Source organism: Sphingobacterium sp. SGL-16 (genome assembly GCF_011043515.1).
Classification (GTDB): domain Bacteria; phylum Bacteroidota; class Bacteroidia; order Sphingobacteriales; family Sphingobacteriaceae; genus Sphingobacterium; species Sphingobacterium litopenaei.
This window is the reverse complement of record NZ_JAAKGQ010000004.1, coordinates 1-57,671: the sequence shown is the minus strand read 5'-3', so window position 1 is coordinate 57,671 and position 57,671 is coordinate 1. Positions and strand designations below refer to the sequence as shown.

The window sequence follows — 57,671 nt, the reverse complement described above, 5'->3', positions numbered from 1 at the left end:
GTTTTCTGAATTTGATGATTTTGCATTAAAAATTGCCGATAAACGTGATGAAATCATCAAAGCATTCAATGGGCGTCGCGAACAAATTGTTGAGCAACTCAACAAAAGAAGTTCTTCTTTAGAGCAAATCGGTCTTCGAGTACTGAAAAACATTGAAAATAAATCCAAAACTTTCAATTCGCGTGAAGAGATTTTGAGTTTCTATGCTTCGGATTTGATGATTGATAAGATTCGCGAACTTATAAGCGAATTGAAAACATTACAGGATGTTTCGAAAGCCGAAAATCTAGAAAACTTACTTAAAAAATCACAAGAAGATGCCTTGCGGATTCTACGAGACAAAACTGAACTTTATGTCGATGGCGATAACATTATAGCGCTTGGAAAGCATAAATTTACGGTTAACAAGCAACCGCTGAGTTTGACCTTATTACGACGCAATGAGGATTTATATTATCATCTGACAGGCACAAGCTTTTATCAAAAAGTCAAAAATCAAGATATTCTGACTTATCAGGATATTTGGGAGCAAGAGCTTGTGTCGGAGAATAAAGTGGTGTATAGAGCTGAATATTTAGCTTATAAAACATTTTTGGCTTCGCAAAACCAAGATTCTTTTGATTCGGAAAGCTTTATTACACAAATTGTTGAGCAAAATTATTCAGAGAATTACATAAAAGGTGTACACAACTTTGATGCGCTACAAATTTATCAAGCTATCAAAAGTATGGATGATAAGATGGAACTTTTGCGGTATGCACCGAAGGTACGTGCTGCAGCACATCTTTTTTGGTTTACTTTAGCCCCTGTGACTAGACAGAAACTAGAGGCTTTGATTCATTCTACATCGAATGTGTTGAAAGCATTCCCTAAAAGTAACCGCTATCAAAGCACGGTAGAAGAAATTTCAAGCATCTTCCAAACTTGGGATAATATTGTGGATAATGTGGGGATTGTCGCGAAAAATGTCGCTACATATATTTTTAAAGCGATTTCACAATATAGGCAAATGGTTTTAAGCGAAAGTGCGGACCATTTGAAACAAGATTTCCAACGTGCCCTAGAAAATAGAAAGACTTACAAATCCTTTCATGATGATTTGGAGAGTGAATTTTTCAGTGTAGCAGATAAATATTACCTGACCCTAAATTGGTTACACGCGTTTATAGATGAAGATCCTCAATATAAAACACACAGACAGTATGTAGAAGAAGCTGCAGTAGAATTATTGTTCCCTAAAGAAAGCTACCATCTTCATTTTGCACATGACACAGTTTCGTTAGAAGGTCTAAAAGGAAATCATGCTGTTTTAGAAGATGGAAAAATCACAATTCATTATCATGATTTTATTCAAAAATTACAGTCTTTCGTGGAGAATGATGTACTTAGATTTAATGGTTTTGCTGCACTAAAAGAGCAATTGGTAAAATCGTATGAGAAAGAATTGAAAATTCAGGAGTTTGAACCCAAGGTGCTCACATCTTTTGTTCGCAATAAGCTTATCAACGAGGTGTATTTTCCGCTAATTGGAAACAATTTAGCCAAACAATTGGGTGCTGCTGGGGACACCAAACGCACAGCTCGAATGGGCATGTTGCTTCTAATTTCTCCTCCAGGATATGGTAAGACGACATTGATGGAATATTTAGCTAAAACGATGGGTTTACATTTTGTAAAAGTTAATGGTCCAACGATAGGACATTCGATTACATCTATTGACCCTATCGAAGCAAAAACTTCCGGCGAACGCGAGGAATTAAAAAAAATCAATCTGGCTTTTGAGATGGCGGACAATGTGATGCTTTATCTTGATGATATTCAGCATTTAAATCCTGAATTTTTACAAAAATTCATTTCATTAGCTGATGGACAACGCAAGATTGATGGTATTTTTGAGGGAGAAAGCAAAACCTATGATTTACGTGGTAAACGTTTTTGCATTGTGATGGCAGGAAATCCTTATACAGAATCGGGTTCTAAGTTTCAAATTCCAGATATGTTGGCGAACCGTGCTGATGTGTATAATTTGGGTGATGTGATTGGCGATACAGAGCATTTGTTTAACCTCAGTCTTATTGAAAATGCCGCTATTGAAAATCCACATCTCGAAAAGATAGCGAGCAAATCATTTAAGGATTTCTATGCACTGATAAACTTTGTTCAACAAGAAACAGAACAATTACCTGACTTAGAAGGTAATTATTTGAAGCAGGATATTGACAATTTCGTAGCGGTACTGAAGTATGTATTGAAAATTCGGGATGTGGTAATCAAAGTCAACAAAAACTATATTCAATCCGCAGCGATGCAAGACTCCTATCGTACAGAACCTCCATTCAAAATGCAAGGTTCGTACCGTAACATGAGTAAATTGGTTACGCAAATCGTTCCGATGATGAATGATAAGGAAATTGATGATGTGGTGCGTGCGCATTACGAAAGTGAATCGCAAACTTTGACTGCTGACACGGAAAGCAATTTATTGAAATTAAAAGAATTAGCAGGCTTAATTAGACCCGAAGAGCAAAAACGTTGGGAAGATATCAAAACTATTTTCCTTAAAAACAACAAACATGGCGGTCTTGGTAAAGACGATAAAGTCTTTGCACAACTTTTAGAATTTAACGAAAACTTAGAAGGAATTATTAAGGCAATAAAAGGAAATAAATAATTTGAGATTTTGATAATTTGAAGATTTGGAAATAACTTAATACAAAACTGATATGATGAAAAAAATTTTATTACTAGCCACATTTCTTTTGGCCGTATGCGCCATAAGTTTTGCGCAAGACAAACCCTTAACTGGTGTTTGGGAATTAAAGAAAACAAAAGATGGTCAAGGAAATATACATGATATGACCTTCGGAGCCTACAAACTCTTCTCAGATGACGGAAAGTTCTCCAATATGCGCGTGACCGAGCAAGGTGCTTTATTTACACATGACGGCCTTTTTAAAATAGATGATAAAGGTAACTATGCAGAAAGTGTATTTAATCATATTACAAGCACCTATCTTGATGAAATTCAATTGAAGTATAAGCTGTCTGAAGATGGAAATACGCTTACTATAGAAGGAGAATTAAAACTGGGTAATGATAGCCCCTATAATCTTTATGAAGAATGGAAGAAAGTAAAGGTTGGTGAGTTTTAGTTTTAATCATAACAAACGCCCAATTATGAAAATTGGGCGTTTTAAATTCTACCTTTGACTAACCTTCCTTTTATCCACAAGAATACGGTCTATCTTAGTACCTTCTTTGAAATCAGCAATACTCAATTCATTCTTATTTCTCGAGAGACTAATCTTTTCCCAATCGCCTTTATAATCTTCTATATCCAAAATAAATTGTATCGTTGGATAAGTGGCAATTTTGACTTGCATAGCATTTGGGTCTTCCTCTATCCAACCAATATCAAATTGTAATTTACCTAATTTACTTTCCAATTCTTTAAGCGTTGTTCCCACACATATCCCCTATTTGGTTTTAAATAAATCAGAATATATAAAGATATACTTAATCTTATCTTTCCAATACCACGCTTTACAATTATCGGACGATGTATAAAAGACATTTGAATTATCCTAATATTTAGTTTCGGATTCATCATCGTCAAATTGCGCACAGCCAATAGTCAACATTCCATCTTCAATAAATTCTCCTGCCTCATCCATTTTCAATCCCAAAACATAACCACCATCACAACAAGCGTCTACACATATACTATAGCCTTGTGTATAGATATAGGTATATTTTTCTGTTGCAATACTTTGCCAAGGCTCGCCTATATTGAAATAGCCGACAGCATTTTCAGTGATAAGGTATTTAGTTGTTTCAGTAATAACGGCAGATATACTGTCCTGAGATTCGTCTGTCTGAGCTTTTTGAGAAGAAGTTTTTCGTTGTTCGCAACTAATGAGTGCAAAGAATATAAAGGCATTTAGTAAGAATCTCATAATTAAGTATTAGTAGTATCTTAAATTTAAACAACTAATACTTAATTACACAGTTATTTGGAAATTATTTCATTTGTTGCAATACTTCTGCAACAACAAAATTAGAACCGCCGACAAAGATCAAATCACCAGGTAAATATGTGGACTTTGCCTCATTTAAAGCTTGGATAACGGAGCCACAAACTCTTCCTGATAAGCCATAACCTTTTGCTTTTTCTGCTAATTCTTCAGCTTCCATAGCACGTGGCATGTCAGGGTTAGAAAAATAATAAATAGCATCTTTCGGTAGATAAGGAAGCATATGATCCAAATCTTTATCCTTCATCGCACCGATAACGATATGAAGTTTATTGTAAGAAACTTCATTCAGGTTTTTGATAACTTCTTTAATACCGTCTTCGTTGTGTCCAGTATCGCAGATAATCAAAGGATCTGTACTTAATGTTTGCCAACGGCCTTGAAACCCCGTTAGCTTTTGTACGTTAGCAAGGGCATAAATTAATTGCTCATCCGAAATAGCAAACCCTTTTTGACGGATTTGGTCTACAACGGCCAATACCCCAGCAATATTTTTTACTTGATAAGAGCCTGTTAAATCCAAATCATACACTTTAGTTTCCCATTCTTTAGAGATTCCAATACGCTGCATTAAAGCATCCTTTTCTAATCGATTGGCTTTGATTTTTTGATCCGCAAAAATAATCGGAGCTTTTTCCAAGTTAGCTTTTGCGATGAATACCGGAGCTGTTATTTCGTGGGACTCAGAAATTACAACTGGAATATGCGGTTTTATAATACCTGCCTTCTCTCCTGCTATTTCTTCTAAGGTGTCGCCTAACAAATTCATATGATCCATACCGATATTGGTAATCAGACACACTTCTGGTGATATAACATTGGTACTGTCTAATCTTCCTCCTAAGCCTACTTCAATAATAGCAATATCTACTTGCTCCTTGGCGAAGTAATCAAAAGCCATTACTACCGTAGCTTCGAAGAAAGAAGGTTGTACATCTTCGATTAAATCTTGGTTGTTATAAACATAATCTACAACAAATTGCTCAGATATCTGCGCTCCATTAATACGGATACGCTCGCGAAAATCCACTAAATGTGGAGAAGTATATAAGCCAGTTTTGTAACCAGCATTGGCCAAAATCGCAGCAAGCATATGCGAAGAAGAACCTTTGCCATTTGTGCCAGCTACGTGGATGCTTTTAAATTTATGTTGTGGATTATCAAAAGCTTCACAGAGTGCCAATGTATTATCCAAATCCTTCTTGAATGCCGAAGCACCATCACGTGTAAACATAGGTAATCGACTATATAAATAATCGATTACCTCTGTATAAGTATGCATAAAACTTAAATTATCTAACTTTGAAATTAATGGTTACGTGTACCACACGTCTCTCTGGAGCATTTGGAACGGTATTGAATTTTGCTTTACGCAATTCTCTTTCCAACATGCTATAAACGGTAGGTGAGGAATAGGTTGTTCCTTTAACCCCTGGACGAACACTAATAATATTACCATTTCTGTCCACCGTCAATTCGCATACGACAACACCTGAGAATTGGCTTTTGTCGTCGATATTAGGCCTTACAGCCCAATGTCTACTTGTCAAGGATATTGGAGTATCACCAAAGCCCGATCCACCTTCTCCATAATTGGATGCTAAAGGATCACCTAAAGCCGAACCTTGGTTTCCAGGACCGCCTCCTTCTCCATCACCAGCACCTTGACCATTATTCTTTTTGCCTTTATAAAGGGCATTGGTATTGACTGTTGGGGTGCTATTTTTAACTTCTTTAGTCGTTTCAGGAGCTGGATTTTTTACAGCCTTTTCTGTTTTGGTTACAGCGGGAGCATCTTCCATATCCTGAGTAGCCACCGCTTTATCCGATGTTTGTTGCGAAGGTGTAGGAGTAGGTGTTTCGGTAGGCACGACACGATCAGGTCGGACATTATTTGCATTTTCATCCATTGAAGGCTCTTCAATGCTCATATAATCATCGCCCATACCCACATCTGAGGTACCATAATTTACCACAATCCCACCCATTCCATACTCTGGAATGCCAGGTTGTCCAAAGACTATAAAATAGCCAATAGCAAACAAAAGTGCCATCACAATAGACGAATAGCCTAGTGCCTTGGGTAAATTATTCTCTTCTTTTATATGATAATACATTTTCTTAAATTAAAAAAGTCAAAATTAAATAGTCAAAAACTTAGACTCAATGACTTTCAAATTGTCAAATGATCAATTTTCTAATCCTTCTTTGGCTCGGTAGCAAGCACCAATTTAATCTTCAAACGGTTTGCCACATCCATCACCGAAATAACATTTTGGATCGGAACAGTACTATCCGCATAAAGCATAATCGTTACTTCCTCGCCAGGGTTCATTTGCGCCTGTAATATTTGTTCCAACGCTTCGTAAGGAACTGTTTGCTTATCTACATGGTACGACAAATCCGCAGTAATAGAAACTGTAACTGTTTTCTTTGCTACAGATTGTTCTCCAGCACTAGATTTGGGTAATAACAACTTCACCACTTGAGGATTGGCCACCGCAGATGCCAACAGGAAGAATAACATCAGGAAAAACATGATATCATTCAACGCAGCTGTATGCACTTCTGCAGTAGGTTTGCCTCTTCTATTTCTTATATTCATGGTCTATCCAATTATAAGTCCTTGATTAAACCCCTGGTTCGTCTAATAAATCGATAAACTCAACCGCTTCTGTTTCCATCTTAAGGATCAAACGCTCCACCATCATATTCAAAATGTGATAACCAATGTATGCCAAGATACCAATAGTCAAACCTGAAGCTGAAGCAATCATTTTTACGTAAAGACCTCCAGATACCGAACCGATATCGATACCACCGGCAGCTTCCACATCACGGAAGATTTGGATTACTCCAAAGATCGTACCCACGAAACCAAGCATCGGCGCTATACCTGCGATGATACCTAATACGTTGATATTTTTTTCTAAACGAGAAACCTCTAATTTACCTGCATTTTCAATAGCACCTTCAATATCTTTGATAGGGCGTCCTACGCGTGTCAAACCTTTTTGCAACATACGCGCTAACGCCGAATTGCTAGAGCGACATACTGCAATAGCAGAATCCAATTTACCAGACAATACATTGCTTTTGATCTGAGCCATTAAGTTACCATCTGATTTGGAAGCATTGCGAATAGTAATGTAACGCTCAATAAAAATCACTAATCCGATGAAAAATAAAACAACAATTGGAATCATAATCCAACCACCCTTCATCAATAATTCGATTAGGTTTTGATCCTGTACTGGAGCAGCAATAGCAACGGATTGATTTACAACCGAATTTGCACTATCTAATAACGCTGTGTCTTGAATGAATGACATAATATCTAAAAATATTTATTTATTGGTTTCTATTTACTTAACTATAATACTGCTGGCCATGCATCAGCTTTTACATTTTTTTGTACATAACGCAATGCTGAATCACGCAACTCTTTTGTTGGGTATGTATCCCAAATTACTTTTTTACGATTTTTTTCCAAATTGGAAGGTAATGCACGTACATGCTTGAATCCCTTCTTTTGGTACTCAGCAGCTTCTGCTTCTGCTTGTTCATATTTAGGATGTGTTCCTACCACAATAGTATACTTATGCAAAGCAGGCTCATCAACAGTTGCAGTTGGAACCTGTTGAACCGTCGATGCCAACGAATCCGAAGAGTTTAAAGCAGAAGAATCCACAGCTGCCATTGCATTAGAATCCACACTATAACTTGTAGTATCTTCTACAAAATCTGTTGAATCCATGGCGCTTAAGAGCTGATCAACATTATCCAATTTTTTGGAAAGAATACTGTAATAATAAATTCCGCCCATGGCAATCAACGCCACTATAGCAATCAGCGCATAGACTACTGCGTTACTTCGCTTTGGAGTTTCCTCAAAATATTCTAACGGCTCTTCTCTATGCTGTTGGAAAGAGTTAACTGGAGCATTTTCTATAGGTGTCTGTTCTTCTGCTGAAGTTTGCGCATCAATTAATTCTGAAACCACGGTTTCTTCTACTGGAGACGAAGGTTCTGCTACAGGAATAGAAGGAACAATATTTGGTATTTCTTCCTGAACTTCCTCTTGGGTATTCTCCATTATCTTTTGATAAGGATCTTCAATTGGAACAAATTGAAAACCACTTAAATCCAATGGTTTGAAAATAAAAGAATGTCCATAAGAAACCAAATAGCCTAATTCGTCCAAAGTAGCTTGCCCATCCGTATGGATCGCATCAATTAGTTTGTCTACTTCCTGTTGAACAATTCTTTCTGCTTCTAGTTTCTCAACCTGATTACTTTGTTGAACATACAACGCAAAATCATAACCTTCTTGCGAATCATGTTCAAATTCGATATAACTCAATGGAGGTAAGACAACATTACGCTTTGCATCATAAGACGCTGCAGTGCGGATACGTCTAAACGTACCTAAGCCTAAGACAAACACTGACGAATGTCTTTTGAGCAAAGAATGAACTTGTCTTCCTAGAATCATCTAATTAAACTAAAAATATGTGTTGCAAAGTTATAATTCTATTTGTTAAAATGAAAAATTAACCCCACCTATCACATTGAAACCCAATCTTGGATAATATAAGTAGCGTTCATACTCCTTATTGAAAATATTATTCGCTTTAATAAATATACCCAAATTAGACATCGCTTTGTACTCAGCACCAGCACTTAAATCAAAAAATTCGGGTACTGACACTTTATGATAGTTATTTTTCACAGATGAAAATGATGATAAATCATAATCGTAAGTAGCTGCCCATGTCGAACCATGGAATAACGCTTCAGCATCAATATACAATTTTTCTGAGATATTAAAGCGTGCATTAGCTGCCAAACGTAATTTTGGTGTATGCCATGCTTCCTCTTGAGTCGCCATAGTATACCCATCAATGTTCAAACGACCGCCTAAATTAACCAATTGGGATAAGCGAACATTGATTTCACCTTCAATTCCAAAATATTTGGCTTTACTATCTTCATTACCATCATACACCAAATCAAAACGGAATGGTGCATCTTCGTTGTTCAAAAATAATGGTAATCCTTCAATTGATTTGTAGATAACTTTCGCTTTGTAGCCAAATGTCGCACCTGCGTTTCCTTTGATACCACCAAAAATATGCAATCTATCCACTTGATTTTGGAAATTTTGATTTGGACCCAAATAAGGATTCAATTGTGTAAACTGCTTATATGAAGCTTTTTGAACACCACCATTCAATCCACCAAACAAGTGAATATAGCCAGGTACTAAGGAGAAATCGACTTCCGCTGCTGGAAATATATTAAATCTACTTTCGTCCCCAAATTCCGACACAATATTTCCGCCCAAAGTCAATGTATAGTTATCACCCTTAAAACTGATATAAGGATTGATGGTCGCTACAGAATTTTTGAACTTATCTAAATTAGCACCTACACCACCGATAGTATTGTAATCTAAAGCCACATTAGCACCAATATTGAAGGTACGTACGCGCTTATTTAAATAACCCGAAATAGCGATTGAGTTTTCACTACCATCGAACTTATCTTTATACGTATAAGCATCTAATTTCGCTGAATACGAAACTGCTTCTTCATTATTGGGATCAAAATTACTTGTTAACTCGCCCGTGAAATATATATCATTAAAAGCTTGTGCTTCTTTTGCTGGATTAATTGAAATACCATTTATATCTGCTGGAATTCCATAGAAACGTGTCGCATAACGATTGTAACCTAAAGTTCCGTCTACGGTAAAACCATCCAAGATACGGCGACCAAAAATTCCAACCTCTTGTCTAGAGAATTTTTGCTCTTCTAAAGAACCTTTTTGATTCAGATGCTTCACAAAAGCACCAAATCGAAGATTTTCATACTCTTCATTTGCTACATATGCTTCACCCAAGATTGTTCCTAAATTCCCAATACCTAATTTCACATAATTCGATGTGATATCCTGAGCTTTTGTAAAAGGTAATTCTTGAACAGTTAATTCTTTCAGACCTGTATTGATATCCAACTTTTTATCGGGCACATTACCATAAGTAAGTTTTGGCATATATGCACGTTTGTTAGTCATATCCGGACTACGACGAATCTTAACTGCATCAGCAAGAATAGGTTTGTAATCACGGACTACATCAAATGAATCTATCGTTACTGGTCTTTCGGGATCAACTTGTGCGGAGACTTGTTGCCCTACCCCTAATAACAATGCTACAATAGCATAATTCTTAAATACTGTTTTATGCAATTTCATCTTATTTCCTATTTCTTGTTATTTCAATTTTTGTAAACGTTCCTTCGCTGTTTTAAGAATGTCATCGGTCTTATTTTCATAATTCTCGATTACACTTTCCAATGTTGCTTTCGCTTGGAACTTATCACCTTTTCCTACATACGCATCTGACATTAAAATAAAGCCCTTCGCTACCCAATAGTCGTAAGAAGAGAATGTATTTGAAATATCAAAAGCTGATTCAATAGCTTTGTCGTATTGTTTTGCTTTCAACTGTTGTTCAGCTACTAAATAACGTGCTTCAGCACCAGTTTCTGTTTTTGATTTCAATGCCGCTAAGTTTAATTCTTTAGTCGCATCAGCAGTCTTGTTTTGGCTAGTATATGCTTTTGCAGCATATAAATGTGCTAAAGCAATATCTTCTTCCGAAGCTTTTTCATAACCTTTTAAGATGTTAGCGTAGTTCAATGTTTCTACAGGATCACCAATATTATAGTAAGAGATCAATAAGTTTTTAATCGCAAAACCATAATTTTCTTTGTATTCCGAAGTCAACTCTAGTTTTTTCAACACTTGAACAGCTTCGTTATATGCTTTATTACGCAAGTGTAATTTAGAAACACTAATTAGCGTCTTTTCTGTATAAGCCGAAGTCCAGTCATTCATGATGATATTGAAATCATGCAAAGCCTCCTTATCTTGTTTCAACTGCGCATAACTTTCACCACGGATATAGCGTGCGAACTTCTCGTTTATTGGTTTAGGAAACTTATCAAAATAAGCATTTACTGCTTCTACAGCACCTTGCCAGTTACCACGTTCGAACAAATTACGTGCTACACCAAATGTGTGGGCATCTTGCTCCGCTTGAGAAAGATTACCAATATTCGTCCCTGTCGCATAACGAATATAACCAGAAGCATCACCTTTATCTAGGTAGATGTTTTCAATCGAACGAATCGCTTGTTTAGCTTCGTCTGTTGTAGCATATTGACTTACTACTCTTTCGAAAGTCTGGCGTGCAGCATCTGTATTATCTTGGTTATATTGCACCAAACCTATTGTCAACAAGGCACGTGGAACGTACGAACTGCGCGGATATTTTTCCACCATGGATTGCAAACCACTGATAGCTTGATCATAATTCCCCATTAAGAAATAAGTGTAAGGAATTTCGAACGCTACGTCATCTGCGTAATTTGATTTTGGATATTTTGCGATTACAGAATTCAACGTAGCAATCTTCGCGTCGTTGTTTCCTTGTAATCCTTGGATAATTCCGCGTTGGAATAAAGCGTAATCCTGACTTTGGGCATTTGAACTAATCAAACGGTCATAGTAAGACATAGCTTTACCGTAATTTTTCGTAGCAAAATAAGAATCTGCCAGACGCGCAATAGCGTCATTTTTTGTATTCAATTCAATACCGTCTTTGCCACCGCCTGATAAAAAGCGCTCAAAGTAATTCGCTGAAGTATTGTAATTGTCATTACGAAAAGCCGCATACGCTAATGCGTAATTTGCATAGTGATAAACATCTGTTTTACGTGCGGCAGGCAATTGCAGGAATTTATTAAAGTTCGCTACAGCTTCTTTGTATTTGCGAACTTCGTACATTGCTTCTGCTTTCCAATACACAGCTAAAGCGTAGATTTCTTCGTCATAACGGTTCGCTTCCGAACGCATGAACATGGAAATACCATTTTCAAAGGCGCGCTCGTTATAGAACTCCAAACCACGGTAATATGTCACTTTTTGATAAGCCGCTTTCGCTTCTTTAGAAGTCAATGGAAAAGATTCCAAGACATCTACTGCATTACGGTAATTTTTAGTACTTAGTAATACTTCTGCTAATAAAGTTTTAGCTTCTTCATTACGCCTATTGTTTTTGTAGGTATCCAAATATTCTTGGACCGCATCCAAAGCAACCTGGTGGAATTCCAATTCATAAGAAAGTTTCGCATAGTTGAACAAACCTTCTTCTTTCAATTGTGGATCAAAATCCAATTTTGAAGCTTTGAAGAACGCATTACGTGCACTTTGTTTATTTCCTGTCTTGATAAATGAATCACCCAATGTTATCATCGCACTTTGATAATATTCATCCGGATCAGTCATTTTTTCCAATTCGGTGATTGCTTTTTTATAGTCGCCTAATTTGTAAGCGATGTAACCGATTTGGTAACTATCTTGGTTATTTTGAGTTTTACCTTGATCTTGCGCCTGGAATTTATCGTAGTATTGTTTTGATTTTGCTAAATCACCTTTTATAAAATACGTCGCACCTATAATACGGAACATCTCTGTTTCGAACTCTTGCTTTGTATTTTGCAAAATTGGCAGCGCATAACTCAATACATCATCGTAGCGTTTGTCCAGGAAGTACAACGCTGTGATGTAATAAGGGTAGGTGGACTCAAAAGTTTTAGAACCATTCAAGCGCTCAAATTCATTCAAAGCTGTCTTGTACTCCGCATCCAAATAGCACAAGTAGGCATAGTAGTAAATAGAAGCTTCTTGATAAATACTATTTTCGTCTTTTAACTTTTCGAATAAGGGTTTCGCGGATTTATAGTCATTCGTCATAAACTGCGCATAACCCAGTTTAAAACGGTATTCTATATTTTCCGCTCCAGCTAGATTTTTACTTTCGATTTTAGTAAACCATTCTATCGCTTTAGGATAATCCTTCTTTGCATAGTACGAACGACCGATTTGAAAATAAGCCGCTTTGGAGTTTGCACTTGCTGGATAATCTTTAATGTATTTCAGAAAACGACCTTCAGCATCCGAATCCCCCAATTCCAGTGCACATACCGCCTGATAAAAACGTACACCTTCTTTGATTAAAGTTAATTCTTCGGTTTCATCCAATTGCAAAGTCGATTTCGTACGTAATTCCTCTACTTTATCAAATTGCTTTGCTGCTGAACTGAACTTACCACGTTCGTATAACTCCAATCCCGTTTTATATGCTCTGTTAATATCTTGCCAAGCTGTTTGTTGACCAAATACGGGAACAGACATTAAGCTCAATGCAACACCTAATCCGTAAATTTTCTTGTACATAATGGTGTATTTTCTTTATCTAAATTTCTAAAAAAATCATCCCAAAATAGCCACCCACGTAGTGTGATGTAGATACTATTCTTCAGTCTACTAAATTAGTAGTTAAGAATCAAGTTTTCCTCAAAAGTTGTTAACATCTGTTAGTAAACACCTTTTATAACGCTAATTTTACGATTAAGTCGGATTACATAAGAATATTTAACATTTTTTCACATTAGATAAGTTTATTTCAAGAGGTTGCATTTTATTAAAACTTTGAAGGATTTTGTGTGTTTCAATATAAAACCGTAATTTTTCATTGCTTTTTAAACAAGCAAATACACATACATACCTTACATGACGCAGACCAAACAAGAGTTAATAGTCTTATTTGAACAGTCTACTTATAAAGAAATTGATGGATTGGACTTCTTAATTGAACTCGTAAATATCTATCGCAAAAACAGACACTCTTTATTGGTAGAAATTAATGATTTGTTGGAATTATTGCAATCCACGCCCTCATACAAAACAATATTAATTACCAAAATAGATGCATTAAACTTCCAGACCAGAGACTTCGATCAAATTATTTCGGATGTCGGCATCATCAATTACAATGATTTTTTGTACGAAGTCAAAAGAAGGCTAATTGCTAAAATAATTCCTCACCAAGCTCCTGCTGAATCTCTAGAATTCGTACTGAACCAAATATTCTATTCTAGAACAGATTCAGATTGGATTATGCGCATACCAGACGAACAATTGATTCGTCTCTTTGAAATGGTTGAAGGAAAAAGTATTTACGAATTAGAACAAAACAATCATCCTATTTCGGAAATATTGTACGGGTTGGAAGTTTTGACACAGCGTGTTTCGGGACGGGCAATGGAAACCGAAGTCAGCAAGATGAATCCGGAATACCGGAATTTTGATAATCCATTTATTGGACTACTTCAAGAAATGGATGCTATTATCCAATATATTCGTACGCAAAATCATACTTATCTGGTTAGTTCGGACATTAATTACAAACAGTTGATAGTGCTATTAAGTCAGTGCGAAAAGTATATCGATGATGCTTTTGATAATTCCCATAAACTAGGGATTTCGATGAAAGTGAATCAATCTTTACTCCGATTGCGTCAGCAATTGGCTCGGATCCGCGAGACACTTCCTTATTTGGTATTAGACGAGCCTAATGAAGGCGTAGAACAGACGATTTCACTAATAAAGAAGCTTATATGTATAAATACAAACAAAACGAACGTGCGTAGGCTTATCAATGAAAGTACACAATCCATAGCCTACGAAATCACACAACATACCGCACAGACGGGTGAACATTATATAACAACTTCCAAGAAAGAATACACGAAAATGTTTTGGTCTGCCTGTGGTGGTGGATGTATTGTAGCTATACTATGTGTCATAAAAGTACTATTGGCTAAGGTGGACACCAGTATCTTTGGACATGCAGTTTTATATAGTCTAAACTACGCATTAGGCTTCACCGCAATTTATTTATTAGGCTGTACACTAGCTACCAAGCAGCCCGCTATGACTGCTTCGGCATTAGTCAGCGCTTTGGAACGCAAGACTGAAAGTAAAGAAGAACGAAACTACAAGTATTGGTCTTTCGCGCATTTCTTTTCCCAAGTTTTTCGTTCGCAATTTATAGCTTTTGTGGGTAATGTGTTTTTAGCCTTTCCAATAGCATGGCTACTAATAAAAGGAATTGATCTGCTTTTTCACTTCAATATAGCTTCTGCCAAATGGCGTACTCTTATCACAGATTTGGACCCTATTGATTCCCCTTCCATAGCGCACGCTGCTATTGCAGGTGTTTTCTTATTCTTATCTGGGATTATTGCGGGAAGTGTAGCCAATCGGGATAAGCATCATTCTCTCTATTATAGAATTGAGCAACACCCAATTCTCAAGAAAGTATTTGGAAAAGAAAAAACGAAACGATTTGCAGATTGGTACAAAAAGAAATGGGCTGGTGTTATTTCTAACGTATGGTTTGGGGTATTTATGGGCATGACAGGCTCTATTGGGATATTTTTAGGACTAAACATTGACATACGCCACATTACTTTTGCTAGTGGAAATCTAGCCTTAGGCATTTACGGAAGTGAATTACGCGCACCAACAGATATGATTATCTGGGGTGTAGTAGGAATAGGTGTAATTGGTTTTGTAAACTTTATAGTCAGTTTTACACTTAGCTTAATTCTGGCATTTCGTGCACGGAAAATGAAATTTTATGAATTGATATTAGTCGGGAAAGCCGTATGGGCATTGTTTCTTTTGAGTCCTATGCAATTCTTCTTTCCACCAAGAAAAGAAGTCTAAAAAAAGAGAGGTTAAAACCTTAACCTCTCTTTCCTGCTAGCAAGTATAAAACTGCCATGCGTACCGCAACCCCATTTTCAACTTGGTCGAGAATAATCGAATGTTGACTATCTGCTACATCCGAAGTAATTTCGACACCTCTATTGATTGGTCCTGGGTGCATAATTGTAATTTCTTTATCCAGAGAATCCAAGATTTCTTTGTTTAATCCATATAACATGGAGTACTCACGTAATGATGGGAAATACGCAATATCCTGACGCTCTAATTGGATACGCAACATATTCGCCACATCACACCAATTCAACGCTTTCATTAAGTCATGTTCTACTTTTACACCTAATGAAGTGATATATTTAGGAATCAATGTAGTCGGACCACAAACCATCACCTCAGCACCTTGCTTTTGTAAACACAAAATGTTTGATAAGGCTACACGTGAATGCAAAATATCCCCGATGATAGCCACTTTACGTCCTGCTACATCACCATATTTCTCACGAATAGAAAAAGAATCCAGCAATGCTTGTGTAGGATGCTCATGTGCACCATCACCAGCATTAACGATTTGCGCATCTACATGTTTACTCAAAAACACACCTGCTCCAGCGTAAGGGTGACGCATTACAATCATATCCACTTTCATGGCTAAGATGTTGTTGACTGTGTCGATTAGAGTCTCTCCTTTACTCACTGAGGAAGAAGACGCTGCAAAGTTGATGGTGTCTGCTGAAAGACGTTTTTCTGCTAATTCGAAAGATAGACGTGTACGTGTGGAGTTTTCGAAGAATACATTAGCAATAGTAATATCTCTTAACGAAGGAACTTTTTTGATCGGACGATTCAGGACATCCTTAAAATTTGCTGCTGTATCTAAAATTAATTGAATATCATGCTCAGTTAGGTCTTTGATGCCTAATAAGTGGCATGTACTTAACTGTTCTGTTGTTGTTGGCATTTTATTAGTATTTTTCGCTGAAAAAATTATTTCTTTTCCGTAATCAGTACGATACTATCCTCCTTATCTACTTCTTCCCAACTCACGATTACTTTTTGAGAGTCAATTGAATCTACTTGTATTCCGATATAATCAGGCTGAATAGGTATCTGTCTGGAGAATCTACGGTCTACTAAACACAAAAGTTCAATGCGATTGGAACGACCAAAAGCTTGGATAGCGTCCATTGCCGAACGAATAGTACGACCAGTCCAAAGCACATCATCGACAAAAATCACATTCTTACCTTCCACAATAAAATCAATCTGCGTACTGTTGGCAAGTAAAGGGGAATTTCCTTTAAGTCGGAAATCGTCGCGGAAGAATGTAATATCCAACACACCTGTATCTACGTCTTTGCCCAACATCTCTTTCAACTCTTTCGCTATACGATTAGCTAAAAAAATACCACGCGGCTGAATACCGATAATTGCTGAATTCGAGAAATCTCCGTGATTTTCAATCAATTGCTGACACAATCTTTTGATTGTAATTTGAAACTTAGGACCGTCTAATAAAATCGATTGTTTCATTATAGGATTATTTGGACAAAAATAGGCTTTTTTATTCAGAGTTGGAATAAAAAATAGAAAGTATACCCTTTAACTTTCTACTGAAAGACAAAAGAGGATGCCTTACGACATCCTCTTTTATGTTTATTAGTTTAATCCAGTTTATTCTCCGAAGAAATAACCGTATTGTTTCCAAAGTTCTGCAGTTGCTTTCTGCACATCGGCATCTTTGTATTGCTCACCCAACATTTTCAAACGTTGTAAGCCTACTAATGCTAAACGTACATTACGTTCTGCCGACAAATCTTTGATGTATTGATTTGAAGCGAAATAATGCATGTTCTCTTTGATATACGTCAAATTACGTAATGCAATTTCTTTTGCTTTAGCTGATTCCCCTGTCTGATACATGGCATCCAATAACGGAATATAACTCATAGCTTCTCCCATTTGGAAGATTTTCTTTGGAAGATTTTCGTAAGCTTTCAACACTACATCGTGCGCTTCTTTTTTCTTACCATCCTGTAGTAAGTTTTGTGCAGTCTCTCCAAATATAGAACTCAAATAGAATGTTAAATAACGGTATGTATCAGGATCCAAATATTTCGCTTTACTAATATTACCCCATTGGTATTTGTTCATGATTTTATCATAAACCTCCTCCGTATGTTGTACCGCACCTTGTTCCGCATCCTCTACTTTAGTATCTACAGGAATTAGGCGCAAAGCAAAACCTTCTGACACCAAGTATTTATCCAATCCCAAATAGAATTGTTGAGGAGTTGTCGTGGTAAAGTAAATAGGACGTTTCCAATTGTTATTTGCCAAAATAGATAATACCGACAATTCTGCACGAGAAACATAACCCATTGGATAAGTGAATGTCAATGAATCGACCACTGAATCTTGCCAAATAGCCGGAACAGCTTTATTCGCTAATACCGCTTGTTTATCAACTTGCAATTTCAAGTTTTTAGTAGGAAGAATATTAGCACTTTCACCAGACTGTAATGGCACTTTATTCTGTGGATCATCCGAAAGCATTACTTCTAAAGCAGCCTGTAAATCCACATTTCCTGGAATTTGATAATCGTAATAGTAAATCACATCACGAACACCATCTTTAATTTTTTCAGGATCAATATTAATTGGAAGTGCATCCGCATCATTTACTTTTTTCATCATCTGACGCATATACCAATCCGATGACAGCAAGCTCAAATTCACGACACGCACGTCAGTACGCACGCCCTCTACCTCCTGCAAATACCATAGTGGATAGGTATCATTATCTCCATAAGAGAATAAAATCGCATTAGGCGCACAAGACTCTAAATAGTTTAATGCCATATCACGCGAAAGTGATTTCTCCGATCTATCGTGATCATCCCAGTTTTGAGAAGCCAACAATACGGGTGCTGCAAAAACACCTAAAGCTGTAGCTCCAATAGCAGCGGATTTCACATTTACTTTTTTAGATAAGAATTCCCAAATCGCGATAACACCTAGACCAACCCAAATGGAGAAAGCATAGAACGATCCTGCATATGCATAATCACGTTCACGAGGTTGTAATGGAGACTGATTTAAATACAATACAATCGCCAAACCCGTAAAGAAGAACAGCAATAAGACTACTAAAGCATCCTTTTGCTTTTTACCAAAATGCCAGTAAGCACCAATAAATCCAATTATCAATGGTAAGAAGAAGTAGGTATTGCGTGAAGGATTTTCTTTTTCGGAAGTAGACAAATCACTTTGACCCCCTACCAACATATTATCAATAGGTTTGATACCCGAAATCCAATTCCCCTCTAATGTAGAACCGTGACCTTGTACGTCATTTTGTCTTCCAACAAAATTCCATAAGAAATAACGGAAGTACATATGCCCGATTTGATAACCGAAGAAGAATTTTAAATTATCCGAAAAAGTAGGTTTTTCTTCCGGACCCAAACCTAAATATTGTCTATAGAAATTAGCATGTTCACCTCTATCGCTGTAGATACGAGGGAAAATTGTTTCACGATCATAACTATATTTTGTTTTCTTACGCGCTACTACATATTTATCTTTGTCTTTGCGGTATACATTACCTGCATCAAATGCGTCTGTTGGTTTCGCATCGAAATATTTTCCTTTAAATAATGGTTCATCTCCGTATTGCTCACGGTTCAAATAACTTAGGAATGCAAAAGCATTATCAGGATCCGAGTTATTCAATGTGGGATCAGCTTTAGCACGAATCGTAATCATTGCAAACGAACTATATCCGAAGATGATAAATCCTAAAGAAACTAAAGCTATGTTTAGAATAGGTTTTACTTTTTTGATGGAATACCAAATACCGAATATTAATCCACCTACAACTAATAAAGCAAAGAAAGTAACTCCAGTTCCGAATCCCAAGCCCAAGGTATTGACAAAGAATAAATCGGTAAACGCAGCAAACTTAATTAAGTATTGAATGACGCCCCATAAGATAAGTCCTAAAACGACAACACCAATCATAAATGCTTTAAAAGCACCAACCTTAGTAATTTGTTTAGATCTTCTGAAATAAATAACCAATGCAATAGCAGGAATTACCAATAAGTTCAATAAGTGAACCCCTATGGAAAGTCCCATAACATAAGCAATGAAGATTAACCAACGATCCGCTCCTTCTTCATCAGCACGTACTTCCCATTTCAGAATAGCCCAAAAAACCACAGCAGTACATAATGAAGACATCGCATACACCTCTGATTCTACGGCTGAAAACCAAAATGTATCTGTAAAAGCATAAGCTAATGCTCCCACAACACCTGCTCCCATTACTACAATAGTTTGCGTGGGATTTAATGCGGTGGATAAATTAGCATTTCCTACAAAGATTTTACGTCCTAAAGCGGTAATTGACCAAAACAAGAACAATATGGTAAGCCCAGAACTAACCGCAGATCCCACATTCATCCAATACGCAATTTGGGTTTTATCCCCCATCGCCATATTCGAGAAGATGTTTTGAATCATCAAAAACAAAGGAGCTCCAGGTTGGTGAACGATCTGCATCTTGTAAGCAGAAGCGATAAACTCCCCACAGTCCCACCAACTCGCGGTGCGTTCAGCAGTCACGACATAAACAAGTGTAGCTACGAAAGCACAAAGCCATCCCAGCAGATTGTTAATCTTATTGTAATTCATCATATATGTTAATTGCTCTAGAAAATAGATTTGTCAGGCTTCCGTTTATATTTTGAGTAGTTACTCGACAAATCAAGCCAACAAACGGTTAATTGTTTATAAACTCGATTCGAAAATAAGGAATACATTGATACAAATGAATAAATAAATCATATTTTAACACAGCTTTACACTTTTGGAGACTTCAAATGATATAATGGGCATAAACGAATAAAAAATATTGTCCTGAAAATCAACAGAGATACGTGCAGGAAGCAAAAAAAATTTGACGAGTAAAAAAATCAGCGTATATTTGCATCGTCAAACAAGGAACAATGACACAAAAGTTTGATAATGTTTGTCCGATAGTATAAGGGTAGTACGACAGTTTTTGGTTCTGTTTGTCTTGGTTCGAATCCAGGTCGGACAACAAAAGAGAGTTATGAAGAATAGCTCTCTTTTTTGTTTTTATGAAAATTTAAAAAAAGATAAAATAGTGTTTGACATTTTAAACAGAGTTTTTATCTTTGCACAACGAACGAAATACTAGTCTTTTCTAGTAGAAAGGTTCGAGGGATTGTCCGATAGTATAAGGGTAGTACGACAGTTTTTGGTTCTGTTTGTCTTGGTTCGAATCCAGGTCGGACAACAAAAGAGAGTTACAAATTTTGTAGCTCTCTTTTTCTTTTTACGCTAATTCACTAACTAAACAAAGGTGTTTTTATTTCTCACTATAGTCTTTTTATTTTCGATTTCATTTGTCTAACTTTGTCCATCATTCATAAAAACATATAAATACAACAACACCATGCCTTTGCAATTTAACACGGTTAAATTATTTGCAGGTTCAGGAACTCAGGAACTAGCAGAAAAAATCGCCCAATCGTACGGGAAAGCCTTAGGAGAAAAGACACTATCGAAATTCAGTGACGGCGAAATTCAACCGTTCTACAATGAATCTGTAAGAGGAGCTGACGTATTCCTAATCCAATCTACCAACCAACCTACCGACAATCTTTTCGAATTATTATTGATGATCGACGCAGCAAAGAGAGCTTCAGCTCACTATATTACTGCTGTAGTACCTTATTTTGGTTTCGCTCGTCAAGACCGTAAAGACAAACCTCGTGTAGCTATTGGTGCTAAAATGATTGCAAACTTGATCACTGCTGCTGGAGCTAGCCGTATCATGACAATGGACTTGCATGCTGCTCAAATTCAAGGATTTTTCGATATCCCTGTTGATCATTTAGATGGTTCTGTGATTTTTGTTCCTTACATCAAATCATTGAATCTTCCTAACTTGACAATTGCATCTCCAGACATGGGTGGATCATACCGCGCACGTACATTTGCTAAATTCTTCAATGCGGAAGTAATCATCTGTGACAAACGTCGTAAACGTGCCAATGAAATCGAATCTATGTCTATCATTGGTGATGTAACTGGTCAAGACGTGGTATTGATCGATGACATCTGTGACACTGCAGGTACTCTTTCAAAAGCTGCCGCTTTGATTATGGAAAATGGTGCTAATTCAGTAAGAGCGGTATGTACTCACGCTGTATTATCTGGTAAAGCTTACGAAACAATTGAAAACTCTGTATTGACAGAAATGATCGTAACAGATACTATTCAATTAGATGCTGAAAAAGCTAAAAACTCAACTAAAATTAAAGTATTATCTACTGCAGATTTATTTGCTAAAGCAATTAAGAGCGTAAACCAACACTCTTCAATTTCTGACTTATTCGAAGTAGAATAATATCCATAGATATTTGTTTACAAAAGCGGGATAAAATGCAAATTTTATCCCGCTTTTGTTTTATACCTCTTTTATTATATATTCCCGTCAAAAAAAAGGGATGAACATACTGTTCACCCCTAAGAAACCAATTATAAAATATAAAACTAATTACAATTTTTTAATACGAATATTTCTGAAAAACACTTCCGTACCGTGTCCCAAGAAACCAATGTGTCCCTGAGTTTGCTTTAATCCTGGATGATCTTTCTTATCAGCTGTACCATTTTTTGTAGCCTCTTTGATATCTCCGTCTACGATTACTTTTCCATTCAATGTTACTTTAATTTTAGAACCTTGAATACGAATCTCTTCTTCGTTCCACTCGCCCAAAGGTTTCAAAGCTCCGCGCTTAGCAGCAATGATTCCATATACAGAACCATGATATTGGTACGGCTGCAAATTTTTGTATACATCTGCGTTGTCGTCCAATACCTGAATTTCATAACCTAAATAAGCAGCATCCCCTTCGATGGGTGTACGGATACCTACGCCATTGTTGGCCCCAGGAGTTAATTTGAATTCGAAACGGTATACAAAATCACCATATTGTTCTTTGGTATATATGTTCTTACCGAATTTGGCATCTGGATTTGCACGCAAAGAGCCTTCAGCATCAATTTCGTAAGCTGGAGATTCCGTCCATTTATCCAAGTTTGTTCCGTCAAACAGCATTTCGAAACCTTCTTTTTTCTCTTGCTCACTTAAAGAGCACGTTACTTTACGAGGCAATTCTTTTAGGTACACATCACGATACCATACGCGCGAGCCATGTGCTTGTAATTCGATTTGTTCTGTTGGGAAAATTGATTGGTTACGATCCCAATAGTTTTCTAAGGTTACATTATCTACAACCAACTCACCATTCAACCAAACCCAAACTTTCTCCCCTACCATGCGAATTTTGAAGTTATTCCATTCGCCAAGCGGATTATCCGCTACTTTAGAAGGTTTTGATGCGTGTTTTTGGTTATTATACAGACCACCCGAACCGACTTGTGCACCTACATTTGTACGGGAGATATCCCAAATCTGTACTTGAGGTGTTCCTCTCAAATACACCCCTGCATCGGGCTCTTTACCATTTTTGTCTAACTTCCAATCCAATATTAGCTCAAAGTCACCATATTGTTTTACAGTAGCAATATTATCGCCATGTCCTGAAAACACTAAACTTCCATTCTCGACAGACCAACTTTCGCGCATTTTCTTATCCGCATCCGCTTGCTTAGTTGCTAATTCTTTTTCAGACATTTTAGCGCGTTTGATAGGATTTTCTACCAAACCTTTCCAACCTGTCAAATCCTTTCCATTGAATAAAGCAACGTAACCCTCACCTTTAGGCATTTCGGCCAGATGACGGACGATAGCTTCACGCAAATAAGAACTTTCAGAACCCGAAAGATTATTTTTAGCAGATTCTAACCAATTACGTACATCGGTACCAATGAACGATTTGTTATCCGAAGCAATATTCATTACCACATCTGTAGCCGTACCTTTCAAATCATTGTCATTCAAAAATTTGCTAGCGAATGCTAAGGCAGAATACGTACCTGTTGATTTAAGACTTGCTAAAGCCGTATTTTTTTGTCTTGCAGTTTGTGCGAACTCAAAAGCATCTTTCAATAAGATTGTTTTTTGATCATTATTCACTGAACTTGCATTCAATTGCTTGATAAAGCCATTGAACACCGTATTGAAAACAGAAGCATCTTTTTCTTGACGCAATAGTGTCGTCAAGGTTTCCAAAGAAGAAGGATTTGACCAATTTGCTAGTGAGTTGATGGCTGCAACACGAAGAGGATTATCTGTTCCAATATAATTCTTAACGGTTTGCAATGCTTCAGCACTTCCTTCTCCCGCAAAAATTGGGAAATAGCGTGCTGATGAAGGTGCTAATGAACGTGAAATATTAGCAGCTAATTTCTTAACGATATTTTGCTTGTCAGCGTTATTTTGCAAAGCAACAATCGCAGCTTCTTGTACTAATTTTACCTCTTTCTCATCTGCTTCTCCCAATAGTTCGGCTACAGTATTGAAATCGCTATCATTCACCACATTTGGCAAAGCGGCAAAAGCGGCACTTCTTACTGCGCCATTCGAAGTATTTATTAACTTGAATATTTCAGAAGAAGATTGGACATTCGAGCGTTTGGCTAATACATCTAATAAAGCTAATTGTGTTTTTTCATCCGCTGAAGCCAGTGAAGCATTAACCACATCAATAGTTTTCGCGTCATTAGCTGTTAACAATAATGTTTTCAGCACAGCCAATTCTTTCTCTGAAGCAGAAGAAATCTGCTTTATAACAAATTCGGTATTGTTGCCTTTAGTCAAAGTAGATAATGTATTGTATGCGGCAATACGTGAATCTTCCCCTTTTATCTTAGCTAAACTTTTCTCTAAAACTTTAACCGAAGCGGTAGCGTCATTTGTTTTCAAGAAATTTAACACGCTTTCTTGTGCTTCTGGATTTAATTTCACCAAGGAAGAAGTAATATTCTTCATTTCTAAAGCTGTTACATTCGAGCTTAACAAACCTAAAGCAACATTTCTTAAAATCGGATTTTCATCCTTAGTTAAAGCCAACAAGTTTTTGCGCTGCCCTTTCGCATCTACACGAGCTAATAACTCTAACGCTGCTACCTTAGCTCCAATAGCTTTGTCAGCAGAAGCTTCATTATACACTCTGGAAGCAATGTTTTGCGCTAATTTAGTATCGCCATTCTTCGCTAAATTGTTTGCGTATTCTAACAACAAAGCGGAAACATTTGTGCGGTCAAAAGCCAAATCATTTGCTTTTGCTCTAGCATATAGTACATCGTACGACTTAGAAGTACCTAATTTGCTCAATGCTGCATAAGCATTATATTGAAAATTATCCGATTGGTATGTTTTCAATAATTCTAAAATACGGTCTTCTGCATCCGTATTTTTCAATTCGCCCAATGCGCCAATTATAGCCGTAGCTGTTTTTTCAGTGACATTCCCCGCTAAAGCTTTATTCAAAGCGGCAGCAGATTCTTTGGTATGGATAGCACTTAATACACGAGCCGCCTTTTCAGCTAAATATTCATCTGTCAAGAAAGTAGAAACTTTTTCAACAGCCTCATTCTTTCCGCAAAATTTCAACAATTCCAGCGCATAGCCTTTATTGTTATTATCTTTCAATTTGTCCAATGCAGCCAAAATTCCTTTAGCATATTTCTCACGAGCGGCTTCTTTACCTGGCTGCATGACATACAATGCATATGAATTTGTTGCGTATTCAACTGTAGCATTGTCTTGTCCCTGAGAACGTAGTTTAAGTAATAACTGTGCTACATCTTCGGAAGAAAAGTTTTCCAACTCACCCATTGCCAAAAGGAATTTGTTTTTCTCTTCGGCAGGCTGTTGAGCCAATACATCCGCAATTTTGGTTTCTGTTGTACGCCCAGCAGGCTGTTGGGCATAAGATGCTGTTTGCAACAGCAATAATATCGATATAGTATTAAAAATCTTTTTCATAGGTAAAATTACATTGTCCAAGGACCTCTCATTGGCTGATTAATCAATCTGTTTGCTGCTTCATCATTTACAAACTCTTGCTTGTCCGAGTCGAAATGTAAGGTTCTATTCAAACGTAAAGCCGCTAACCCCAAATTCACCAACGTACAGGAGTAATACCCATTTTCTTCGTTCAATGCAAATTTTTGACGTGTGCGCACAGCTTCTACAAAATCTGTCATTTGAGGAGCAGGATCTGGATATTGTGCCAGCTTACGTTCTAAATCTGGAATGTCAGATTTGAAACCTCGGTATAATTTTCCTTTGGGTCCTTCGAGATAGGCTTTACCCACTTCTGTTCCTTCACCATCTAATATAATTTGACAGCCATCCGCATAAGTATAGGTAATCTTACGCCAAGTACCCACCGCATCCGAATGCTGTTGAGGAGCATCAACCTCTATTTTGATAGGACTTTCGCTGTCTTTACCCAAGAAGTATTGAACAGGGTCTAAATAATGCTGTCCCATATCTCCTAGACCACCGCCATCATAATCCCAATAACCGCGGAAAGTAGTATGCACTCGGTGCGTGCTGTATGGTTTATAAGGTGCAGGCCCTAACCACATATCGTAATCCAATTCTTTCGGAGCTTGTTCTACTGGAAGATTTTCTTTTCCTACCCAATAGAATTTCCAATCGAAACCTGTATGCTTGCTGATCGTTACTTTTAACGGCCAACCCAACATTCCTGTATCCACTACTTTTTTGATTTTCTTCACAGGCACATTCATACCGTAGAAGTTGGCATCAAAGCGGAACCATGTATTCAAACGAAAGATATTACCATGTTGTGCAATAGCTTCTTTGACTTTTTTACCCTCACCAATGGTACGTGTCATTGGTTTTTCACACCAAATATCCTTTCCTGATCGTGCCGCTTCAAGAGCCATCAATCCATGCCAGTGTGGAGGTGTCGCGATATGGACAATATCTACTTCTGGATTGTGGATCAAATCTCTAAAATCATGATGCTCTTTAATACCGCCTCCTAGTGCATTTTGAGCCAGCGCCAAATGCCTAGTATCTACATCACAAATGGCTACAGTTTTAGTACCTGCATACCCAAAGTGACCTCTTCCCATTGATCCTACCCCTATCACTCCTTTAGTAAGATGATCGGAAGGAGCCAAATACCCTTTACCCAAAACAAATCTTGGGACGATAGTAAAGGCAGCAGCTCCAATCAATGATTTTTTGATAAAATCACGTCTTGAAGAATTTTGTTTGTCCATATCGTATATAATTAATTGTATAAAATGAGTTAGTTATTCATATTTAAAGTAACCAGATTATTTTTAAAATAATCTTCTACTGTGTATCGCACTAGCCCTTGTGCATAGCCATTGTCATCCAATGAAGACAATTGTATCTCACATTTTTGTCGAATGGCATTCATTGTATATTTATTTAGACTCTGTTGAATTGGAATCGTAATTAAAGATCCCGCTTTAGCAAATTTTCCACTTAACACTACCGCTTCAGGATTTAGAATCTGTATAAGTAACGAAATCGCTTTTCCTAAATTATTCCCCAAGCTGGCAATTAAATCAATCGCATATTGATCACCTTGATTTGCTACTTGAATAATATGTTGAGGTTGAAGATCAGCAAGATTTTTTAGGTTTTTTAATAAGGTCGGAACACCCTTTTCAATATCAGCGCGAGCCTGATTAACCAAATACACTCCGGAAGCGATAGTTTCGAGACAACCTCTTTTTCCACAATAACATAATTCTCCCTCATCTACAAAGACCATATGTCCCATTTCTCCCGAAAAGCCCTCGTTACCCATGTAGACTTTTCCATCGATAATAATTCCTAATCCTATTCCCCAATCCATTAGGATGACCAATACGTTTTCTTTATCCTGTGCTGCACCATAAGCCAATTCACTGATGGCCGCGCCTTTCACATCGTTCACCATCGCAACGTGCTTCCCAAATTTTTGTTTTAAATAGTCTGAGATATTAAAGGAATTGTTACTGTAAAATGTTTGGTTAGTTCCGATTTTAAAATTGATGAGGCCTGGCATACTCAATCCTATTGCCGAAATGTTTTGTTCTTCAATATGTCTATCTTCAAAATATTGGAGTATAACTTGAACCAAATCCTCAATATCGCTTTCTTGTGTACTTATTTCAAATGGATAAGACTTCGGCTCGAACAACACATTATTATTGTTGTCCATCACGACCATGCGCACTGCAAATCGCTCTATTTCCACACACAATACATTGAATATACCATCATTGATTTGATACAGAACTGGTTTTCTTCCCCCAATAGATTCTCCCTTATCCTTAGGCACAAGCATTTTACGCTGATGCAAATCTAAGACCAGACTATTCATTGTAGGAAAACTCAATCCCATGTCTTGAACAAGATCGCCCAACGTCAACATTTCCTTGTCGAATAACGTCCTCATCAGCTTCACTTTATTTAAAGCTGATTTTCGTGTTATCGTTGTCTTTGCTGCCCGAACTTCTTCTAACAAATCTTCTAGTAAACTCATAAAGTAGGTTATACTCAAAAATAATCAAACAAAATGAACAAACGAAAAAAAATTATGGTATAACAAAAACTTTACTAAAAATTTTAATCAAGTCAGCTCTGGGGTTAGCAAATTTTGGTAAATAATAGAAGTCAAGAACTTATATAGTTCCCTAATAGATAAATTAGTAAAATAAGACCTTGAAATGAAAGAATTATTCTTTATCTTTGCAACTCAATTTTTAAAATTATCAAAATGAAATCAATTGCTATTAGCGGTTCTGTAAGACAGAACGTAGGGAAAAGAGATGCAAAAGAATTGCGTTACCAAGGACAAGTTCCTGCAGTTCTTTACGGTGGTACTACTCAAACTCACCTATCTGTATCCGCAGCTGATTTGAAACCAGTTCTTTACACTCCAGATGTAGTATTCGTAGAATTAAACATCGAAGGAAAAACTGTAAAAGCTATCGTTCAAGACGCTCAATTCCATCCATTAACTGATTTAGTTACTCATATTGACTTTTTAGAGTTATTTGATGATAAAGAAGTATCATTAAATATCCCTATTCAATTAACTGGTACTTCTCCAGGTGTTAAAATGGGTGGTAAATTAGTTCAAAAATTACGTAAATTACGCGTTAAAGCATTACCTACAAACATTCCTCAAGTTATCGAAGTTCCTATGGAATCTTTAGAGGTTGGTAAATCTTTCCGCGTAGCTCAAGTTCAATTAGAGAACGCAAAAGTATTAAACAACGCTGACGATACTATCGTATCAGTAATCATGTCACGTGCATTACGTCAAGCAGAGCAAGAAGCTGCTAAAGCTGCTAAAGGCGGTAAGAAAAAATAATTTTTGCTTCGTCGCAAAAATGAAGGGCATCGAAATATCGATGCCCTTTTTTCGTTGCATATAAAATCATTTTTTACCTTTGTAGCATGAATTTTTTGATCGTTGGTCTTGGAAATATAGGCAGTGAATATGCTGACACAAGGCATAATATAGGGTTTATGGTGGCAGATGAACTAGCTAAACAAGCTGGCACTACTTGGTCTCTTCTGAAACATGCCTACTATACAGAATTCAAAATGCGCGGGCATAATGTCTACGTCATAAAACCAACCACCTATATGAACTTAAGTGGCAAGGCCGTCAATTATTGGATGCAACAATTGAAAGTTCCTATAGATAATATATTGGTTATTGTTGATGATCTCGCTATTCCATTTGGATCACTGCGCATCAAACCAAAAGGTTCTGCGGCAGGGCATAATGGATTAAAATCCATTGAAGCTTTGTGTGGAGGACAAAATTACCCTAGACTTCGTTTTGGCATCGGTGATAATTATCCTAAAGGCAGACAAGTAGACTATGTATTAGGACCCTTTGACAAAGAAGAACAAAAAGAATTACCTGCATTAATTGAACACAGTGTCAAAATGGTGCATTCATTTGTTAGCATTGGCATCAACTTGACAATGACAAATTTGAATACGAAATAAGATTTTTTTTAAAATATAGAAAAAGCCACTTTTCAAAGTGGCTTTTTCTGTTTGGAGTATGAATGTTAATTTAATTGATACAATCGCATTCCAATGTTAGTACAAGAGAATAGAGCATATAATTTACCATTGTAAACTGTCATATCTACGTCCATTGTTAAGTTTCCATTTGGATTGGTAGAAGGAATCAAATCGTCTAAAATCGGAGTAGAGAAGCCAGCTACTTCGCCACTAGTAATATCACAGATACGTAATACCGCACCTCTACCTGAAACATATGCAGTGTACGCTAAGTAAGTTCTGCCTTCATAAGCAATAACCTTACAATCAGAGGTAGAAATTCCAGATAATTTAAAATTCTCCGCCAAAAGATTGTTTGTCGAAATAATACCAGAGAATGTATTACCTACTGCTGCTACTACATATCCTGGCTGTCCATTAGGAAGCGGCTCTGCTGCCCAATAGTAACCTAAATTTGTAATAGGTAAAGTTAATTTCTGAGGAGTAGGGTTTAATACGCCATTTTTAACAGTCCATACCAAAAGATCTGTTTTTTGTGCCATACCGATGGTGATAGTTGCATCTCCATCCAAACTTCCCGAAATGCTAATACCCGAAGAGCGTGGCACATAGCTAAATCCAAGACTTGTTTTCGAATAGCTGAAATATGGAACTGGTTTAGAAGTTAGATTATCCCATTTATATACGACATGAGTCGCATCGTTGATACCTAAATCTACTAATAATAATTTGCCTTTTGAATCCGACGCAATTTTTCTGAAACTGTGTACAGCTTTGATATCTGCTTTATCCAAAGTTCCAACATGTTGCCCAGAGAAGTTATAGTAGTTAGGACCTACCACAGTTGGTGCAGTAGCTGAGTAATTTGAAACCACAATATTATTACCACTGAACGCAACACCTACCAAATCATTATCAGGGAAGCCAAATGCACTGTATGCTTTTGTAAATAATGGTTTCAATGATAATTTAGGTACTGCTATTGTAAATTCTCTTTCTACACCATCAGAACCCGTGATTTTTACTTTGTTAGCACCAGATAATAAGTTCAGATTTGTACCTGTGAAACCCGCTTCGATTTTATTACCGAAACCAGCTTCAATCGTCACATTTGATTTTGAGAAATCTACCAACGATGGCACAAAAGGAGTAACCACATTTCCTGTCGATATCTGTACAGAATCAGTCGTAACACCATTAATCGTTAAACTTTTGATCGTTGCTGGTCCTACAATTTCCGTAGTAATAATAAATTCGAAAGGATATACCGTAGCTTCATCTACGCCTTTTACTTGAAAAGACGTTGGATTCGTATAATCTTTGGCCTGACCAGAAACGAAATCTAATAATGTACCGTTCAAGAATTCCATCGTTACTTTCAAGTTTTTCAAGTTTGTACCTTGAGGTACTTGAACGATTAAGGAATTGCTACTGGAATGAATGTCAGAAGCTGGAATGTTTAATCCTTCAATAATAAAAGTAGATAACAATGGAGCCGATACAATTTTCAATGTTGTATTTGCATTTTTTCCATTAAGACCTTCCAGAGATACATTGATAGGTTTGCGTACATCGTATTCTTTGTTGTTCTCAAAATCGGTTACTGAGCCATTCACCACCAACAATTCCACTTTCACATTCGAAAGATCACGACCTGCCGGAAGTGTTACTACCGTTTGGTCTTCAGAATAAGTCGGCGTATACAATTGATTATCCACTTTTACACCGACGATTTTAACATCTTGGTATTCGCGGGACAATTCATTTTCTTTTGAACAGGATGATGCTATGAAAAGCATCACCAGTCCAAATAAAAAACTATTAATATTTAATATCGTTTTCATAAAATAATCTTAAAAATTAGTTACCATAACCAGGGTTTTGCGTCAACCAAGGGCATTTGTTAATTTCCGTTTGCGGAATTGGCCACAAATAGAATTTATCTTCCCATGTTCTGCTTCTATCTCTTACACGAAGTTTTGCTGCATATGCTGCATAGCTAGCCACATCATTCAGATCTCTTTCTGAACCAGTACCTCCGTAAGAAGGAACCATATCCGGTGTAACCTGTGTGTAACCATCAGGATATGTTTGACCTGCTACTACACCTGTTGCTAATGGATAACCGTACGTAGGTTCAGCATTTTGGATGCCACCTAATCTCCATCTACGCATATCAAAGAAATAAAGTGATTCTTTAATTAGCTCAACTTTACGTTCTCTTCGTACAATCTGACGCATTTTTGCTTCGTTACCTGCACGTGATGGATCAGCCTGTAAAATTCCTGGCATACCTACACGAGCACGTACTTGGTCAATTGCATTTACCACTGTAGCATCCATTTCACCCATCTCAATTTTTGCTTCTGCATAGTTTAATAATACTTCTGCATAGCGCATCAGAATGATATTATATGTTGGGATAGCTGAACCTTCATCATCAAAATGATTGTACTTACGCCATGCATAGCCTACCCCACTTTGTACATATCCGTATTGAGCTACCGAACCAGTATAATCTGTATTGGTAACCATTTTCTCATTGCCTGCAGCATCCCAAGATTTGGTTTCAGGTTTATACAATTCCATTAAGAATTTTAATTTGTTGCTACCTGTATTACCGATAATAGTATCTTGGTGTGTGTAGATTGTATATTTCAAACGAGGGTCACGGTTTACAAAAGGCTTTTTAGGATCGTAACCTGAGTTAGCTTCATCAATACGCTTACCGTTGATTGTTTCGTAGGTATCCACCAATTGTTGCGTAGGGAAACGACCACTTTGACCAATCATACGCACCTGCTCACCTAACGACATATAGTGTGTACTCTTATCACCAAAGTCAGAAAACATCATGAAGAACATGTTTTCTCCTTTTACCTCAGGCTTCATTTGACCAACACGAGTGAACAAATCATTATAGTTTGGAGCTAATGTCCTACCGCCTTCGTCAATCACACGTTTTGCAGCTTCAGCAGAAATTCTGAAGTATTCTGTAGCTTTTGCTGCATCTTTCTTCGCGTCTAAGCCATGTCCAAATTTATTCCATGATCCTGCATATAAGGCAATACGCGATTTTAAGCCTAAAGCTACTGCTTTGTCTACACGTCCCCACTCATTGCTCTTCCAAGGCAATACAGCAGCAGCCTCATCCAAATCTTGGATAATAGCATCTACCACTTCTTGCCAAGGTTGACGTGTTGCGTTACGCAATTCTTCATCCGTCACAGGTTTTGTGAAGTAAGGTACATCGCCAAACAAACTTACCAACTGCATATTGTAATGTGCTCTCAATACTTTTACCTCTGCCAACAATACCTTTGAATTGTCATTCAACTGATTGATATAAGGCTCAGCTCCTGATAATACCGTATTACAACGCGCTACAGAAGTGTATAAGGTAGACCATATAAATTCAATAGTGAAATTAGAACGTAAATCTAAAGTCCCAGCGCCTATAGAAGCATTATCGGCACGCTCAATTCCGAAAGGCGTATACATATCCCAAAGAATTGACAATGGAATATTACTACTGCTACTGCTGGTATGATTCATTTTCAGACGTTGGTAACATCCGTTTGCACCCTGCTTAATAGCACCTTCATTGTTGTAAAAATTGGAAGATAAGTAATCACTTAAAGGTTCCTTATCCAAGTAGTTGCTACATCCTATAGTAGTTGCACCCAAGACACCCATACTACAGATAGCGAAAATATATTTTTTGAACGTTTTGTTTCTTATTAGTTTCATAATACACGGTTTTAAAATCAAAATCCAGTCTGTTTTTTAGGTTTAAAACTTGAAGTCCACGCCTAATGTATAGGTCTGCATAACAGGATAAAATTCTCCACCTACGCTACCTGAGTAAGAAACCTCAGGATCATATCCTTTATAGAAATTGCTCTTCGTAAATAAGTTTTGACCACTTACATATACGCGAAGGTTACTGAAGTTTGCTTTTTTCAAGATAGAGTTCGGGAAGTTGTATCCTAAAACCACATTTTTCAATCGCATATATGAACCATCTTTCACCCATTTGTCCGATCTTACGAAGTTGTCTGCTGAGTTTGCTTCAGGAACCAAAATCGGATAAGCTGCATTTGGATTTTCTGGTGTCCAATAATCCAATTGGTGTCTGAATAAATTGGAACCATTAGCAAAAGGCTTCAAACCTACACCACTCATGAAAGTAGAACGCTCGCCCACACCTTGGATGAATGTTGTTAAATCGAAGTTTTTGTAGGCTAAATTGATATTAACACCGTATTCGTAGTGCGGAAATGGATCACCTAAATAAACTTGATCTCTAGAATCAATTAATTTAGGGTCTATGCCTTCACCTTCAAAGATTTTCTTGTATTTAATATAACCAGGACGTGCTGCGTTACTCAATTTTGGAGAGCTATTTACATCATCCCAATCTTGGTAATAACCGTCTGACAAATACCCCCAAATACCATTATTTGGATAACCTTCCATCATGGATTTATCTTGAGAATTTAAACCATTAAGGTTAGTGATTTTATTACGGTTATCGCTTACTGAAACAGTTACATTGTATTTGAAATCGTTGATTTGGTTTTTGTACGCCAAAGCTATTTCCCAACCTTTGTTCTCCATATCACCTGCATTAGTGTACGCTGGTTGCATACCTGCATAGTATGGAAGCGCAAAAGTCAACAACATATCATAGATATTCTTAACATAGTAATCTGCTGTCAACGACAATTTGTTGCTCAACACATTTAAATCTAAACCAACGTTGTATTGTTCTGATTTTTCCCAGCTGATATTGCTATTAGACAATGTTGTTTGTGCAACACCTGGTACTAACTCTTTGCCATCACCTAAATAATAACCATAACCTGTATTGATAGTAGCCGTGTAAGGATAGTTACCAATCTCTTGGTTACCCAATAATCCGTATGAAGCTCTTAATTTCAAGAAATTAATCACACCTGAAGTTTTTTCCATAAACGATTCTTTCGAAATTACCCAACCTGCAGAAATTGAGGGGAAGAAACCCCATCTGTTTTCAGGAGTAAAACGTGATGAACCATCGTAACGACCTGATGCTTCTACCAAATATTTATCATCAAAAGTATAATTCACACGAGCATAACCTGACTGCATCGCCCAGCTGCTGGCACCACCACCTGAAGTAGCTGTTGCACCATCCCCATTATCCAAATAATATCTTTCTAAATCAAAACCTTGTTTGCTTCCGAAGAATGAAGTAGAATTGTGATCTTCAGCTTGGAAACCCACCAAGAATTTTGCGAAGTGATTACCTACTGATTTCTCGTAAGAAGCTTGTGTACGGTAATAGTTTCGGATAGTTTGGCTCCAGCTTTCTGTTAAGTTATCTTGTGCTGGATAAATACCTAATAAATTACCACGAAGAGATGTTTTGTAAGGTAAGATTAAGTTTGTATTTCTACCTTCCACTCTACGGTTAGAATATTGACCTATTAATTCCAATCCTTCAACTGGATTAATAGTTACTGATCCGTTCAACACTCTTTCATTCGTACGCGCATTTTTTGTACCACTCGCATACGCTAAAGCAGTAGGATTGTCACCATTTTTACCGTATCCCCAATATCCATCTAACTCTCTGGCTGCAGATAATGTAGGCAACATGTATAATGATTTGTTGATAATGCTTTTTGGCGTACTAGCACCTGGCTCTAAAGTTTTAGATTCACGAACAATAGTATTTAATCCCAAAGTCATCCAAGGCAATACTTTAGCATCCGCGTTTAATTGCACATTTAGACGGTCAAAATTATTATTAGGAATTAGACCATCTTGTTTCAAGTAGGAACCTGAACCGAAGAAAGTCAACTTGTCGCTACCTCCTGCGATGGAAAGGTTATGGTTGTGCATCAACGAGAAATCTTCTACTGTTTCCGCTTTCCAGTCTGTATCGTAGCGATTCCAGTTATCTGGTTTATATTTCTTTTGATCTTCGATCAATTGTATTTGCTGTTCACGTTGACTTGGTGATACCGAGATACCCGCATTGTCCCAAGCGTCTAATTCAGCTTGCAAATATTCGTAAGCTGATACTACATCAGGCATACTTGTAGGTCTTTGCATCATCGCATAACCGCTGTACGAAGTTGTGATTTTGCCAGCAGCACCTTTTTTAGTGGTTATCAAGATTACACCATTTGATGCTCTTGAACCGTAGATAGAAGCAGAAGCAGCATCTTTCAATACGGAAATTGATTCCACCGCATTCATATCTACTTGATTGATGTCCATTTCAATACCATCGACCAACACCAATGGTGAACTAGATGAGTTAATAGAGCCAATACCACGTATACGGATTGAACCGCCGTCAGCACCTGGTTGTCCCGAAGTTTGCTGAATGGTCACACCGGGCATTTTCCCTTGTAAAGCATTCGAAAGAGATGCTACATTTCTTTCTTTTAGCTCGGTACCGGAAATAGCAGAAACAGCCCCTGTTAAGGTGGCTTTCTTTTGTCTACTGTAACCTACGACTACTGTTTCTTCTAAATCGATAGACACTTCTTCTAACTCGACTTCAAGAAACGATTGACCTGTTAACAAAACTGACTTTTTGTTGTAACCAATTAAATTAAACACCAAAGTTTCATTTTTTGATACGCTAATTGAGAACTCCCCCTTCTCATTGGTACTTGTTCCTCTCGAGGAACCTTCTACAAGAACACTCACGCCTGATACCTTATTTCCTTTGTGTTTTACAACACCTTTCAACATGATATCTTGCGCAAATACAGTAATCCCTGTAAATAGTGCTAGGATTAATAAGACACTGTTTTTCATTTGAGATACATTAATTTAGATAATTTGGTTTTGATAAATTGTTATCATAGTTTAGTTGGAATTTCTGAATGAATAAAGCAGACATTATTCATTCAGAAAAATTGTCTTAATAGTGATATTCAATACTATATAATAGCCGGAACCTTAGATTCCAGTGCTTCATAAATTTTATACAATGCTCTAGGAACATGGAAACATCCTTTCCATTTTCCTCCTTTAAGAGTTAATAAAGGCTGACCTTGTCTATTTAAATACCCGTACCACTCCCCATATACAGGATCCGAGAATTTAGAAAAAGTATATGCATCCAGTTTCTCAAACCAAGCTTTACATTGTTCATTACCCGTGTACGCATAGCCTTTAGCCATACATACCAAAGCTTCTAGATGTACCCACCATAATTTCTGATCCCACTCCAACTGTTGTGGTGGACGGTTTAAAATATCTTTGAAGTATAGAATGCCTCCGAATTCCTGATCCCAACCGTATTCTAGTGCGCGAATTGCGATTTGAATACATTTATCCATCAATTTGGCATCTCCACGGCGATTCGCTAAGTCCATCATAAACCACATCGCTTCGATGATGTGCCCTGGATTTACCAAACGTCCTTCGAAGGTATCCGAAAAAGAGCCATCCAAATGCACACTCTCCATAATCAAACCGCTTTCTGGTTGATAAAACACCTCCATCACTTCGTGGATGATTTCATCAATTAGCTTTTCTACAGTTTGTGTCCCCACGATATGTTCTAGCTCTAAAGAAAGATTGCTCAAAATCATAGGCAGAGAAAAGCCTTTGAGATTTCTAGTACCTGGATAAGCTTTGTTGTATTTTCCTTTTGGATTAACCTGTCTTTCCAGGATACGGTTGAAAGTATCGACTGCAACTTGAGCGTATTCATCTTTATTGGTGATTTTGTACAAGGATGCTAATCCCATTGTCGCAAAACAATCCGAGAAAATGTTGTAAGGCTGCACTAAAGGTTTTCCTGTACGATCTAAGGCAAAGTACCAATCGCCATTCGCATCACGTCCATGATCTAGGATGAAACGTGCACCATGTTCCCCTATCGATTTCCATTCTTCTTTGGCTTGCACTTTGTCGTACATGGTAGACATCGTCCAAATCTGACGGCCTTGAAGCCACATGAATTTGTCCGTATCAAACACAGAGCCATCACGCTCTAGGCATGTAAAATATCCCCCAAATTCTTTGTCTATTGAATATTTCTCCCAGAATGGAAGTACATTCTCTAATAATTCACTTTTATATTTTTTAACAAATTCTTCCATCACCAATCTATAGCGTTTCTATATATTCTTTATATCTATTGTACAAATGTCCAGCTTGCAAATACGCAGACTGTGGACTCATAAAATGTGAAAACTCGAAAGTAATCGCCTTATCGTATCCTGCACGTCGCGCCGCATCCAGTTTCAGTTTTAACTTCTCAAATTTGATAGGTAAAAATTTAATAGGCATATCACGATCAAATGACTCTGCATTTGTCCAACATTGCATATTGTATTTATCCGCCAACTTTTTATTGATTGTAAAAAAGTCCTCCAACTCGTGGTAGTCAATGTGTCCATCTTGGAAAGCTACTGCGTCTACAGAAGTATGGATTTCATGGAAAATCTCATTCCATTCTGTTTCATGTTGCTCCAAAGACACGACGTCATTTTTGGTTAAATTCGAGGATGCAGCCATTACCGCCTTTTTGCCGTCGATCCAAGGGGAAATAAAAGTAGGTAGACCGCCACTTACGCCTTTACATTGCTCACCTAGGATACGGAATGCACTTGCCGCTCCTTTAGTCTGACGGCTGATTTCCATACTTAAGTACCAACCCGCAAAGCTTGAATAGTGCCCGTATTTTTGCCATACCTCATCGATGACATATCGATTAGCATCGATTTCATGTTGCATCACACCAGTATCCCAATATTTGCCACTGTCATAAAGCCCAAAATAAAATTTCAGTCCATGTTTCTCGGCCAATTGCAAATACATTTCTACCAAATCCACTGGTGGTTGATAACAGCCATATTGATCTTGCAACCATGCGGAAGGATAGGTAATGAAACGTCTATACCCACTTCTGATCAAAATGACAGTATCTATTCCTATCGCTTTCATATGAGCGAAATCTCTATCCCACTCTTCTCTACCCCAGTTTTGGTGAGGTATGTCATGACTTATCTCGTCAATAAAAGTTCCCGTTATCCTCATTATAAATACTTCTTATCTTTCAAATATTTTGCCCATGCCAGGTAAGCGTCAATGTTTACATGTATGCCGTCATTGGTATACTCTGACTTCAATTCATAGTCATTCGCCAACACTTCCTTTACATTTACATATTGCACCTTATATTTTTTTGCCAATTGAACAATACCATCGTTCAATGCTCTAATATTTTGTTCTCTACCGCGTTGGTAATCATATTGGATCTTAGCCTCGTTGAGAGGCAATGTACTTTGTATATATATCCTCGTTTTGGGGCTTATTTCTTTAATGATTTTGATGATTTCTTCATAGTTTTTCAATGTCCATGATGTAGCATGCCCCCGCCCGATATCATTTATTCCCATCATCAAAAAGATTTTCTTTGGCTTGCATGATACCGCGTTTGCTACACGCGCCTTCATCCCAAATGTATTATCACCTCCAATACCACGATTAGCAATTTTATAGTTCGAAAAAAGCTCATGCCAAGGTCCTCTCTCGGTAATACTATTACCAAAAAATACCACATCGACCTTAGTCTTCTTTATGTTTTGATACAGTTTTTCGCGTGACTCATAGTACCAATTTTTGTAAGTGCTGTCTTGAGACATATCTTTTGTATTCTGTGAAAAAGCAACTTGTCCCACAAATAGCGTAAGAATGAATGCAATACAATATTTCATGTTATAATACCTTTATCTTTTTCAAATAATCTACTACTTCAATGTATGCCGCAACTTCCAAGTGGATTCCGTCTGGTGTAATTTCCTCCCGAAGCTGACCCTTTTTGTCCGTTACTATCTCATGAAGATTTACAAATTGAATATTCTTTTTCTCGGCAGCAATCTTTTTCAATGCGGCATTCAAAATAGCGACATCTGTATTTTTCACTAATTTAAACGCCTCGATAAGTTTGCTTTCATTGATAGGCAAAATGCTATTTAAGTAGATTTTAGTTTTTGGAGATTCCTTCTGTACCTTCTCTACTATTCTATAGTAATTCTTGATGATGTAAGAAGTAGGCACTCCCCGTTTCAAGTCATTTACACCGATCATCAAAAATATTTTTTTGGGCTGATGTCTGATTATTTCATCCAAACGAGCGACTACGCCAAATGAAATATCCCCACTAATTCCTCTATTCAAGATTGGTAATTCAGGAGCGATATCATTCCAACGGCCTGCATCTGTCAAACTATTCCCCACAAAAACAATTGCGCCTTTACGAACAGGGAGTTTATTAAACATCTCTAGCTTCTCCGTGAATCCAGAAAAGATGTAATTACTATCTACTTTAGTTGCCTCCTGTGCGTTCACTTGCGCTAGTGCGAAAAGACCACATATGACAGCAAACAAGTTTTTTTTCATTTCAAAAACAGTTAATATTAAGATCTCCAAAACCACTTTTTATCCGTAGCTATATTGGTAATCCATATCATTAAAAACATAAATAATACCGTGCGAATCAAGCCTAGAAAAGGACTCTCTGCGGCTAAATTGTCCAGAATGGGCAGTACTTGAATCAAGCCCAATACAGGGGTAATACAAAATGAGGTCACACAATACGCAATCATGGGATTTTGCCCACATTTAACCAAAGCACTTATCACCCTATTAGAAGAATGTACCTTAGTCAAATAATCGCAAGTAACATAAAAGATGAAGGCAAGGCCGCTAGTTAAAAACCAATATGAAAATGACGAAGGATCTTTTTTGATTCCTCCATCTAATGGTTCAAAAAATAAGGCAACTGTCGCAAAAGCTAATCCCCATCCTAATAACACTTTGTAAAACCAGATCTGTCCTTCATTTTTATTGCGGAAGTACCATAGATATAAAGCAATGAACAAAAAGTGACCAGCAAGATTAATTGACAATTCACGTGTATATAAGGTAACCACATGAAATACCACGAAAGCAAAACTCGCCAAAGCTACAACGCCCGCGGATTTCACTTCTTTTGGCTTATACAATTTGTTTGTAACTTCCTTGTATTTTAATACCAAATCTCCTAAAATAGAGCCTGGCAATACAATGCATAAATATTTCAGGAAAGAAAAATTATAGAACCATTTGATATCTGGATGAAAATACCAAATTGTAGCAGTCCAGCTTCCTTCAAGAGAATGTGTAAACCAGATGCCCATAAAGGCAACCATAATAGCTATACGCAGGTAAAAGTTAGAAGCCGTAAACAACCAACATGCCGATCCAAATACAGCCATATTTGACAGCACCAATATGATTATATTGTTTTTACTTTTGCTAAATGTATTTCCTAGGATTTCGCTATGGTAATAAGTTAATGCAGCAATTATTATAAAACCTAATAGCTGTAAACCATATTTCTTAAATGCTGTTCCCTCAAATCGCATAAACACCAAGAAGAAAGAAAAGAAAGTAGCTAAGGAAGTTAGATAATTTACCCAAGGTGCAGCAGTAAGGTTTGCAGGTGTCAAATAGGCTAATGCAATAGCAAAGAAAACCAATAACGCTCCCCTGCGCAAAAGTCCTTGTACAATGGTTAAGTATTCCTTATTCGCTAACTTAGTTTTGAGTGCAAAAGGGAAAGCAGCACCCATGGCAAATAGAAAGAAAGGAAATACCAAATCTACCCAAGTAATCCCAGGGTTATTAGGATTGAACGTAAAATCTGGAGGTCCCACCTGAGCGTGATACATCCAGCCGGGGAATTCGGCAGTCCACGGAATCACCGCAGCCAACACCATCCCAAAGATGGCTAGACCACGCAAAAAATCCACACTCAAATTTCTATATTTTACCATAGCTATTGGTCTTAAAAGCCTATACCACTAATAGTAATCTCTTCCGCTCCCACTTTAGCTTCTTTTGATGATTGATTCACCTCAAAGAATTTCACATCTGGACAGCGCATATTGGTAAATCGGCCTGCATGCATCGGCACTTCTAAACGCTTTCCATTTTGCATTCTAATCAGTGTAGTGTAAGACCATTTCGCATCCGATACCTTAGTTTGCGTTGGTTGAGCGGGTTTCCCTTCATTGCGAACTTGATCAATCGCATTGACACGTTTGAAGTCCCCGATTCCGTTTAAGGTATAACCAGCACATTCGTAAGTTTCCTCAAAATGTTTTCCCGCACCTTTCACACTAATCTTCACCAATCCATCTTTCACCACTTCAACCGACATTTCTACTTTTTCTCCCGGATACCAATAAAATTCCTTTTTGGCAGGAGCATAGATCCACACATCTTTTTGTCCTGATTTATGATCGGTTCTTCTAAAAAATGGTCTGAATGCTAACCTTTCTTTAGAAACACTACCATCCTCATGTTTTATTACTTCCCAAGTCAAACCTATGTCTGTCTCCTGTCCATCCATATGTCCGCCCATGTAAACAGAAGGATTATCCAAATATTGACCTGGCTTAGCCGAGTTTTTTCGTGACTCATCAAACTTAATAGTCGGTAATGTTACCTCTCCTTTGATTCCTATCCAATGATCTCTACTACTTACCGTTTTACGGTAATAAGCTCCTTGAAAACATGTATACGAAAATTCAGGCTTGATCTCATTATCCAAATACGTCCACTTTGATGAAGTAGAAGCATTTACATTGCCCGCCTCATCTGGCACCTTATTAGCACAACCAATAGTGAAAAATACCGACGAAAGGATTAAAATTGATTTAATATTCATCTCTAAAATCCTTTCCCGCTGATTGAAATTGTTTCTGCGCCAACTTTGGCTTCTTCCTCGTTTTGCTCTATAGAGAAATGTTTAGTAGCTGGACAAAGCATACTCGTCATACGCCCATTGTGCATTGGTACGACAACGCGTTCTCCTTTTTGACGACGTATTAAATTTGTATAAGACCATTTCGAATTACTAACCACTGCTTCTGTATATTGCGCTGGCTTTCCTTCGTTGCTTACTTGGTCAATCGCGTTGACACGCTTGAACTCACCCACACCTGTCAATGTATATCCAGCCGCTTCGAAAGTTGTCTCATAACTTTTCCCTGCTCCTTTTATACTCAATTTCAAAACACCATTCGAAATTACTTCTACGGACATTTCAACTTTTTCGCCCGGATACCAGTAGTATTCCTTTTGTGCTGGTGCATTCACATACAAACTTGCTTGACCAGATTTGTGTGAAGCACGACGAAGGAAGGGACGAAAAGCTACTCTTTCTTCTGATACCGCGCCATTTTCGTGGCGGATTACTTCCCAAGTCAAACCGATATCTGTCTCTTGACCGTCCATACTTCCACCCATATACACCGAAGGATTATCAAGGTACTGCTTAGGTTTAGCTGGATTAAATCTGATTTCATCGAATTTGATAGTTGGTAAAGTAACCTCACCACTGATACCTATCCAAGTATCTTTACTACTCACCACTTTGCGATAGTAAGCTCCCGCAAAACAAGCTAATGAGCTTGCTGGACGAACCTCGTTCTCTAAAAATGTATATTTCTCCGTTGGTTCGGGATTCGGCTTTGTTTCTTCAGGTGTAGTCTTAGAGTCTTCACCCTTACTACAAGCTAACAACAAGCAAACCAGAGATAAATTAATAATACGCTTAAACATCACTTATAAATTAACTGGGATTAGTACTAAAGGTGTTGGTAAACAAGACGCTCCTGGAGGAGAGTAAATGAAATCAATTTCTTGAATCTCTTTTGTAGGATCTGGTTTATAGATTTCCACTAAAATAGCTTCTGGAGCTGCTTTAGTAATCAAGGCATTGTTGGGTAATTGACGAACAGTACTAGACCCATCAGGGTTCGTCAAACTCATTGTCAAACCCATTCCGCCACACCATTGGTTATCTGCCGAGCGTGAATTCCAAGTTACTAAAGCCAAACCTTTACCCTCTGTACTTTTCCACTTGATTTTCGTGTGGTACATCACACCGTAGTTACCTGCGTTCTTTGCAAATTCTTTCTTCTCCCCAATAGTACCCGTGATCCAAGGATCAGTTTTTCCATCAGCAATAACTAATTGTGTCACGCCACTGGCTGTACTAATTGTATCTGTAGCCGTAATCTTGTAATTCGAAACTCCAAAAATTCCACGTCCTGCATTGGCATGGCTATGCGGAATTACAGTTTTAATCTGCGCATACGCTTGTGGCCCCGATTTCTCAGGTGATGTCTGCAATACACTGATCTGAGCAGGTTGATCTACTACAAATTCATAGAATCCATGTACCAATTCATCGTAGCTTACAATATTTTTTTCCAATTGTTGGTCGATAGAAACAACTTCTCCTGGTTGGATAAAGCGTACATCATTCTGTACATCAGATTTGAAATAATCTTCCAAACCTTTTTTTCCAATTTCAAAATAATTGGTTGATGGTTTTTGAGAAGAATACTTTAGCATACGCAAAGTCATTTTCTCTTTACCTGTATTTTTAATTACTGCCGTAATCTTTGTTTTTATCTGTTGAGGCTCTTTTACACCATTTACATTGTATACATACAATCTTACTGCTCCAGGAGCTACATTTTCTTGCATTGCAATAGCTTCGGGAACACGGATATATTCGGGATCGTCTGAAATAAGAAACTGTGGACTTGGCAACACCTCTTTTGTGTAATTAACTGTAGGATATGCAGTGGTCAAAAATTCATCCAAGATGACCAAATTACCAACTTTAGCCTTTTTGATAACTTGCTCCACTTTACTTATAACTTTTGGATTATTGAAATCTTGTGCTTTTGAAACTTGATATGTTCCTAAAGCCCCCAACAAAAGAGAATAACACAATATTTTTTTCATTTTCATAGATTTATAATTTTGCCCAACATGGTCAATGAAGGGCAAAAAAAGGTAGATAGATAATTATTTTAGATTTCCAGAATGGTCAATTTCTTTTTCGAAAAGTGCAAGATGCGCATCCAACAACACCGAAGTATACCTTCTGTTTAGAAGAGCACTTTCTCCTGTTACAACTGGTAGACCTTGTTTCTTCAATAATGTATTTACTTGCTCCAAAGAAATTTCCTTCTTGATTTCTTTCATCAAATCCTGGAAGCCTGCTACTGTCAATGCTTTACCTGAAGCTGTCCACACACTATTTAATACTGGATAATAAAGACGCAAGCCCTCCATCAATTCATACTCACTAATCTCTCTTTCCGGGTAAAACCAAGTTTGATTAGCCCATTTGTAAGGCACTCCCACAGCTTTAATTACACCTGTTGCACCTATTTTATGCAAGACTTTAAACTGAGGATCCGTAGTAGGAACATCAAAATATGGCATGATATACGCTTTATGATCTAATAAAGTAGATTGTACATCACGAATAGATACTTGAGAAGGCAATTTATTTTGTTTCACAGAAAGCGCCGCCAATACACCTGACGCTTGTCCTATTCCTAACACTACAGGTTGAAGACGCGTCGCTCCATTAACGATATTTGTAGAACCTATACTCTTTTCAGCGATAATCAATCCCTCATAATCTTTAGGTAATAATACACCTAACGGAACATTGTAGGATGGAACACGTATTTTCACAAAATCAATTTCTGGGGCATTACCATATTTATAATGATGATGATCAATTGGATAATCACCCACAATAACACCAGCACGGTAGTACTTTTCTGGCGTTTCATACGGCGTCATGATATGTTGCAAAGCAAACAAAGATTTACCTACAACACGTCTTGATTCTCTGTGATAAGGAATCATTGGGAATCCATCTTTAGTAGGATACTCATCGAAATCAATACCTAAATTTTTGAAACCCAACTCATGCTGAATATAATATACAAAGCGTAATGTCATTTGCTTTGCTTCTTCCAAAGCGTTGACGCGCTCTTCCGGAGATTTTTCAATAATGTTTAAGTAGATATCATTTCCTTTTTTAGGCCAATTGATCATAAACTTATTATTTGGCAATCTACCATAAGTCAACATCTTGAAACAATCGTTGTTGTCCTTATTGAATGTTGCAGGGTCGGAGACATCACAACAGCCAGCAAATTCTTCTTTCGAATAATTTTTAGGTTTTTTAATCGTCTTATTAGCGTTGGGGCCAAAATCTTTTAACGTAACTACATACGTCATGTCTTGAATAATATCGTTCGCTTGATCCAGTGCAAACGGCTCTTTAGTCAGATCTTTGCTATCCATACCTAAATAATAAGGCACTTTTAATGAAGCCATCACATCACCTAGTTCGGTTGCATCGATCAATACTTTACCTTCAATAGTATGAATTTTATTTTTGGAATCTGCGTACGTTAACACCCAATCGCCATTCTTTTTTTCTGCAGATTTCCATTTACTTTCATAAAGCACCTTGACATTTGGCTCTGCCGCAACCATTTTTTGCAAGATTTGATTACCTACCTTAGGTTCAAATAAAGTGTTACTTACCCAGCCTGTTTCAACAGCTGCAGGTCCGCCATAATAAGCATACAGGTGACTACGAAATTCCCCCCATAAGCCCGAAGGCATATTATGATTTCCATCTATCGCAGACACTCCCGCTGAGGTCAACATCCCTCCTAGCCAAACTGTCTCCTCTATAACAATAGACTTTACTCCTAATCTAGCCGACTGAATCGCCGCCATAGTGCCACTCGCCCCTCCTCCAACAATAATTACATCAGTTTTTAATTGTGCGTAAGCAGAGGTTAATGTTATTACAAAAAGACTAAAGAGAATAAAAAATTTACGCATTATTATGGTTCTAAATGTTTAACGTTAGTAGCAGACCTAATTGTTAGAAAATTTATGAGGTTAGAAATCATCTAAACCTGAAATTTACTTTTTTAGGTAACTGACGCTAAATAATAAAAAATTATTCAAATTGACAATATATATTTTAATTTTTTTTAAAATATATATTGTCATCCCAATAAATAATAATATCTTATTAAGAAATATAATTTAATTTTTACTCATCTCTTCCTCTTCTTCATCGGGCTTGCGTAAAGGCACAAACCATGATACAAGAAAAGCAGGAATAGTAGAAATTAGAACCCATATAAAAAATGTTTTATACCCCATATGATCACTTAGCACCCCACTCAACATCGAAGGCAACATAAAACCCAAATTAATCAGTCCACTACCAAAAGCATAGTGAGCCATTTTATATTTTCCTGGAGCAATATTTTGCATGGTGAACAAAATTATCCCCACAAAACCAAAACCATATCCAAAATATTCGACGATTACAGCCGTAGCAATAACCACTAAATTAGTAGGAACAAAAACAGCTAAAAATGCATATGCCGCAAATGGAATATTGAAACAGGCACACAAAGTCAATAAAGTTCGCCTATTTAACCCCTTCTTAGCCACATAATTACCAGCCAAAATAGACCCTAAAACGAAAGCGATTGCCCCGAAAACTCCATACAATAAACCGATTTCTGAAGTACTTAAACCCAAGCCACCTTCAGCACGATCCGCCTTAAAAAACAAAGGAATAATTTTAATTGCTTGACCTTCAGCAAAACGATAAAAAACGACAAACAATAAGCTATACCATATATTCTTCTTTTGAAAAAAAGTGATAATCACATCTTTTAGGGTCACAAAACCTTCTTTTAACGTAGTGGTTTTAGCTTCTTCTTGGCTATTCGGCAAAGCTTTTGCATTATATAACCCCAAACCAACCATCAAGATTCCATAACAAAACATGACAACCATCCAAGCGTTTGAAATACCGATCCTTTGTTCCAATTCGCCCGCCAAATACACCAATACGCCTCCAGAAAAAACTTTAGCAATATTATAAAAAGCACCTTGCCATCCCACATATTTCGCCTGATTTTTGGCATCCAACTCATTTAAATACACCCCATCGGCGGCTGTATCATGCGTGGAAGCACTCAAAGCTATAATAGTCAAAACCGCAATTGAGAAACTGAAAAAATGATCCAATTGTAGCGTTACTCCTACTAATCCAAATAATATTCCAGTGAAAATTTGCGTGACATACACAAAGAATTTCTTCGTCTTGTACAATTCCAAAAATGGTCCCCAAAAAGGTTTTAGCGTCCACGGCAACATGATTAAAGAAGTCCAAAATGCGATCTGAGCATCAGAAACACCCATATTTTTGTACATGATTGAACTAGCTCCAGACAATGCGACAAAAGGCAACCCCATTGCAAACCATGTAGTAGGTATCCAAGATATTGGATGAATGGATTTTTTATTCGATTCGTTTTTCACAGATTAGGTTTTTGTAGTGTAATGTTTTAATATCTAAAATTAGGATTTCAACTAAAAATAATTTAGATTTACTATAAATTAGCTTTTAGCTACAAATAGTTTTCAATTATATTTAAAAAAAATGAATTATTAAAAACATATTATTAAATATTTTTATAAACTTTTATTACTTAGCTAATTTGATTAAATAAATGTATTAAGCCTAACAAGTTATATGACATCTAACTTTTTTAAAGATATTCACGAGGCAAATAAAAATGGTGTTGCCTACAAAAATATTAGACTTAAGAAAAAGATATTAGCCTACTTTGCCACAAACGAGACTGCTACTATTGCAGAATTGAGTAAAGAGTTCAATATAAGTATTCCTAAAATTAATGAGTGCGTAAGCGAACTTATCGAGGACGAGCTCGTGAAAGATTACGGTAAGACAACTTCTGCCGTAGGTCGCAAACCGAACACCTATGGTCTGGTGGCAAATTCCGCTTATTTTATAGGGGTACAAGTTGGTATTGACAACTTAAGTATCTCTATGATCAATATGAAAAAAGATATTGTCTCCAAAAAAGATAACATCCCTTATTTATTGGAAAACAATGAGCAATCTCTTTTGGATATTTGTAAAGAGATCAATGAATTTATCGCGAAACACAATATCGTAAAAGAAAAAATATTAGGTGTGGGTATTAACCTTACCGGACGCATTAACTACAGAACGGGTTACTCGTATTCCTATTTTAATTTTTATGAGGATCCTTTATCTAAATTGTTTGAGGAAAATATTGGCATTCCCACATTCTTGGAGAATGACACCAAAGCGCTTTCCTATGCAGAGTTTAGTAGCGGAATATTAACCGATGAAAAGGATGCTTTATTTATCAATGTCGACAACGGTATTGGTCTAGGCATAATGATTGATGGAAAATTATATTATGGTAAATCTGGGTTCTCGGGTGAATTCGGACATATCTCCATTTTTGATAACGATATAATCTGTAAATGTGGTAAAAAAGGATGTTTGGAAACAGAAGCTTCTGGTTATGCTTTAATAAGACGTGTGACAGATCAAATTAATGATGGAGCTACTAGTAGTTTGACCAAAAAATTCAAAAAAATTGAGGAGATCAAACTAAATGATATTATCTCCGCAGCCAAAAAAGATGATAACCTTTGTATTGAAGCTATCAATTATATCGGTGATAAGCTTGGACGCGGTATTGCTTCACTTATTAATATCTTCAATCCAGAATTAATTATAATTGGTGGAGTAGTTGCCAAATCCGAAGAATACCTTAGTTTGCCATTGAAAAATGCAGTAAACAAATACTCGCTGTCAACTGTAAACAGGGACACCAAGATAATTTTATCTTCAAAAAATGATAACCTAGCCTCTTTTGGCGCTTGTCTATTATTGCGCGATCGTTTACTAAATGTTACGGACTAACGATAGATCGTAGCACCATCCTGACTTACTTTTTTCACAAAGGGCGCAGCATATTTATCAAACAATACAGCAAATTCATATCTGGAAATAACCTTTGAGGGATCAAATTCACCCTTGAAGGTTAATTCTTTATTCCATTTATTTTTCACTTCTACATCCAATTCTTCCGCTCTAAAAGCCGTGAATTTAATTAGATTTAAAGCATCTTGAACGGTTAAAAATTCTGGAGTATTGTCTACGAACCACAATTGTGCCCGAGAATAAAATTGATTTACTATGGGTTTAATATCCGATACTCGTACCGAATCTGCTAAATCAAATGCGGGCTTACCCTCGCTCGTGCTTAAAGGAAGTATTCCGGCAAGATACATTCTTTGCAACGATATAAAATTCTTGTCTTGATAACTCACATCTACCGTAGGTAATAATCGGCTTCTAAACATCAGTAATTCATTTTGCAACGTACGCAAGTCTATTTTGTCTGTAGTAGTCTTAAAAAAAGTACAATAACCTGCAATAGCCCCCATCACCTGTCCATATGCCAATCTAAAATTAAGGTTATCTCTTTCTATAAAATCATTCCCACCTGCTACAAAAAAATTATCCTTTTGGCTTATCAAATCTCCCAACCTCGAAACCACTACCTCACCTTGCTTCTCTCCTACCAATACGACACTTCTAGCATCGGCTATTGTAAGCGCATTCGCTCGCATAAACTGAGCTTGTGGCAAATTTTCAACTTTAGCTTTGGATGCTAATGTATGACCAATGCTGGCGTCCATAACCACATGAACTGCATAATTGCTTTTGTTGGACAAAGTCACCTTCCAACTTTTCGAATGTTCAATATTTACAACATCCTCACCATTAAGTATTGTTAAAAATAAATTATCTGCTGTAAGCACATTATAAGATTGCCTTTTTCCGTTCAGGATAAAACTATTCGTGGAGTCTTTTTTACTTCGTTCTTCTTTTATGAATTGATTTACCACACCTCCATCTATCAGCTTTCCTTCTTCTGAACTTTTAAGCTCAAACTTATCTTTCTCAAAAGAATACGAGGCAGGATTTACCCAAAGCGTAGGAACACCAGAAGCTGCCGATTGCAAAGCTGCCACATAGGCTTCTATCGTACTGCCGTAAATTAAAATAGCTGGTTTTTTAGGTTTAGCAATAAGCAATATAGGCAGACTGAAAATTAATAAAATCCAGTATCGAGTGCAATGTAGATTATTCATATCCTAATTTAAAAACTATTTAGATTTATTACGACATAGTCCTATATATTTTATACGCAACATTCCTATATTTAGCAATATATAAGTAACTTTGCACCATGATAGAGGAAGAAAAATCATTAAATTTTATTGAAGAAATTATCGAAGAAGATCTTCGAACAGGAAAACATGATGGTCGCGTATTGACGAGATTTCCTCCTGAGCCAAACGGCTATCTTCATATTGGCCATGCCAAATCCATCTGTCTTAACTTCGGATTGGCACAAAAATATAATGGCAAGACAAACCTTCGTTTTGATGACACAAACCCTGTAACTGAGGATACTGAGTATGTAGAAAGCATCAAAAACGATATCCAATGGTTAGGCTTCCAGTGGGCTGAAGAATTATACACTTCGGATTATTTCGAAACATTATATGAATATGCTGTCACGCTAATCAAAAAAGGATTGGCTTATGTAGATGACAGTACAGCAGAAGAAATTGCAACAGCAAAAGGCACACCTACAGAACCTGGTGTTCCTACACCAAACCGCAGCCGTTCGGTGGAAGAAAATTTACAGCTCTTCCAAGAGATGCGTGATGGAAAGTATCAAGATGGTGAGAAGGTGCTACGTGCTAAAATAGATTTGTCTAATCCAAACATGCACATGCGTGATCCGATTATTTATCGTATCAAACATGCCCATCACCACCGTACAGGAGACAAATGGTGCATCTATCCAATGTATGACTTTGCACACGGACAATCGGATTCCATAGAAAAAATCACGCATTCCATATGTACATTGGAATTTATTCCCCACCGTGCTTTGTACGATTGGCTGATCGAACAATTAGAAATTTTCCCTTCTAAACAATATGAATTTGCGCGTCTTAACATGACTTATACCGTAATGAGTAAGCGTAAATTATTACAATTGGTAAACGAAGGTCACGTAGAAAGCTGGGACGACCCGCGTATGCCTACTATTTCAGGGTTGCGTCGTCGTGGCTATACACCTGCAAGTATTCGAAATTTTGCGGAACGTATCGGTATCCAAAAACGTGAAAATATGATCGATGTCAGCTTGTTGGAATTCTGTATCCGTGAGGATTTGAACAAAACAGCTTGGCGCAGAATGGCGGTATTGGATCCTATCAAATTAGTAATTACAAACTATCCTGATGGAAAAGTGGAAGAGCTTGTAGGAGAAAATAATCCAGAAGTAGAAGGTGGCGAAGGTTCACGCATTATTCCTTTCACAAAAGAATTGTGGATTGAACGTGATGATTTCATGGAAGAGCCTCCTAAGAAATTCTTCCGTTTGGGACCAGGTCTTTCAGTACGTTTGAAACATGGATATATTGTAGAATGTCATGATTTCAAAAAAGACGAAAATGGAAATGTAACAGAAATCCACTGTAATTATATTCCAAATTCGAAATCTGGCGAAGATACTTCAGGATTGAAAGTAAAAGGAACTATTCACTGGATTTCTACAGCACATGCTAAAGAAGCAGAAGTACGTTTGTACGACCGTCTATTCCAAGTAGAAAACCCAGCTGCGGAAGAAGATTTCAAAGCATCTTTAAATCCAAATAGCTTGACTATTATTCCAAAAGCGTATATCGAACCGGATTTGGCAAATGCTGTACCAGGCAAAGGTTACCAATTTATTCGCTTAGGATATTTCAATTTGGACACTAAATCTACACCAGAACATCTGGTTTTCAATAGAACAGTTACTTTGAAAGACTCTTGGGCTAAAGAAGTCAAAAAAGGATAAACATACAGAAAAGGAGGTCAAAGACCTCCTTTTTTAATTACTTAAGTATTTATTCTCAATACGCTGAACTTGTGTAATTAGCTTCTCGTTTCCAAGAGCATTAGCAATCTCTTTATATCGATTTAAGGAGTCAACCGTGGTATTTATTTCCAATCGATCGAATCCTGTAAGTTTATCTGCCTTTCCCACTAAATAGTTTAAATTTGATTCGATATAATCAATATCACGACTGGCAATCAGTTGAGCCTTTTCTTTTTCTTTTACTTTAATCAACGTATCCACAACTACAGCATTAGATTGCACATGATGTATATCAACTATACGTTTTGGCATATGCTGCAACGCTAACAATGCAACGTTCTTAGCTTCTTGCAAGCGTTCTTCTTTTACTAAAGAATCCAATGTGAGATTTACGGTTTTATCAAACAAATAACTCTGTACAAAACGTCTATAATCCACATCATAATGTTCAAGATCTGATATACTTCCATAAACATATTTTGAAGTTACATTTCGATACAAGGTATCTGTATTCACCAAAGAAATTTCATTTTCAGGCTGTTCTTTTTCAATGGGCATTAATCGATAGACTAATCCTTCATTTACTAAATATTTGTCTAGACCAATAAAATTTTCAGACCCCAACATATTGGCAAAATAAATCGGACGTTCCCAATTATTATGTAGTATGATGGAAAGTAAACTCAATTCAGATTTTGTAACATACGGTTTGTTATAACTCCATTGCATCACCTCAGCGATGTCTTTTTCCCAAGATTTTGGAACGACTTTATTACGCAGTACTGAATCTTTATCTATTATCATTTGGATATTTTTAGTGGGCAATACATTTACATATTTTCCATTAGATAAGGGCAATTGGTTGCTTTGATTATCAGAAAGCATAACCTCTAGAAGGGTGTCCAAATCAACATATCCATCCACCTCCATATCGTAATAATGGATTACATCACGTATACCTTTCTTGATTTTATCAGGATGAATATGAATTGGTGCGGCCTGAGCCAAATTGATGTCCTGCATGGTTTGTTTAACATACCAATCTGACTGAAGATAACTCAAATTCACTATCCGAACATCGGTCCGCACACCCTCTACTTCTTGCAAATACCACAAAGGAAAGGTATCGTTATCTGCATAAGTGAAAAGTATAGCATTGGGCTCGCATGATTCCAAATAGTTGTACGCCATATCACGCGTCCACGTACGATCGGAGCGATCATGATCATCCCAATTTTGATACGCCAAAATCCCCGGACCAGCTACAAATACAAACGCTAAAGAAATGCTAGCGACTACTTTATTCGCATATATCCGTCGTAAAATATCTAAAACTGCAATTGCCCCTAGTCCAATCCAAACGCTAAACATGTAGAAAGAGCCAGCATAGGCATAATCTCTTTCACGCGGTTGCATCGGAGTTTGGTTTAAATAAATGACAATTGCTAATCCCGTAAAGAAAAACAATAAACCAACGATAAAACTGTCACGTTTAGATTTTTTATAATGCCACACCAATCCAAGAATTCCTAAAAACAAAGGCAAGAAATAATATACATTACGTGAAGGATTCTCATAGTTTTCGTATAGGGATTCCTTTCCTAATCGCGTGTCATCTAAAGCTGAAATACCCGCAATCCAATTTCCATGAATCGCACTACCATGACTGGGTTCATCATTTTGCCTGCCAACAAAATTCCAAAGGAAATAACGCGCATACATATGGTTTACCTGATACGTAAAAAAGAATTTCAGATTACCCCACATGGTTGGAGCTTCATCCTGATCTAATCCCGTATAGTATGAATAGAAAGGAGCTTTATCCGCACTCCATAAACGTGGAAAAAACATTTCATTATCATAAGCATACTTACCTGGCGCATCTATCCTTGTATATTTTTCCTCATCTTTTCTATACGTATGGTTTTCCTGTACAGCAATAGGTTTTGAATTATACGTAGGTCCTTTGATTAGCGGTTCTGAACCATATTGCTCTCGGCTTAAATAACCTAAGAATGAAAACGCATTGTCTGGAGAATTATTATTTAAAGAAATATTGGTTTGTGCCCTGACCAAAAGCATTGTATAGGAACTAAAACCAAATAAGACAAAACAAAGGGATAAAATGGACAGATGTAGTATCACTTTTTTCTTTTGATTAGCGTAATATAATCCCAAAACTATTAGCGAAATTAAAAGAACAATGAATACCAAAATGCCAGACCCAAATCCCAATCCCAAACTATTCACAAAGAATAAGTCAAAATAGGCTGCCAATTTTACACTATATTGAATCACACCCCAAAGTATAAATGCTAGGATAGCAACGCCGATTCCCAACGTTGTCAACACACCTTTTAGGGAAATTTTAGCCGTCTTTTTGAAATACACCACCAAAGCTAATGCAGGAATCGTCAATAGATTCAATAAATGCACCCCGATAGATAAGCCCATTACAAATGCAATGACCAATAGCCATCGGTTAGCGTCGTCCTGGTCGGCTCTCGCTTCCCACTTCAATATCAACCAAAATACAGTTGCAGTACATAAGGAAGACATTGCATAAACTTCACTTTCCACTGCAGAATACCAAAAGGTATCCGTAAATGCATAAGCCAAAGCACCAACAAGACCAGCCCCAAAGATCTGGATATTAGTCGAAATGGAAGATTTAGAGAAAGATATGTTTACAGCTTTTCGAGCCAAAGCAGTAATCGTCCAAAAAAGAAAGGTAATCGTCAGTCCACTGCAGACAGCAGATCCAACATTCATCCAAAACGCGATTTTACTGACTTCCCCTCCTGCCAAGTTGCTAAAGATATTTTGAACCATCAAAAATAAAGGAGCACCTGGCTGATGGACAACTTGCAATTTATAGGCAGAAGCTACAAATTCTCCAGTATCCCACCAACTGTTAAACCGATCAGCTGTAAGGACATACACTAGTGTTGCTACTATTCCGCAGAACCATCCCAAAAGAATGTTGATTTTATTGTAATTCATAATAGTTGTTTAAGGCGTGTTGGAAACTATTATAAATTTAGAGGAATTGTAATAGCTAAAGTGTTAATTAACAGATTTTAACACCCATAAAAAAAGCTTCCACAAGGAAGCTTTTTCTGTTATGCTAATTTTTCTACTATTCGTTTTGTAGGACCTGGATTACTCATCGTATAAAAATGCAATACAGGAACGCCAAATTCAATCAATTCCTTACACATATTGACCATCCATTCATTGCTTACCTTTTGCACGTCAGCATTCGTTTTACACGCTTCCACCGCATCACTTAATTCTTCTGGAATATCTAAGTGAAATATTTTAGGCAAAGCAATTAATTGCTTTTTCGTCGTCAATGGTTTCAAACCTGGAATAATAGGTACATGAATATCATTTTCACGGCATTTAACTACGAATTCCTTATATTTCTCAATGTTATAAAACATCTGTGTCACAATAAATTCCGCGCCCATCTCTACTTTTTTCTTCAGCCATTTGAAGTCGGTATTAAAGTTCGGAGCTTCAAAATGTTTTTCGGGATAACCCGCAACACCTATACAGAAATTCGTTTTCGAACTATTTTCGATATCTTCATGTAAGTATTTCCCGCTATTCATATCAGCTACTTGGGCTAATAAATCCGTAGCATACGCATGACCTCCTGTAGTAGGTATAAAATCAGGATCACCTTTACGTGCATCACCGCGCAAAACCAATACATTATCGATTCCCAAGAAATCTAAATCTATCAACGCGTTTTCGGTTTCTTCTTTCGTAAAGCCTCCACAAATCAAATGCGGCACAGCATCTACTTTGTATTTGTTCATAATCGCAGCACAAATAGCAACCGTCCCAGGACGTTTACGATAAGCCACACGCTCCAATAATCCATTCGCATGTTGTTTGTACAAATAATCTTCGCGGTGATAAGTTACATCTATAAACGGCGGGTTGAATTCCATCAATTCATCCATGGTATTAAAAATACTCTGGATACCTTGGCCTTTTGCAGGAGGTAATAATTCGAAAGAAAACAGCGTTTTTCCTTTAGCGTTTTTAATATGATCTACGATTTTCATGTTTATTCTTTTCGTTCAGGCTAAGAGAAAAGACACGGAGGTACGGTCTATCCAAAACTTATCTTTCCCTCAGGGTAGAATGTAGCACCTTGACTATGGTCAGGTTGCTAAGGCTTCAGCGGGTCTATTCCCTCTGCCTTTCTCTATAAGCTCCGCTAATATCGGTGTATTAACTCAAAAGTTAAAATATAAAAGAAAAAATATTTGCGAAATCTACAACAAAATCAACGTAAATCTTAAGATTTTATTAGTCTTCAAACGTAGTTTCTATTAATATTTCATTAGAAAGGATTTTATTGACAGGACAAGCCTCAGCTATAACCATCAATCGCTTTAAATCTTTTTGTGCGATATCCTTATTTTCAAAAGAAATAGACTTACGAAAAGTAGCTACCTTGTCTGTAGTATTATGTTCCAATTCGACTTTTACGTCAATCCTTCCTAGATTAAATCCTTTCCTATCGGCATACATTTTCAAGGTCGCTACTGTACACATTCCCAAAGAAGAAGCCAACAGTTCGTAAGGATTGAATCCTGTATCCTGCCTTCCTACCGATTGGGGTTCATCTCCTATTATTTCTTTACCATTTGCGGTAATAGAAGTTATATAATTTACGGCACCAATAGAGGCAGCAACTTCATAAGTAATTAGTTTTTTCGTTGAATCCATAATTTAGGCGAGCTATTAAACAAATTTGGCTTTATAATCTTCGCGGACAATTCTTACCCATTCCGGATGTCTTTTTATGTAAGCTACCACCAATGGACAAAGCGGAACTAATGTTATCTTATTATTTTCAAGATAAGCTAAGGTTTTTTCAATCAATGCTGTAGCCACTCCTCGACCAGCTAACTCCTCAGGACTTTCTGTATGAATTAAGGTGATTACTCCATTTCTCTCCTTGTAATCAATGAACGCGGTATAAACATCGACCGTTAGTTCAAAACGTTTGGAATCTTCATTTTTAATCACTTTTAGATTTTCATATTCAGGCTTCATAATGCTGTACTTTAAGTGCTTCTATTTAAATATTATAAAATTAAATTACATTACAGAAAATTACTTTTCCACAACTAAACAAACATATTTAAATAAATGGAGGAAAAAATTAATCTAGAATAAGAAAACTGAAGGAGAAACAACAA

Annotated in this window: 41 protein-coding genes and 1 riboswitch (1 of these 42 running past the window's edge); of the genes, 8 read left to right on the top strand and 33 right to left on the bottom strand. The window is 37.0% G+C overall.

Annotated features, from left to right (window positions below; genetic code table 11):
• Window positions 1-2,671 carry the 3' portion of a DNA repair ATPase gene (locus tag G5B32_RS02630; RefSeq protein ID WP_165290003.1) on the top strand. It extends 2,174 nt beyond the left edge of the window, so the window shows 2,671 of its 4,845 coding nt (coding positions 2,175-4,845); its start codon lies off the left edge, out of view; it ends in the stop codon at window positions 2,669-2,671.
• Between the two features lie 52 nt (window positions 2,672-2,723).
• Complete coding sequence (locus G5B32_RS02625; protein ID WP_165290002.1) at window positions 2,724-3,152, top strand: DUF4488 domain-containing protein; 429 nt, start codon at window positions 2,724-2,726, stop codon at window positions 3,150-3,152.
• A gap of 48 nt (window positions 3,153-3,200) precedes the next feature.
• On the opposite strand, the gene G5B32_RS02620 is transcribed toward G5B32_RS02625, so the two are convergent.
• The 9 genes from G5B32_RS02620 to G5B32_RS02580 all read right to left on the bottom strand — a co-directional run bounded on the left by G5B32_RS02620 (window position 3,201) and on the right by G5B32_RS02580 (window position 13,341).
• Window positions 3,201-3,467 carry a hypothetical protein gene (locus G5B32_RS02620; protein WP_165290001.1) on the bottom strand — a complete coding sequence of 89 codons (267 nt, stop codon included), beginning with the start codon at window positions 3,465-3,467 and terminating at the stop codon, window positions 3,201-3,203.
• A 117-nt stretch (window positions 3,468-3,584) separates the two neighbouring features.
• On the bottom strand, window positions 3,585-3,956 hold the full coding sequence (locus G5B32_RS02615; protein ID WP_165290000.1) for a hypothetical protein: 372 nt from the start codon (window positions 3,954-3,956) through the stop codon (window positions 3,585-3,587).
• A gap of 64 nt (window positions 3,957-4,020) precedes the next feature.
• Window positions 4,021-5,316: a bifunctional folylpolyglutamate synthase/dihydrofolate synthase gene (locus tag G5B32_RS02610; RefSeq protein WP_165289999.1), complete on the bottom strand. Its 1,296-nt coding sequence runs from the start codon at window positions 5,314-5,316 to the stop codon at window positions 4,021-4,023.
• 10 nt (window positions 5,317-5,326) lie between these two features.
• Window positions 5,327-6,151, bottom strand: a complete 825-nt coding sequence (locus G5B32_RS02605) for an energy transducer TonB (RefSeq protein ID WP_165289998.1) — start codon at window positions 6,149-6,151, stop codon at window positions 5,327-5,329.
• 80 nt (window positions 6,152-6,231) lie between these two features.
• The gene (locus G5B32_RS02600; RefSeq protein ID WP_165289997.1) at window positions 6,232-6,639 is read right to left on the bottom strand and encodes an ExbD/TolR family protein; all 408 of its coding nucleotides are present in this window, start codon (window positions 6,637-6,639) and stop codon (window positions 6,232-6,234) included.
• Between the two features lie 25 nt (window positions 6,640-6,664).
• Window positions 6,665-7,366 (bottom strand): MotA/TolQ/ExbB proton channel family protein, encoded by a 702-nt coding sequence (locus G5B32_RS02595; protein WP_165289996.1) that lies wholly within the window; start codon window positions 7,364-7,366, stop codon window positions 6,665-6,667.
• Window positions 7,367-7,407: 41 nt separating this feature from the next.
• Window positions 7,408-8,529 carry a hypothetical protein gene (locus G5B32_RS02590; protein WP_165289995.1) on the bottom strand — a complete coding sequence of 374 codons (1,122 nt, stop codon included), beginning with the start codon at window positions 8,527-8,529 and terminating at the stop codon, window positions 7,408-7,410.
• Between the two features lie 45 nt (window positions 8,530-8,574).
• Window positions 8,575-10,293 carry a hypothetical protein gene (locus G5B32_RS02585; protein WP_165289994.1) on the bottom strand — a complete coding sequence of 573 codons (1,719 nt, stop codon included), beginning with the start codon at window positions 10,291-10,293 and terminating at the stop codon, window positions 8,575-8,577.
• An 18-nt stretch (window positions 10,294-10,311) separates the two neighbouring features.
• Window positions 10,312-13,341 carry a tetratricopeptide repeat protein gene (locus G5B32_RS02580; RefSeq protein WP_165289993.1) on the bottom strand — a complete coding sequence of 1,010 codons (3,030 nt, stop codon included), beginning with the start codon at window positions 13,339-13,341 and terminating at the stop codon, window positions 10,312-10,314.
• A gap of 336 nt (window positions 13,342-13,677) precedes the next feature.
• Here G5B32_RS02580 and G5B32_RS02575 point away from each other — a divergent pair, with 336 nt between their 5' ends.
• Window positions 13,678-15,678: a site-specific recombinase gene (locus tag G5B32_RS02575; protein WP_165289992.1), complete on the top strand. Its 2,001-nt coding sequence runs from the start codon at window positions 13,678-13,680 to the stop codon at window positions 15,676-15,678.
• Between the two features lie 19 nt (window positions 15,679-15,697).
• On the opposite strand, the gene G5B32_RS02570 is transcribed toward G5B32_RS02575, so the two are convergent.
• The 3 genes from G5B32_RS02570 to G5B32_RS02560 form a co-directional block, all read right to left on the bottom strand.
• Entirely contained in the window at window positions 15,698-16,636 is a 939-nt protein-coding gene (locus G5B32_RS02570) for an aspartate carbamoyltransferase catalytic subunit (RefSeq protein ID WP_165289991.1), read from the bottom strand.
• A 26-nt stretch (window positions 16,637-16,662) separates the two neighbouring features.
• Complete coding sequence (gene pyrR / locus G5B32_RS02565) at window positions 16,663-17,208, bottom strand: bifunctional pyr operon transcriptional regulator/uracil phosphoribosyltransferase PyrR (RefSeq protein WP_165289990.1); 546 nt, start codon at window positions 17,206-17,208, stop codon at window positions 16,663-16,665.
• A gap of 141 nt (window positions 17,209-17,349) precedes the next feature.
• Window positions 17,350-20,376: a DUF2723 domain-containing protein gene (locus G5B32_RS02560; protein ID WP_223815203.1), complete on the bottom strand. Its 3,027-nt coding sequence runs from the start codon at window positions 20,374-20,376 to the stop codon at window positions 17,350-17,352.
• Between the two features lie 784 nt (window positions 20,377-21,160).
• Between G5B32_RS02560 and G5B32_RS02555 the strand changes: the two genes are divergently transcribed.
• On the top strand, window positions 21,161-22,117 hold the full coding sequence (locus tag G5B32_RS02555) for a ribose-phosphate pyrophosphokinase (protein ID WP_165289989.1): 957 nt from the start codon (window positions 21,161-21,163) through the stop codon (window positions 22,115-22,117).
• Between the two features lie 150 nt (window positions 22,118-22,267).
• Here G5B32_RS02555 and G5B32_RS02550 read toward each other — a convergent pair whose 3' ends face one another.
• The 3 genes from G5B32_RS02550 to G5B32_RS02540 are packed head-to-tail and all read right to left on the bottom strand — an operon-like array spanning window position 22,268 to window position 28,220.
• Window positions 22,268-25,666 (bottom strand): DUF1080 domain-containing protein, encoded by a 3,399-nt coding sequence (locus G5B32_RS02550; protein ID WP_165289988.1) that lies wholly within the window; start codon window positions 25,664-25,666, stop codon window positions 22,268-22,270.
• 8 nt (window positions 25,667-25,674) lie between these two features.
• On the bottom strand, window positions 25,675-26,940 hold the full coding sequence (locus G5B32_RS02545; protein WP_165289987.1) for a Gfo/Idh/MocA family oxidoreductase: 1,266 nt from the start codon (window positions 26,938-26,940) through the stop codon (window positions 25,675-25,677).
• A gap of 29 nt (window positions 26,941-26,969) precedes the next feature.
• Window positions 26,970-28,220 (bottom strand): ROK family protein, encoded by a 1,251-nt coding sequence (locus G5B32_RS02540; RefSeq protein ID WP_165289986.1) that lies wholly within the window; start codon window positions 28,218-28,220, stop codon window positions 26,970-26,972.
• A gap of 234 nt (window positions 28,221-28,454) precedes the next feature.
• Between G5B32_RS02540 and G5B32_RS02535 the strand changes: the two genes are divergently transcribed.
• Together G5B32_RS02535 and pth are read left to right on the top strand one after the other, a co-directional pair.
• Window positions 28,455-29,054, top strand: a complete 600-nt coding sequence (locus G5B32_RS02535) for a 50S ribosomal protein L25/general stress protein Ctc (RefSeq protein WP_165289985.1) — start codon at window positions 28,455-28,457, stop codon at window positions 29,052-29,054.
• A gap of 86 nt (window positions 29,055-29,140) precedes the next feature.
• Complete coding sequence (gene pth / locus G5B32_RS02530) at window positions 29,141-29,704, top strand: aminoacyl-tRNA hydrolase (protein ID WP_165289984.1); 564 nt, start codon at window positions 29,141-29,143, stop codon at window positions 29,702-29,704.
• A gap of 65 nt (window positions 29,705-29,769) precedes the next feature.
• On the opposite strand, the gene G5B32_RS02525 is transcribed toward pth, so the two are convergent.
• From G5B32_RS02525 to G5B32_RS02465, 13 genes are all read right to left on the bottom strand, one after another.
• On the bottom strand, window positions 29,770-31,569 hold the full coding sequence (locus G5B32_RS02525) for a DUF5018 domain-containing protein (protein WP_165289983.1): 1,800 nt from the start codon (window positions 31,567-31,569) through the stop codon (window positions 29,770-29,772).
• A gap of 16 nt (window positions 31,570-31,585) precedes the next feature.
• A complete protein-coding gene (locus G5B32_RS02520; protein WP_206366768.1) occupies window positions 31,586-33,475 on the bottom strand; it encodes a RagB/SusD family nutrient uptake outer membrane protein in 1,890 nt (629 codons plus the stop codon).
• 42 nt (window positions 33,476-33,517) lie between these two features.
• Entirely contained in the window at window positions 33,518-36,544 is a 3,027-nt protein-coding gene (locus G5B32_RS02515; RefSeq protein WP_165289982.1) for a SusC/RagA family TonB-linked outer membrane protein, read from the bottom strand.
• A 125-nt stretch (window positions 36,545-36,669) separates the two neighbouring features.
• Window positions 36,670-37,839 (bottom strand): AGE family epimerase/isomerase, encoded by a 1,170-nt coding sequence (locus tag G5B32_RS02510; RefSeq protein ID WP_165289981.1) that lies wholly within the window; start codon window positions 37,837-37,839, stop codon window positions 36,670-36,672.
• Between the two features lie 7 nt (window positions 37,840-37,846).
• Window positions 37,847-38,779: a DUF4434 domain-containing protein gene (locus G5B32_RS02505; RefSeq protein WP_165289980.1), complete on the bottom strand. Its 933-nt coding sequence runs from the start codon at window positions 38,777-38,779 to the stop codon at window positions 37,847-37,849.
• Window positions 38,779-39,459: a GDSL-type esterase/lipase family protein gene (locus G5B32_RS02500; RefSeq protein ID WP_165289979.1), complete on the bottom strand. Its 681-nt coding sequence runs from the start codon at window positions 39,457-39,459 to the stop codon at window positions 38,779-38,781. Before G5B32_RS02500 ends, G5B32_RS02505 begins: the two co-directional genes overlap by 1 nt.
• 1 nt (window position 39,460) lies before the next feature.
• On the bottom strand, window positions 39,461-40,144 hold the full coding sequence (locus tag G5B32_RS02495) for a GDSL-type esterase/lipase family protein (RefSeq protein WP_165289978.1): 684 nt from the start codon (window positions 40,142-40,144) through the stop codon (window positions 39,461-39,463).
• A gap of 17 nt (window positions 40,145-40,161) precedes the next feature.
• A complete protein-coding gene (locus tag G5B32_RS02490; protein WP_165289977.1) occupies window positions 40,162-41,562 on the bottom strand; it encodes a DUF5009 domain-containing protein in 1,401 nt (466 codons plus the stop codon).
• Between the two features lie 11 nt (window positions 41,563-41,573).
• The gene (locus G5B32_RS02485; protein WP_165289976.1) at window positions 41,574-42,458 is read right to left on the bottom strand and encodes a hypothetical protein; all 885 of its coding nucleotides are present in this window, start codon (window positions 42,456-42,458) and stop codon (window positions 41,574-41,576) included.
• A gap of 2 nt (window positions 42,459-42,460) precedes the next feature.
• Window positions 42,461-43,354: a hypothetical protein gene (locus G5B32_RS02480; RefSeq protein WP_206366767.1), complete on the bottom strand. Its 894-nt coding sequence runs from the start codon at window positions 43,352-43,354 to the stop codon at window positions 42,461-42,463.
• Window positions 43,355-43,357: 3 nt separating this feature from the next.
• Complete coding sequence (locus G5B32_RS02475; RefSeq protein ID WP_165289975.1) at window positions 43,358-44,551, bottom strand: copper amine oxidase; 1,194 nt, start codon at window positions 44,549-44,551, stop codon at window positions 43,358-43,360.
• A 63-nt stretch (window positions 44,552-44,614) separates the two neighbouring features.
• Window positions 44,615-46,468, bottom strand: a complete 1,854-nt coding sequence (locus tag G5B32_RS02470; protein ID WP_165289974.1) for an FAD-dependent oxidoreductase — start codon at window positions 46,466-46,468, stop codon at window positions 44,615-44,617.
• 210 nt (window positions 46,469-46,678) lie between these two features.
• A complete protein-coding gene (locus G5B32_RS02465) occupies window positions 46,679-47,974 on the bottom strand; it encodes an MFS transporter (protein WP_317166071.1) in 1,296 nt (431 codons plus the stop codon).
• A 214-nt stretch (window positions 47,975-48,188) separates the two neighbouring features.
• Between G5B32_RS02465 and G5B32_RS02460 the strand changes: the two genes are divergently transcribed.
• Window positions 48,189-49,418 (top strand): ROK family transcriptional regulator, encoded by a 1,230-nt coding sequence (locus tag G5B32_RS02460; RefSeq protein ID WP_165289973.1) that lies wholly within the window; start codon window positions 48,189-48,191, stop codon window positions 49,416-49,418.
• On the opposite strand, the gene G5B32_RS02455 is transcribed toward G5B32_RS02460, so the two are convergent.
• Window positions 49,415-50,656 (bottom strand): hypothetical protein, encoded by a 1,242-nt coding sequence (locus tag G5B32_RS02455; protein WP_165289972.1) that lies wholly within the window; start codon window positions 50,654-50,656, stop codon window positions 49,415-49,417. The two genes, G5B32_RS02460 and G5B32_RS02455, sit on opposite strands and share 4 nt — an antisense overlap.
• Window positions 50,657-50,754: 98 nt before the next feature.
• Between G5B32_RS02455 and G5B32_RS02450 the strand changes: the two genes are divergently transcribed.
• Complete coding sequence (locus G5B32_RS02450) at window positions 50,755-52,425, top strand: glutamine--tRNA ligase/YqeY domain fusion protein (protein ID WP_165289971.1); 1,671 nt, start codon at window positions 50,755-50,757, stop codon at window positions 52,423-52,425.
• Between the two features lie 33 nt (window positions 52,426-52,458).
• On the opposite strand, the gene G5B32_RS02445 is transcribed toward G5B32_RS02450, so the two are convergent.
• The 4 genes from G5B32_RS02445 to G5B32_RS02430 all read right to left on the bottom strand — a co-directional run bounded on the left by G5B32_RS02445 (window position 52,459) and on the right by G5B32_RS02430 (window position 57,525).
• Window positions 52,459-55,449, bottom strand: a complete 2,991-nt coding sequence (locus tag G5B32_RS02445; RefSeq protein WP_165289970.1) for a DUF2723 domain-containing protein — start codon at window positions 55,447-55,449, stop codon at window positions 52,459-52,461.
• A 119-nt stretch (window positions 55,450-55,568) separates the two neighbouring features.
• Window positions 55,569-56,525 carry a methylenetetrahydrofolate reductase gene (locus G5B32_RS02440; RefSeq protein WP_165289969.1) on the bottom strand — a complete coding sequence of 319 codons (957 nt, stop codon included), beginning with the start codon at window positions 56,523-56,525 and terminating at the stop codon, window positions 55,569-55,571.
• Between the two features lie 55 nt (window positions 56,526-56,580).
• A riboswitch (SAM riboswitch) is annotated at window positions 56,581-56,677 on the bottom strand.
• Between the two features lie 95 nt (window positions 56,678-56,772).
• Window positions 56,773-57,195 carry an OsmC family protein gene (locus G5B32_RS02435; RefSeq protein ID WP_165289968.1) on the bottom strand — a complete coding sequence of 141 codons (423 nt, stop codon included), beginning with the start codon at window positions 57,193-57,195 and terminating at the stop codon, window positions 56,773-56,775.
• 15 nt (window positions 57,196-57,210) lie between these two features.
• The gene (locus tag G5B32_RS02430) at window positions 57,211-57,525 is read right to left on the bottom strand and encodes a GNAT family N-acetyltransferase (protein WP_165289967.1); all 315 of its coding nucleotides are present in this window, start codon (window positions 57,523-57,525) and stop codon (window positions 57,211-57,213) included.
• Window positions 57,526-57,671 lie beyond the last annotated feature (146 nt).

Excerpts from the sequence above, each read along its gene's own strand:
- G5B32_RS02510 (WP_165289981.1), bottom strand. The coding sequence starts at position 37,839 with ATGGAAGAATTTGTTAAAAAATATAAAAGTGAATTATTAGAGAATGTA.
- G5B32_RS02485 (WP_165289976.1), bottom strand. The coding sequence starts at position 42,458 with ATGAATATTAAATCAATTTTAATCCTTTCGTCGGTATTTTTCACTATT.
- G5B32_RS02575 (WP_165289992.1), top strand. The coding sequence starts at position 13,678 with ATGACGCAGACCAAACAAGAGTTAATAGTCTTATTTGAACAGTCTACT.
- G5B32_RS02605 (WP_165289998.1), bottom strand. The coding sequence starts at position 6,151 with ATGTATTATCATATAAAAGAAGAGAATAATTTACCCAAGGCACTAGGC.
- G5B32_RS02600 (WP_165289997.1), bottom strand. The coding sequence starts at position 6,639 with ATGAATATAAGAAATAGAAGAGGCAAACCTACTGCAGAAGTGCATACA.
- G5B32_RS02515 (WP_165289982.1), bottom strand. The coding sequence starts at position 36,544 with ATGAAAAACAGTGTCTTATTAATCCTAGCACTATTTACAGGGATTACT.
- G5B32_RS02505 (WP_165289980.1), bottom strand. The coding sequence starts at position 38,779 with ATGAGGATAACGGGAACTTTTATTGACGAGATAAGTCATGACATACCT.
- G5B32_RS02460 (WP_165289973.1), top strand. The coding sequence starts at position 48,189 with ATGACATCTAACTTTTTTAAAGATATTCACGAGGCAAATAAAAATGGT.
- G5B32_RS02495 (WP_165289978.1), bottom strand. The coding sequence starts at position 40,144 with ATGAAAAAAAACTTGTTTGCTGTCATATGTGGTCTTTTCGCACTAGCG.
- G5B32_RS02490 (WP_165289977.1), bottom strand. The coding sequence starts at position 41,562 with ATGGTAAAATATAGAAATTTGAGTGTGGATTTTTTGCGTGGTCTAGCC.
- G5B32_RS02445 (WP_165289970.1), bottom strand. The coding sequence starts at position 55,449 with ATGAATTACAATAAAATCAACATTCTTTTGGGATGGTTCTGCGGAATA.
- G5B32_RS02550 (WP_165289988.1), bottom strand. The coding sequence starts at position 25,666 with ATGAAAAAGATTTTTAATACTATATCGATATTATTGCTGTTGCAAACA.
- G5B32_RS02540 (WP_165289986.1), bottom strand. The coding sequence starts at position 28,220 with ATGAGTTTACTAGAAGATTTGTTAGAAGAAGTTCGGGCAGCAAAGACA.
- G5B32_RS02555 (WP_165289989.1), top strand. The coding sequence starts at position 21,161 with ATGCCTTTGCAATTTAACACGGTTAAATTATTTGCAGGTTCAGGAACT.
- G5B32_RS02570 (WP_165289991.1), bottom strand. The coding sequence starts at position 16,636 with ATGCCAACAACAACAGAACAGTTAAGTACATGCCACTTATTAGGCATC.
- G5B32_RS02435 (WP_165289968.1), bottom strand. The coding sequence starts at position 57,195 with ATGGATTCAACGAAAAAACTAATTACTTATGAAGTTGCTGCCTCTATT.
- G5B32_RS02440 (WP_165289969.1), bottom strand. The coding sequence starts at position 56,525 with ATGAAAATCGTAGATCATATTAAAAACGCTAAAGGAAAAACGCTGTTT.
- G5B32_RS02470 (WP_165289974.1), bottom strand. The coding sequence starts at position 46,468 with ATGCGTAAATTTTTTATTCTCTTTAGTCTTTTTGTAATAACATTAACC.
- G5B32_RS02625 (WP_165290002.1), top strand. The coding sequence starts at position 2,724 with ATGATGAAAAAAATTTTATTACTAGCCACATTTCTTTTGGCCGTATGC.
- G5B32_RS02430 (WP_165289967.1), bottom strand. The coding sequence starts at position 57,525 with ATGAAGCCTGAATATGAAAATCTAAAAGTGATTAAAAATGAAGATTCC.
- G5B32_RS02475 (WP_165289975.1), bottom strand. The coding sequence starts at position 44,551 with ATGAAAAAAATATTGTGTTATTCTCTTTTGTTGGGGGCTTTAGGAACA.
- G5B32_RS02610 (WP_165289999.1), bottom strand. The coding sequence starts at position 5,316 with ATGCATACTTATACAGAGGTAATCGATTATTTATATAGTCGATTACCT.
- G5B32_RS02560 (WP_223815203.1), bottom strand. The coding sequence starts at position 20,376 with ATGATGAATTACAATAAGATTAACAATCTGCTGGGATGGCTTTGTGCT.
- pth (WP_165289984.1), top strand. The coding sequence starts at position 29,141 with ATGAATTTTTTGATCGTTGGTCTTGGAAATATAGGCAGTGAATATGCT.
- pyrR (WP_165289990.1), bottom strand. The coding sequence starts at position 17,208 with ATGAAACAATCGATTTTATTAGACGGTCCTAAGTTTCAAATTACAATC.
- G5B32_RS02585 (WP_165289994.1), bottom strand. The coding sequence starts at position 10,293 with ATGAAATTGCATAAAACAGTATTTAAGAATTATGCTATTGTAGCATTG.
- G5B32_RS02545 (WP_165289987.1), bottom strand. The coding sequence starts at position 26,940 with ATGGACAAACAAAATTCTTCAAGACGTGATTTTATCAAAAAATCATTG.
- G5B32_RS02615 (WP_165290000.1), bottom strand. The coding sequence starts at position 3,956 with ATGAGATTCTTACTAAATGCCTTTATATTCTTTGCACTCATTAGTTGC.
- G5B32_RS02450 (WP_165289971.1), top strand. The coding sequence starts at position 50,755 with ATGATAGAGGAAGAAAAATCATTAAATTTTATTGAAGAAATTATCGAA.
- G5B32_RS02535 (WP_165289985.1), top strand. The coding sequence starts at position 28,455 with ATGAAATCAATTGCTATTAGCGGTTCTGTAAGACAGAACGTAGGGAAA.
- G5B32_RS02525 (WP_165289983.1), bottom strand. The coding sequence starts at position 31,569 with ATGAAAACGATATTAAATATTAATAGTTTTTTATTTGGACTGGTGATG.
- G5B32_RS02455 (WP_165289972.1), bottom strand. The coding sequence starts at position 50,656 with ATGAATAATCTACATTGCACTCGATACTGGATTTTATTAATTTTCAGT.
- G5B32_RS02595 (WP_165289996.1), bottom strand. The coding sequence starts at position 7,366 with ATGTCATTCATTCAAGACACAGCGTTATTAGATAGTGCAAATTCGGTT.
- G5B32_RS02500 (WP_165289979.1), bottom strand. The coding sequence starts at position 39,459 with ATGAAATATTGTATTGCATTCATTCTTACGCTATTTGTGGGACAAGTT.
- G5B32_RS02520 (WP_206366768.1), bottom strand. The coding sequence starts at position 33,475 with ATGAAACTAATAAGAAACAAAACGTTCAAAAAATATATTTTCGCTATC.
- G5B32_RS02480 (WP_206366767.1), bottom strand. The coding sequence starts at position 43,354 with ATGTTTAAGCGTATTATTAATTTATCTCTGGTTTGCTTGTTGTTAGCT.
- G5B32_RS02590 (WP_165289995.1), bottom strand. The coding sequence starts at position 8,529 with ATGATTCTAGGAAGACAAGTTCATTCTTTGCTCAAAAGACATTCGTCA.
- G5B32_RS02580 (WP_165289993.1), bottom strand. The coding sequence starts at position 13,341 with ATGTACAAGAAAATTTACGGATTAGGTGTTGCATTGAGCTTAATGTCT.